The 57,671-nt window shown below is 42.6% G+C and carries 51 protein-coding genes, 1 other RNA gene and 1 pseudogene (1 of these 53 running past the window's edge); 19 read left to right on the top strand and 34 right to left on the bottom strand.

The annotated features are described in order from the left end of the window. Positions 1-435: pseudogene (locus AOG27_RS21515) on the top strand (transposase); the annotation flags it as partial. Positions 436-880: 445 nt separating this feature from the next. On the opposite strand, the gene ffs reads toward AOG27_RS21515, so the two are convergent. Then, positions 881-977, bottom strand: an RNA gene (gene ffs, locus AOG27_RS21240) — signal recognition particle sRNA small type. A 136-nt stretch (positions 978-1,113) separates the two neighbouring features. Then, the gene (locus AOG27_RS11115; protein WP_054553096.1) at positions 1,114-1,983 is read right to left on the bottom strand and encodes a DUF3014 domain-containing protein; all 870 of its coding nucleotides are present in this window, start codon (positions 1,981-1,983) and stop codon (positions 1,114-1,116) included. 134 nt (positions 1,984-2,117) lie between these two features. Between AOG27_RS11115 and AOG27_RS11120 the strand changes: the two genes are divergently transcribed. After that, the gene (locus AOG27_RS11120) at positions 2,118-3,263 is read left to right on the top strand and encodes a patatin-like phospholipase family protein (RefSeq protein ID WP_054553097.1); all 1,146 of its coding nucleotides are present in this window, start codon (positions 2,118-2,120) and stop codon (positions 3,261-3,263) included. A gap of 7 nt (positions 3,264-3,270) precedes the next feature. Here the strand turns inward: AOG27_RS11120 and AOG27_RS11125 are convergent, their stop codons facing one another. After that, complete coding sequence (locus AOG27_RS11125; protein ID WP_054553098.1) at positions 3,271-5,244, bottom strand: monovalent cation:proton antiporter family protein; 1,974 nt, start codon at positions 5,242-5,244, stop codon at positions 3,271-3,273. A gap of 138 nt (positions 5,245-5,382) precedes the next feature. Between AOG27_RS11125 and AOG27_RS11130 the strand changes: the two genes are divergently transcribed. Beyond that, positions 5,383-6,279: a GGDEF domain-containing protein gene (locus AOG27_RS11130; protein ID WP_054553099.1), complete on the top strand. Its 897-nt coding sequence runs from the start codon at positions 5,383-5,385 to the stop codon at positions 6,277-6,279. 25 nt (positions 6,280-6,304) lie between these two features. Here AOG27_RS11130 and AOG27_RS11135 read toward each other — a convergent pair whose 3' ends face one another. From AOG27_RS11135 to lpxB, 6 genes are all read right to left on the bottom strand, one after another. After that, positions 6,305-6,649, bottom strand: a complete 345-nt coding sequence (locus tag AOG27_RS11135; RefSeq protein ID WP_054553100.1) for a hypothetical protein — start codon at positions 6,647-6,649, stop codon at positions 6,305-6,307. Further along, positions 6,642-7,952, bottom strand: a complete 1,311-nt coding sequence (tilS, locus tag AOG27_RS11140) for a tRNA lysidine(34) synthetase TilS (protein WP_054553101.1) — start codon at positions 7,950-7,952, stop codon at positions 6,642-6,644. Before tilS ends, AOG27_RS11135 begins: the two co-directional genes overlap by 8 nt. A 91-nt stretch (positions 7,953-8,043) precedes the next feature. After that, the gene (gene accA / locus AOG27_RS11145; protein ID WP_054553102.1) at positions 8,044-9,000 is read right to left on the bottom strand and encodes an acetyl-CoA carboxylase carboxyl transferase subunit alpha; all 957 of its coding nucleotides are present in this window, start codon (positions 8,998-9,000) and stop codon (positions 8,044-8,046) included. 16 nt (positions 9,001-9,016) lie between these two features. After that, positions 9,017-12,508, bottom strand: a complete 3,492-nt coding sequence (gene dnaE / locus AOG27_RS11150; RefSeq protein ID WP_054553103.1) for a DNA polymerase III subunit alpha — start codon at positions 12,506-12,508, stop codon at positions 9,017-9,019. After that, a complete protein-coding gene (rnhB, locus tag AOG27_RS11155) occupies positions 12,508-13,113 on the bottom strand; it encodes a ribonuclease HII (protein ID WP_054553104.1) in 606 nt (201 codons plus the stop codon). The genes dnaE and rnhB overlap by 1 nt, the downstream gene beginning before the upstream one ends. Beyond that, positions 13,103-14,260, bottom strand: a complete 1,158-nt coding sequence (gene lpxB / locus AOG27_RS11160) for a lipid-A-disaccharide synthase (protein ID WP_054553105.1) — start codon at positions 14,258-14,260, stop codon at positions 13,103-13,105. Before lpxB ends, rnhB begins: the two co-directional genes overlap by 11 nt. Positions 14,261-14,681: 421 nt before the next feature. Between lpxB and AOG27_RS11165 the strand changes: the two genes are divergently transcribed. The 5 genes from AOG27_RS11165 to cydC are packed head-to-tail and all read left to right on the top strand — an operon-like array spanning position 14,682 to position 21,072. Further along, positions 14,682-16,268 carry a cytochrome ubiquinol oxidase subunit I gene (locus AOG27_RS11165; RefSeq protein ID WP_054553106.1) on the top strand — a complete coding sequence of 529 codons (1,587 nt, stop codon included), beginning with the start codon at positions 14,682-14,684 and terminating at the stop codon, positions 16,266-16,268. After that, the gene (gene cydB, locus AOG27_RS11170) at positions 16,265-17,404 is read left to right on the top strand and encodes a cytochrome d ubiquinol oxidase subunit II (RefSeq protein ID WP_054553107.1); all 1,140 of its coding nucleotides are present in this window, start codon (positions 16,265-16,267) and stop codon (positions 17,402-17,404) included. Before AOG27_RS11165 ends, cydB begins: the two co-directional genes overlap by 4 nt. Before the next feature lie 12 nt (positions 17,405-17,416). Beyond that, on the top strand, positions 17,417-17,569 hold the full coding sequence (cydX, locus tag AOG27_RS11175; RefSeq protein WP_054553108.1) for a cytochrome bd-I oxidase subunit CydX: 153 nt from the start codon (positions 17,417-17,419) through the stop codon (positions 17,567-17,569). Beyond that, entirely contained in the window at positions 17,559-19,319 is a 1,761-nt protein-coding gene (gene cydD / locus AOG27_RS11180; RefSeq protein ID WP_054553109.1) for a thiol reductant ABC exporter subunit CydD, read from the top strand. Before cydX ends, cydD begins: the two co-directional genes overlap by 11 nt. Next, the gene (gene cydC / locus AOG27_RS11185) at positions 19,312-21,072 is read left to right on the top strand and encodes a thiol reductant ABC exporter subunit CydC (protein ID WP_054553110.1); all 1,761 of its coding nucleotides are present in this window, start codon (positions 19,312-19,314) and stop codon (positions 21,070-21,072) included. The genes cydD and cydC overlap by 8 nt, the downstream gene beginning before the upstream one ends. Here cydC and AOG27_RS11190 read toward each other — a convergent pair. From AOG27_RS11190 to rpsB, 14 genes are all read right to left on the bottom strand, one after another. Beyond that, entirely contained in the window at positions 21,069-21,437 is a 369-nt protein-coding gene (locus AOG27_RS11190) for a septal ring lytic transglycosylase RlpA family protein (protein ID WP_054553111.1), read from the bottom strand. The two genes, cydC and AOG27_RS11190, sit on opposite strands and share 4 nt — an antisense overlap. Before the next feature lie 109 nt (positions 21,438-21,546). Further along, on the bottom strand, positions 21,547-22,317 hold the full coding sequence (gene lpxA / locus AOG27_RS11195) for an acyl-ACP--UDP-N-acetylglucosamine O-acyltransferase (protein ID WP_054553112.1): 771 nt from the start codon (positions 22,315-22,317) through the stop codon (positions 21,547-21,549). A gap of 2 nt (positions 22,318-22,319) precedes the next feature. Next, positions 22,320-22,772 (bottom strand): 3-hydroxyacyl-ACP dehydratase FabZ, encoded by a 453-nt coding sequence (gene fabZ / locus AOG27_RS11200; RefSeq protein WP_054553113.1) that lies wholly within the window; start codon positions 22,770-22,772, stop codon positions 22,320-22,322. Between the two features lie 10 nt (positions 22,773-22,782). Further along, positions 22,783-23,823: a UDP-3-O-(3-hydroxymyristoyl)glucosamine N-acyltransferase gene (gene lpxD / locus AOG27_RS11205; RefSeq protein ID WP_054553114.1), complete on the bottom strand. Its 1,041-nt coding sequence runs from the start codon at positions 23,821-23,823 to the stop codon at positions 22,783-22,785. 9 nt (positions 23,824-23,832) lie between these two features. Further along, entirely contained in the window at positions 23,833-24,351 is a 519-nt protein-coding gene (locus AOG27_RS11210) for an OmpH family outer membrane protein (RefSeq protein WP_054553115.1), read from the bottom strand. Positions 24,352-24,363: 12 nt separating this feature from the next. Then, on the bottom strand, positions 24,364-26,835 hold the full coding sequence (gene bamA, locus AOG27_RS11215) for an outer membrane protein assembly factor BamA (protein ID WP_054553116.1): 2,472 nt from the start codon (positions 26,833-26,835) through the stop codon (positions 24,364-24,366). Positions 26,836-26,940: 105 nt separating this feature from the next. After that, a complete protein-coding gene (gene rseP, locus AOG27_RS11220) occupies positions 26,941-28,293 on the bottom strand; it encodes a sigma E protease regulator RseP (protein ID WP_054553117.1) in 1,353 nt (450 codons plus the stop codon). A gap of 1 nt (position 28,294) precedes the next feature. Further along, on the bottom strand, positions 28,295-29,494 hold the full coding sequence (ispC, locus tag AOG27_RS11225; RefSeq protein ID WP_054553118.1) for a 1-deoxy-D-xylulose-5-phosphate reductoisomerase: 1,200 nt from the start codon (positions 29,492-29,494) through the stop codon (positions 28,295-28,297). Then, a complete protein-coding gene (locus AOG27_RS11230) occupies positions 29,491-30,357 on the bottom strand; it encodes a phosphatidate cytidylyltransferase (RefSeq protein WP_054553119.1) in 867 nt (288 codons plus the stop codon). The genes ispC and AOG27_RS11230 overlap by 4 nt, the downstream gene beginning before the upstream one ends. A gap of 22 nt (positions 30,358-30,379) precedes the next feature. Next, positions 30,380-31,159: an isoprenyl transferase gene (locus AOG27_RS11235; RefSeq protein ID WP_054553120.1), complete on the bottom strand. Its 780-nt coding sequence runs from the start codon at positions 31,157-31,159 to the stop codon at positions 30,380-30,382. A 104-nt stretch (positions 31,160-31,263) separates the two neighbouring features. Then, positions 31,264-31,821, bottom strand: a complete 558-nt coding sequence (gene frr / locus AOG27_RS11240; protein ID WP_054553121.1) for a ribosome recycling factor — start codon at positions 31,819-31,821, stop codon at positions 31,264-31,266. A gap of 14 nt (positions 31,822-31,835) precedes the next feature. Further along, complete coding sequence (gene pyrH / locus AOG27_RS11245) at positions 31,836-32,585, bottom strand: UMP kinase (RefSeq protein ID WP_054553317.1); 750 nt, start codon at positions 32,583-32,585, stop codon at positions 31,836-31,838. A 151-nt stretch (positions 32,586-32,736) separates the two neighbouring features. Next, positions 32,737-33,588: a translation elongation factor Ts gene (gene tsf, locus AOG27_RS11250; RefSeq protein ID WP_054553122.1), complete on the bottom strand. Its 852-nt coding sequence runs from the start codon at positions 33,586-33,588 to the stop codon at positions 32,737-32,739. Between the two features lie 103 nt (positions 33,589-33,691). Next, positions 33,692-34,420 (bottom strand): 30S ribosomal protein S2, encoded by a 729-nt coding sequence (gene rpsB / locus AOG27_RS11255; protein ID WP_054553123.1) that lies wholly within the window; start codon positions 34,418-34,420, stop codon positions 33,692-33,694. A 247-nt stretch (positions 34,421-34,667) separates the two neighbouring features. On the opposite strand from rpsB, the gene map reads away from it, so the two are divergent. The 5 genes from map (at position 34,668) to AOG27_RS11280 (ending at position 43,464) form a co-directional block, all read left to right on the top strand. Then, positions 34,668-35,477, top strand: coding sequence for a type I methionyl aminopeptidase (map, locus tag AOG27_RS11260; protein ID WP_228290538.1), 810 nt, complete (start codon positions 34,668-34,670; stop codon positions 35,475-35,477). Between the two features lie 12 nt (positions 35,478-35,489). Further along, on the top strand, positions 35,490-38,108 hold the full coding sequence (glnD, locus tag AOG27_RS11265; protein ID WP_054553125.1) for a [protein-PII] uridylyltransferase: 2,619 nt from the start codon (positions 35,490-35,492) through the stop codon (positions 38,106-38,108). Positions 38,109-38,117: 9 nt separating this feature from the next. Further along, positions 38,118-38,945: a 2,3,4,5-tetrahydropyridine-2,6-dicarboxylate N-succinyltransferase gene (gene dapD, locus AOG27_RS11270; protein ID WP_054553126.1), complete on the top strand. Its 828-nt coding sequence runs from the start codon at positions 38,118-38,120 to the stop codon at positions 38,943-38,945. Positions 38,946-39,265: 320 nt separating this feature from the next. Beyond that, a complete protein-coding gene (locus AOG27_RS11275; RefSeq protein WP_054553127.1) occupies positions 39,266-42,376 on the top strand; it encodes an efflux RND transporter permease subunit in 3,111 nt (1,036 codons plus the stop codon). After that, entirely contained in the window at positions 42,373-43,464 is a 1,092-nt protein-coding gene (locus AOG27_RS11280; RefSeq protein WP_419177732.1) for an efflux RND transporter periplasmic adaptor subunit, read from the top strand. The genes AOG27_RS11275 and AOG27_RS11280 overlap by 4 nt, the downstream gene beginning before the upstream one ends. A 124-nt stretch (positions 43,465-43,588) precedes the next feature. On the opposite strand, the gene AOG27_RS11285 is transcribed toward AOG27_RS11280, so the two are convergent. Both AOG27_RS11285 and AOG27_RS11290 read right to left on the bottom strand, forming a co-directional pair. Next, positions 43,589-43,987 carry a hypothetical protein gene (locus AOG27_RS11285; protein WP_152967142.1) on the bottom strand — a complete coding sequence of 133 codons (399 nt, stop codon included), beginning with the start codon at positions 43,985-43,987 and terminating at the stop codon, positions 43,589-43,591. A 198-nt stretch (positions 43,988-44,185) separates the two neighbouring features. Then, positions 44,186-44,440, bottom strand: coding sequence for a hypothetical protein (locus tag AOG27_RS11290; RefSeq protein WP_054553129.1), 255 nt, complete (start codon positions 44,438-44,440; stop codon positions 44,186-44,188). Positions 44,441-44,587: 147 nt separating this feature from the next. On the opposite strand from AOG27_RS11290, the gene AOG27_RS11295 reads away from it, so the two are divergent. Beyond that, positions 44,588-44,830, top strand: a complete 243-nt coding sequence (locus AOG27_RS11295) for a type II toxin-antitoxin system prevent-host-death family antitoxin (protein ID WP_054553130.1) — start codon at positions 44,588-44,590, stop codon at positions 44,828-44,830. Between the two features lie 211 nt (positions 44,831-45,041). Here the strand turns inward: AOG27_RS11295 and AOG27_RS11305 are convergent, their stop codons facing one another. From AOG27_RS11305 to pspA, 9 genes are all read right to left on the bottom strand, one after another. Beyond that, entirely contained in the window at positions 45,042-45,611 is a 570-nt protein-coding gene (locus tag AOG27_RS11305) for a hypothetical protein (RefSeq protein WP_054553131.1), read from the bottom strand. A 120-nt stretch (positions 45,612-45,731) separates the two neighbouring features. Beyond that, positions 45,732-46,076, bottom strand: a complete 345-nt coding sequence (locus tag AOG27_RS11310; RefSeq protein ID WP_036969771.1) for a 4a-hydroxytetrahydrobiopterin dehydratase — start codon at positions 46,074-46,076, stop codon at positions 45,732-45,734. 9 nt (positions 46,077-46,085) lie between these two features. After that, positions 46,086-46,883, bottom strand: coding sequence for a phenylalanine 4-monooxygenase (gene phhA, locus AOG27_RS11315; RefSeq protein WP_054553132.1), 798 nt, complete (start codon positions 46,881-46,883; stop codon positions 46,086-46,088). Positions 46,884-47,109: 226 nt separating this feature from the next. Continuing rightward, positions 47,110-48,291, bottom strand: a complete 1,182-nt coding sequence (gene megL / locus AOG27_RS11320; protein WP_054553133.1) for a methionine gamma-lyase — start codon at positions 48,289-48,291, stop codon at positions 47,110-47,112. A 134-nt stretch (positions 48,292-48,425) separates the two neighbouring features. Beyond that, positions 48,426-49,460, bottom strand: coding sequence for a TIGR01620 family protein (locus AOG27_RS11325; protein WP_054553134.1), 1,035 nt, complete (start codon positions 49,458-49,460; stop codon positions 48,426-48,428). Further along, entirely contained in the window at positions 49,457-50,869 is a 1,413-nt protein-coding gene (locus tag AOG27_RS11330) for a YcjX family protein (protein ID WP_054553135.1), read from the bottom strand. Before AOG27_RS11330 ends, AOG27_RS11325 begins: the two co-directional genes overlap by 4 nt. A gap of 62 nt (positions 50,870-50,931) precedes the next feature. Beyond that, complete coding sequence (pspC, locus tag AOG27_RS11335; protein ID WP_054553136.1) at positions 50,932-51,333, bottom strand: envelope stress response membrane protein PspC; 402 nt, start codon at positions 51,331-51,333, stop codon at positions 50,932-50,934. Continuing rightward, positions 51,330-51,563, bottom strand: coding sequence for an envelope stress response membrane protein PspB (gene pspB, locus AOG27_RS11340; protein WP_036969793.1), 234 nt, complete (start codon positions 51,561-51,563; stop codon positions 51,330-51,332). Before pspB ends, pspC begins: the two co-directional genes overlap by 4 nt. A 57-nt stretch (positions 51,564-51,620) precedes the next feature. Continuing rightward, on the bottom strand, positions 51,621-52,283 hold the full coding sequence (gene pspA, locus AOG27_RS11345; protein WP_054553137.1) for a phage shock protein PspA: 663 nt from the start codon (positions 52,281-52,283) through the stop codon (positions 51,621-51,623). Positions 52,284-52,471: 188 nt separating this feature from the next. Here pspA and pspF point away from each other — a divergent pair, with 188 nt between their 5' ends. The 5 genes in view from pspF to AOG27_RS11370 are tightly spaced (at most 15 nt apart) and all read left to right on the top strand, a layout consistent with a single transcriptional unit that may run on beyond the window. After that, positions 52,472-53,545, top strand: coding sequence for a phage shock protein operon transcriptional activator (pspF, locus tag AOG27_RS11350; RefSeq protein WP_054553138.1), 1,074 nt, complete (start codon positions 52,472-52,474; stop codon positions 53,543-53,545). 15 nt (positions 53,546-53,560) lie between these two features. Further along, positions 53,561-55,168: an ABC transporter substrate-binding protein gene (locus AOG27_RS11355; RefSeq protein ID WP_054553139.1), complete on the top strand. Its 1,608-nt coding sequence runs from the start codon at positions 53,561-53,563 to the stop codon at positions 55,166-55,168. After that, entirely contained in the window at positions 55,168-56,202 is a 1,035-nt protein-coding gene (locus AOG27_RS11360) for an ABC transporter permease (protein WP_054553140.1), read from the top strand. Before AOG27_RS11355 ends, AOG27_RS11360 begins: the two co-directional genes overlap by 1 nt. Further along, entirely contained in the window at positions 56,189-57,082 is an 894-nt protein-coding gene (locus AOG27_RS11365; protein WP_054553141.1) for an ABC transporter permease subunit, read from the top strand. Before AOG27_RS11360 ends, AOG27_RS11365 begins: the two co-directional genes overlap by 14 nt. Positions 57,083-57,084: 2 nt before the next feature. Beyond that, a protein-coding gene (locus tag AOG27_RS11370; protein ID WP_054553142.1) for an oligopeptide/dipeptide ABC transporter ATP-binding protein crosses the window boundary here: on the top strand, positions 57,085-57,671 show its 5' portion. Its footprint extends 406 nt past the window's final position; the window shows 587 of its 993 coding nt (coding positions 1-587); its start codon is at positions 57,085-57,087; its stop codon lies beyond the right edge, outside the window.

The following is a 57,671-nucleotide window of genomic DNA, read 5'->3' on the forward strand; positions in this document are numbered from 1 at the left end:
CTTGCGTATGTTGACCTAAACCCTGTAAGAGCGAAAGCGGCTGATTTACCTGAGCAATCTGACTACACCAGTATAAAAACACGCATTGAGTCAGCTCAAAATAATAAGCAACCAAAATCACTTATGCGCTTTGCAGGTAAACCACGTAAGCATATGCCTAAAGGTCTGCCATATGAGCTCAAAACATACCTGCAACTCGTTGATTGGACTGGTCGCTCAATACGAGAAGATAAACCAGGGAAAATCCCAGAAGATGCATTACCAATACTTGAAAGACTAAACATTTGTACTGACAACTGGCTTACACTCACCACTTCCTTTACCCGCTCATTTAAAAATACAGCGGGTAAAGAACAAGCCATCAACGATTATACGAATCACATGAAACGAAAACGAAGAAGCTCTATTAGCACTAGTCGTGCACTATTTGCCTAAACCGAAACTCGAAAATGTTTAAAGTGGTCTGCCTTTGAGCTAAGCTTGCCCAAATCAGGCGCTAATCAGACAATGTCTACAGAATCACCTAAACATAACATTTATCTGTAAATTAATTTAGAACGACTAAGCAAGTCGGCTTTAAAATTAGTTATTAAAATACCTACAAAAGTGGGTGTCCGAATAACTTTATTACCTGTACCTAACCAGCTGTGTCATCTTCAATCAAATCATCAACATTGAGCCTGAATTTATATTGTTTAACTTGGGTGTCTAGTTAACCTTTTTTGGGTGCCTAGATAACCTTAAAGTGGATGTCTTGATAACTTAAGAAATAAAAAGCTCAAAGAAAGTTAGATTAATACAAGAATAAAAGATTGGTTCTAAAAAAATTTAAAAGGAATTTAAATGAAATAAGTCACCCAAATAGAATTTTGGGTGGCAGTCTTACCAGCCGCATCTCGGCACACACATCACACGCTGTGGCTGCTCCCTTCCGGGCCTGACCAGGTTCACCTGCTAGTGTTGCGAGAGGACCAATAAGACTACCATTGAGGGCCTTGTTTGGCGCGGGAGGGATTATCTCTACTTTTAGCCAGTTATTCAAGGGGTATTCGAAAAAGAAAGTGCGATTGCATACTTGGTATACAATCGCACTGTCATTAAGGGGGTTATCGCTTACTTTTCAAGTTCAGCTTTAATGTTGCGCAGCGCGGCTTTCACTTTTTTCATATTTTCTGGGCCCATACGCAGCAGTTGTTTTTGCGCATCGGGTAAGTTTTCCCACTCAGAGTAAGCATATTGATAAGTAACTGAGTTACGAACGAGTGGCATATCACCTTTTGGCTCTGGCGTATCAAGCAGTACATCAATCGCTTCTTCTAACGTGCCTGTGAATGCATCACCTTCGTAACCAATTTCTGCATAAGCTTCACTGATAAGCGGTTTATATTCATCATACATACGAATAACTTGAGCAGCGCTTAAGCTAGTAAATAGTTTTACGTAAGGTGTATAGCGCTCATAGCTATTTGGGTCGATGGTTAAAATATCGCCCTCGATAACTTTAAACGACTCTTTAGGGCGTTCTACAGGTGCATGGCTAACTGCCACTTTACCTTTTGCGATGTTATCAACGTACACAACACCACGGCGAATAAGATCATCAGTCACCATTAAGCTCATCACTTGGTCGCTTAGTAACTCATCCATGCGAGCAACAACCACTTCATCGCTTTCATTTAACGTTGGTAGTGGCTCAACTTCTGGAACTGGCTCTGGAGTGCGCTCTGGTGCAGTATCTACAACAACGGGCTCTGGCTCAGGCTCTGAAACTTCAGGTTCTGGGTCAGGCTCTGGCTCTTGATACTCAACAACTGGCGCTTGTTCGCTAACAATGTCTTCAACAACTTGCACTGGTTTATCTTCAGGCTTCAATAATATAAACGCTGCCACACCAGCAACAAGGATAAGCACAACCACCGCAAAAATCAGGTTGTTATTTGATGAACCCTTTTGTACTTCAGGCTCTGACGAATGCTCTGACATAGACACTCCCTTAAAAATAAAACAGATAAAAATACGAAAAAACCATTTAGCCTTGAGCTAATCTTTGCTTCTTCTAGCTTAAAGACTTACAGTTGATAAATAAAGTAAAGACGCACAACTATTTAAATGCAACCATGAGCAGTAAGTTAAAAAAAACACAACACTCTAAAATCGCTTTATTACTAACAGGTGGTGGCGCGCGAGCGGCTTATCAAGTTGGTGTGCTTAAAGCGATAACGCAAAGCATGCCTCGTACAGCACCGCTGCCCTTTACTATTATTAATGGGACATCAGCTGGGGCAATTAATTCCGCTGCATTAGCATGTTATGCATCGTGTGCACATTTAGCATGCAAAAAACTTGAATGGGTTTGGAAGAATTTTTCGACCTCTCAGGTTTATAAAAGCGACTTTTTAAGTGTGTTTTTGCATATTACCCGCAACATGCTTACAAGTTTTCAATCTGAACATATAAATCACCCACCAGCGAGTTTGCTGAACAATAAGCCGCTGCGAAAACTGTTGCACGAAATACTCGATTTATCGCGTATCGAACGAAACCTGCATAAAAACTACCTAAATGCAGTGTCGATTACTGCTTCGAGCTATACCACAGGTGACTCTGTGGCATTTTTTCAGTCACTTACACAAAAGCCGTGGCGCAGAGCAAAACGTGAAGGACAAGCAACCCGCATAAATGTTGAGCACTTAATGGCGTCGAGTGCCATACCTATGGTGTTCCCAAGTGTGAATGTGTATAACCACTATTTCGGCGACGGCTCTATTCACCAACTTTCGCCACTGAGTCCGTCGGTTCATTTAGGTGCTGAAAAAATCTTTATTATTGGTGTTGATGAACCAAAAGAATTGCATCCGCCGGGTTATCAGCCTCATTACCCTGGCCTTTCCAATATTGCTGGTCACTTACTCGATAGCGTCTTTACCGACACACTTCAGTCTGATTTAGAACGTTTACAACGTATCAATCGCACGCTGAGCCTATTACCTGCCCGTGACAAACACCAAGAGCTTAAACAAATCGAAACTTGCGTGATCAATCCATCGCAAAACTTTAATGCAATCGCAGCTCAGTTTTATGATGACATGCCCATGGCAATTAAGGTGTTACTACGTATGATTGGTGTTAAGAAACGTTCGCAATCGAGTTTAACGAGCTACTTACTGTTTGAAAAACGTTATACCCAAAAGCTCATAGAAATTGGCTACCAAGATGGCCTTAAAAAGCTACCTGAAATTCGTAAATTTTTAGAGTTGGAGTAGCTAATCGCTACTCCATACCGTCGAGTAAAAACCGTTCGACCCGCTCTACTCGGCGAGGCTTACCTTGCAACACTAAAATATCGCCTGCTAATAAAATAGTTTGTGATGAAGGCGCGTCAATTTCACGGTCTTGTCGGCGCAGCGCTCTAACCGACACACGGCGCTGCTCAAGTTTAAGCTCACTAATTTTCTGATTAACCGCATAAGCGTGTTCTGGCAGAGCTATAACATGTAAATACTCAAGCCTATCTGAACTGGCCTCTTCACCATCGAGTTTATCGCCAGTGAAAAAGCCATTTAAGAACTTATAACGGTTGCGCCGCTCTTTACTAACACGGCGTATGATCCGTGTCATCGGCACACCAGACATATAAAGTACATGCGAAACTAACATTAAACTTGCTTCAAGGGTTTCTGGTACCACCTCAGTAACACCGAGTTCTTTAAGCGTTTCCATTTCGGTATCATCGCGCATTCGTACCAATATCTTTACATCAGGTGCTATTTGTTTGATGGCATCAACAACTATTTGCGTTTGCTCAAAATCGGTAAAGGTAATAATCACCAACCTTGCACGCTCAACGCCCGCTGATTTTAAAATATCTTTTTGATTCACATGGCCAAATATAACCGGTTCACCAGCCGCTTTCGCTTCTTGCAATAAGATAGGGTTACTTTCGACAGCGACGTATTCAATTGCTTCTGGCTTTAAAAAGCGCGCAACAGTTTGCCCAACACGGGAGAAACCACAAATAACGACATGATTTTGATACAAAGGGCTACTTGTCGCGGGCTGTTGCCAGTACTGTCCTGCATGGCTTAAAAGGCCAAGTTTTTTGAGAATAAGCGGTGTTTTTTCAATTAAGTAAGGCGTTAGCGCCATCGAAAGCACGCCAACTGCAATTAAAAACGAAGCTTGCTCTGAGCTTATCAGCAAATGCTGCGAAGCAAGTGCAATTAATACAAAGCCAAATTCTCCCATTTGCCAAAGCATAATACCCGCTGATACCGCATCTTGCTTACGCTCCCCCATCACTTGCGCAGAAATAGCAAGCACCGCAATTTTAAATAGCAATAAGCCAATTAATACCGCGATGATCCAGTACCAACTATTAAGTACATAAAGCACATCTAGCTGCATACCAACAGTCACAAAGAATAGCCCCATTAATATATCGCGAAATGGTCTAATATCGGCTTCAAGTTGGTGACGATAATGGCTTTCTCCTAACATCATGCCGGCTAAAAAGGCGCCTAACGCCATCGATAAACCAAATAGGTAAGTCAAGCCTGCGGCAAACAAGGCAACCAATAAAGTCGTTAGCATAAATAGCTCATCGGTTCTTACCAGCGCTATTTCGCTAAACACTTTAGGCAAAATCCATTTACCTATGCCGAACAATAAAATACACACTAAAGCACCTTTAGTAAGTGCAAAAGCCAATGCACCGGCAATTTCTTCAGAGCCACTTTGGGCTAGCAAGGGGTAAACAATGAGCAGAGGGACAACAGCAATATCTTGAAACAGCAACACCCCTATTGCCAACTGGCCGCGGCGCTGGTTTAAATCTCCAGATTCTTTAAGTAGCTTCACCACCACCGCTGTTGAAGACAGCGCCATTAAACTAGCAATAGTAAAACTGTTTAAAAGGCTGTGCTCTAGCAGCAGTAAAATTAGCATAAACACTATGCTGGTTACCACGACCTGTAAGGAGCCAAGACCAAATACAATATTGCGCATTGCCATTAAACGCGGCAATGAAAACTCAAGCCCTAAGCTAAACAGTAAAAACACAATGCCGAGCTCAGCAACAAAGTGCATTTCATGGCTTTGCGCCATCCAGCCAATACCATGACTCCCTGCCAGTACACCTGTCGCAAGATAAGCAAGAATGGGTGGTAAACCAATTCGCTTGAAAAACCAAACAAATAATACGGCAGCGACGAGCAAGCCAAACACTTGGATCAGCACATTTTGCAAGCAATCAACTCCCTAGACTTAGTGACAAAACTGGTTTCTCTTTTAAATATAGCAACCATCTGTTTTTCGGCCAGTTTAAAAATATGGCACAAATCTCGCTACATGGGAGTATCTAAACACTCCGGGGGGAGAATTATCATGGAAAATGTCCATATTTTGACGCAGCGGGTGTCTGCGCGAGGCGAGTTTCTGCCGTTTTCGGCAGAGCATTACCGAATAAATGAAACAAATAGTCCACACGATTTGGTCGCAAAGTTACAAACCACGTTATCAATCGAAGAAATTTTGACTATTTTTGCCGAGCACGCAAAGCAACTAATCAATTTATCTGGCTTACAGTTCCAATCTGCACTCGGAGTGTCACAAAGCGCAGGCAGCGATACCAGCCAAACACCGTACTCTTTTGATTTAGATATCGAAAGTGAACGCTTAGGGCAGCTAATTTACTTTAGTCAGTTCCCTATGGGTAAAGCGATTGAAGCAAAATTAAAGCAGCTCCATACAGCCCTCGTTTACCCATTACGTAATGCGCTTATGTACACCCGCGTATTACGTTTAGCGACTAAAGATGCGCTAACAGGCTTAAATAACCGTAGTCAATTTAATGACAGCTTGGCACAAAAGCTAGAACGTTGCCGCCGTCAACATCGCCCATTTAGCTTAATGTTGCTTGATTTAGATAACTTTAAACAAGTAAACGATAACTTTGGTCATAAAATTGGCGATGATGTGTTACAAGAATTTGCTAACGTACTGCGCAGTAGTGTGCGCGGCACTGACTCGATTTTCCGCTTTGGTGGAGATGAGTTTGCATTATTAATCGATGACCCTGAGTTTACCACCAATAAGGTGATAGCTGATCGCATTATGAGCTTAGTTGCTAACTCAGGGTTGATGGCTCAATATGATGTAACATCAAGCATTGGTTATACGCTAGCCAACAACCAAGACTGCGAAAACGAAGTGTTTGCCCGTGCTGACAAGGGCCTCTATAAGGCAAAAGCAGCAGGAAGAAACTGCGCAAGAGCTTACTAATTGAGTAAAAGCCTAGCATCCCCCGCTAGGCTTTTTTGCTTATAAATTTATAACCAAGTAATACTAACCAAAAACCAGCGAAGAAGCCGCTTAATAAGTAAAGCAAGGCAGCCATGGTGGTAAGGGGCGATACCATCACTAATGCCAGCGGCGTAAGCACGCCCAATATAAAGAAAATACCGCCTTTGCCTGACCAGTAACCTAGCAGCAATAATGAGCATACTAGGCCGCCAGCTAGTGCATAAAAAAGTGTATTTATTGTCAGCTCTGTATAAGCAAAACCAGCAATTACAGCCACTAGCACCGACAACGCAAAGCCAAGTGGTGCTTTATTAACTAGTGATAAACCTACATGAGGTTGTTCACTCATAGAGTGTCTCCCAAAGAATTCCATCTTCAACACTGTGCTGTTCACTAACAAAGTAGCCAACAACTTGCACAAGTTGATCGTTATAAAAAATTAGTGGTGTCTGCGCACGTAACCAAGGAGCTACTTTGGCATCTTTAAACCAGTGTTTTAAAGTGTTTGAACCGGGTTTATGTAAAGGTTTGATACGTGCTTGTGGCTTATTAAACTCAACCCTTACTTGCTCATCCTGCTTTGGTTTTCTAATGCCCTTACCCACTTTCACTATTAGTTTTCGGCCATCTGTCAGTTCAATGCCCTGCAAAGTTATATCCATCGCCTCAGGTATTGCCTGCTCCTTCACAAAGTACCAATGCTGCTGATGCCGACGAACATCACCGCTTTGCAAACAAATTTTTAGCTGGGCATCGGCTTTTGCCGTTAAACCTTGCTCAATAATTTGCTGTAGCTGATTCTCAGAAGGTAGTTGATGGGTAAACTGGTTTAGCCACGCACGGACAAGGTTTGCTTGTCTGGGCTGGCTAAAGGGCGAAATTGCCTGACAACTTAAGCCACCCTGCGAATTTTGGCAATGCGCAAGGTCACTTTGCGTATATTCATCGAGCAGTGATTGCTGTTGCTGTAAAAGCCGAATACTGCGCGCTGCGCTTTTTTCAAACCCTTGAAAACGCTTCGTTAAAATAGGCAGAACCTGATGACGTAAAAAATTGCGGTCAAAGCGCTCATCAACATTTGAATCATCGGTGATATGAGTAATAGCAAATTCATCGGCAAATTGTTCAATTTGCTCACGCGAGATATTAATCAATGGTCTAAAACACACACGCCCAGACGCTAATAAGCGCTGTTGTGGCATTGATGCTAAGCCCTGCAAGCCTGAGCCGCGTTTTAGACGAAGTAAGAAAGTCTCAAGTTGATCATTCAAGTGCTGGCCAAGCAGTATTACACTACCTAACATACAGTTTTCGTCGAGTGCTTGGTACCGAGCCTCTCTTGCTTGTGCCTCAAGTGATGTACGCGAGCGCTGATGAATTTCAACCAGCACAGCTTTAAATGCCACGTCGAACTCTTCACATAGCGATTGGCAAAACCCTTGCCACTCATCAGCATACTTGCTCAAACCATGATTAACATACACAGCTTCAATTTTAAGTTCAGAGTGCTGCTGTTGAGCTTGCTTCATTAAATGTAACAACACAACCGAATCTACACCGCCAGATAAGGCAACGCTAAAGCAAGTTTGCTGAGCGTTCAGCAAAGGCTGCAATTGTGCTAAAAAATGGTGGTATAAATCTGATGTTTGCATTAAAAACCAATGAGTATACAAGCGTCTGTGTTATCGGCATTATAAAACAAAAAAAGCCGCAAAAGCGGCTTTTTTCAATTTTAAGCTGTGTTTAGCAATAGCCAAACGACATTAAACGTTTGTAACGCTGATCAAGCATTTCATCTAGTGAAAGGCCTTGTAAGTCAGCTAGGTCACGCTTAAGTTGGTTTTTAAGGTTACGCGCCATCGCATCGTAATTACGATGTGCACCACCTAGCGGCTCATCAATGACGTTGTTAATTAAATCAAGCTCTTTAACACGTGCAGCTGTTACACCCATGGCTTCTGCAGCTAATGGTGCCTTGTCTGCACTTTTCCATAAGATTGATGCACAACCTTCTGGCGAAATTACAGAGTAAGTGCTGTATTGCAACATGTTAACGCGGTCGCCCACACCAATAGCTAATGCACCACCAGAACCACCTTCACCGATAACAGTACAAATAGTGGGTACTTTTAACGCAGCCATAACTTTAAGGTTACGCGCAATTGCTTCACTTTGACCACGCTCTTCAGCGCCAACACCTGGGTATGCACCAGGGGTGTCGATAAAAGTCATGATTGGCATTTTGAAACGCTCAGCCATTTCCATTAAGCGTAATGCTTTACGGTAACCTTCTGGCTTTGGCATACCAAAGTTGCGTTTAATTTTTTCAGCCGTGTCACGCCCTTTTTGTTGGCCAATAACCATCACTGGTTGACCTTCAAAACGTGCAACACCACCTAAAATAGCTGGGTCGTTAGCAAAAGTACGGTCGCCTGCTAGTTCGTCAAATTCCGTGAAAATGCGCTCGATGTAATCACGAGTATAAGGACGCAACGGATGACGGGCTAACTGAGAAACCTGCCAAGCACCTAATTCAGAGAAAATTTTCTCTTTCATTTCAGCACTTTTCTCTTTTAATCGACTGACTTCCTCTTCTAATCCAAGGTCTAATTCGCCAGCGCGGCTTACATTTTGTAATTCTTCAATTTTTGCTTCTAATTCAGCGATTGGAAGCTCAAAATCAAGATAATTGAGGCTCATGCTCTAAACTACCTAATTAGTTAAATTCTAGTTCTACATCTTGCGCCGCCATCAGCGATAACTTGTGAATTAAGTCATCACTCGGCGTAACACACCATTCGGTTCCTAAAGTAATCTCAGCCAACGCATCCGGACGTTGATAGAATACTTTAATAGGACAAGTACCAAACTTATAAGGTTCCAGCACTTTTTGTAAATTATCGAAGAAGTTCGCCTCGATCTGCACCATATTCAAGGTCATTTTAATCGCTTTTATACGTTTTTCTCGCGCCTGTGCGATGGTGCATATGTCTCTAGCGGTCATTGTAATGCCACCAGAGAAGTTATCAAAGCTGACCTGTCCAGATATTACCAAGATATTGTTTACTTGCAGCAAATCTTGGTACATTTCAAACTGTTCTGGGAATAAGCGTACATCAATACGGGCACTCTTGTCATCTAAAGTTACAAGACCCCATCGATTTCCCTTTTTGTTTATCAAGGTACGAGCTGAGATCACTAAGCCTGCAGCCGTTGACTGGACATCGCGGTTAGTGGGTTGTAAATCGACCAGCCTTCCTGATGTATAATGCTTTAACTCTTTACGATACTGATTAATTGGGTGACCAGTTAAATACAGACCTAAAGTTTCTTTCTCACCGTCTAGCCACTCATTGTCGGTTAAATCTGTGGCTTTAATAAATGCTTGTTCAACTTCATCTGGCTCTGTAGCAAGTAAACCGAATAAATCGGCCTGCCCTAGTGACTCAGCCTTATGATGCTGATCGGCCGCCCGCATGGCATCTTTTAAGCTTGCGAGTAAGGTTGCACGGCCAGGCTGGGTTTTATCTGGGCCAAGTTGATCGAGCGCTCCGGCATAAATAAGCTTTTCAACAACACGCTTGTTTAAACGCTTTAAGTCAACACGGGCACAAAAATCAAATAAGTCCTTAAACGGGCCACCTTCGCTACGAGCTTCTAAAATAGCTTCAACCGGTGCCTCACCAACCCCTTTAATGGCACCAATACCGTAAACAATTTCACCTTGTAGATTAACCGTAAACTTGTACTCACCGGCATTGACATCTGGCGGTAACAAGGTCAGTTTCATGTTTTCACATTCATCTACCAAGGTAACAATTTTATCGGTGTTATCCATATCTGCCGACATTACCGCAGCCATAAACTCTGCTGGGTAGTGGGTTTTCATCCACAGCGTTTGGTACGATACTAAGGCATAAGCAGCTGAGTGAGATTTATTGAAGCCATAACCTGCGAACTTCTCTACCAAGTCGAAGATTTTCATTGCAAGTTCGCCGTCAACTCCGTTTTTAACAGCGCCTTCTTCGAAGGTTGAACGTTGCTTTGCCATCTCCTCAGGCTTTTTCTTACCCATCGCACGACGCAGCATGTCAGCGCCACCTAGCGTATAACCAGCCAGTACCTGAGCAATTTGCATTACTTGTTCTTGATAAAGAATGATACCGTAGGTTGGCTCAAGGATTGGTTGCAAGCTATCGTGTTGCCACTGCGCATCTGGATAAGATAATTCTTCGCGGCCATGCTTACGGTCGATAAAGTTATCTACCATGCCTGATTGCAATGGACCTGGGCGAAATAGTGCTACCAGTGCGATCATATCCTCGAAGCAGTCGGGCTTTAGACGACGAATAAGGTCTTTCATACCACGAGATTCGAGCTGGAATACCGCGGTGGTTTCGGCGCGTAGCAGTAACTCAATACTTGGCTTATCATCAAGTGGAATAGCGTTGATATCAACGGGCTTTTTACCCTCACGAGCTAAGCGCTCGTTAGTCATATCAAGTGCCCACTGCAAGATGGTGAGTGTTCTAAGACCTAAGAAGTCAAACTTTACTAAGCCTGCTGTCTCAACGTCATTTTTATCAAATTGCGTTACCGGGAATTTACCCTCATCATCACAATAAAGAGCGGCAAAGTCAGTGATTGTGGTGGGTGATATTACAACACCACCAGCGTGCTTACCCGCGTTACGTGTACAGCCTTCAAGGATGCGACACATATCAATAAGCTCTTTGACCTCTTCATCACCGTCGTAGGCTTCTTGTAAACGCGGCTCAACATCAAACGCTTTAGCCAAGGTCATGCCCGGATCGCCCGGTACTAGTTTAGAAATACGATCAACAAAGCCGTAAGGGTGACCAAGTACACGGCCTACGTCACGGATAACCGCTTTTGCAGCCATGGTACCAAAGGTAATGATCTGAGATACCGCGTCACGACCATAAAGCGCCGCTACGTGATCAATTACCTCATCACGCCTATCCATACAGAAATCGACGTCGAAATCGGGCATTGAGATACGTTCTGGGTTCAAGAAACGTTCGAATAGTAAGTCAAATTCGAGTGGATCGAGGTCGGTGATCTTCAGTGCATAAGCAACCAATGAACCCGCACCAGAACCACGCCCTGGACCTACCGGAATATTGTTATCTTTACTCCACTGAATGAACTCCATTACGATCAAGAAGTAACCTGGGAAACCCATTTGGTTGATTACGTCGAGCTCTATTTTCAGACGCTCATCATACTCGCCACGTTTTTCTTTTCGCTCTTGCTCATCTGGGAATAAAAACTGTAAACGCTCTTCAAGACCATCTTCAGAGACCTTAACCAAGAAGTCTTCAATTTTTAGCGAACCGGTTGGGTAATCTGGTAAGAAGTAAGTCCCGAGCTGCACGGTCACATTACAGCGCTTAGCAATTTCAACAGTGTTTTCTAGCGCTTCAGGAATATCGCTAAATAGCTCAGCCATTTGCTCAGCCGTTTTAAGGTATTGCTGCTCAGAAAAACGTTTTGGTCTACGTTTATCTTCTAGGGTGTAACCGTCATGGATTGCTACGCGGATTTCATGGGCTTCAAAGTTTTCTGGCTTTAAAAATACTACTTCGTTAGTTGCCACTACAGGTAACTGCTCTTTTGCGGCAAGCTCAACAGCTAGGTGTAAATAGTCTTCTTCTAAAGCACGTTCCGTACGAATAAGCTCAATGTAATAATGATCGCTAAAATGTTGCTTATAAAAGCTAACGACCGATTCTATAAGCCCAGGGTTACCTTTTAATAGGGCTTTACCTAAGTCGCCATCTTTAGCGCCAGATAATAAAATTAGGCCACTTTTGTGCTCCACTAGCCATTCACGGTCAACCACAGGCCGGTGAAATAAATGCCCTCGTTGGTATGCTTTAGAAATCAACAAGGTGAGGTTTTTATAGCCTTCGTTATCTTTCGCTAAGATGGTAATTCGGCTAGGTTCATCTTCAAATTCAGGGCTTCTGAGCCAAAAATCTGCGCCGACAATAGGCTTAATACCTGCGCCATGGGCAGCACCATAAAAACGCACCAAACCACATAAGTTCATCTGGTCGGTGATAGCCAACGCAGGCATTTGCAGCTCTTCTGCTTTAGCGACAATTGGCTTAGTTTTAGCTAAGCCATCCACCATAGAGAAATCTGAGTGAACACGTAAGTGAACAAATTGCGGCGCAGGCATTACTGTTGCTCTCCTTTTAACGCCAAAATGCGCTGAACAGGTTTAAAGCTCTTACGATGCTCTGCAATTGCCCCGTATTGTTCGAGTGCCGCAAAGTGCGCTTTAGTTGGATAGCCCTTATGACCTGCAAAGCCATAGTCAGGATAACGCTTATCAAGCTCAATCATTTCTTCGTCACGGGCAACTTTCGCTAAAATAGAAGCCGCTGAAATCTCTTCGACTAGGCTATCGCCTTTTACTACCGCCTGTGCTGGCACAGTTAATTGACTAGGCACACGGTTACCATCAATAAAAACAAACTCTGGCTTTACACTTAAGCCTTCAACCGCGCGACTCATCGCGAGCATGGTGGCATGTAAAATATTTAGCTCATCAATCTCAGTTGGGCTACAACGCCCAATGGCATAGCACAGAGCTTTTTCTTTTATTTCTGCCGCTAATAATTGACGTTTTTTGTCTGATAACTTTTTAGAATCGGCTAACCCGGCAATGGGTTTATTTGGGTCCAGTATTACCGCAGCAGTTACAACATCACCGACCAATGGACCACGGCCAACTTCATCTACACCAGCAATATAATTAACATTCGGTCGTTCAATTTGCATTTAGTAACTCCGCGACTGCTGCTGCAGCTTGTTCATTGGCATTTAATCTAATGTTTTTATGTATGGCTAAAAAGCGCGCCTTTAGTTCGCTGTTATCGGTATTAAGCATAGGAGTTAGCGCAGCCGATAGGTTTTCAACATTACACTCAGTTTGTAGGTACTCTGGGACGAGTTCTTCATCGGCTAATAAATTAGGCAACGAGAAATACTTAATGTTAAACGTGAATAAGGTTTTGAAAATCCAGTAACTCAATGGCTTAATTTTATAACCCACAACCATCGGCTTTTTATACAGCATACCTTCAAGTGTTGCGGTTCCTGAGGCAAGCAAAATGGCATCAGCGGCTTGCATTGCAAGATTTGACTGACCATCCAATAATTGCAGTTTTAGATCAGGGGCTGTTTTTTCTAAAATCTCACAAAACTGTGCTTTTCGTTTTTCATTGACTAACGGCACCACAATTTTAAGATCAGGATTTTGCGCTTGTAATTTCGCCGCTGTTTCAATGTAAGTTTCGCTTAAAAGACCTACTTCAGAACCTCGACTACCAGGTAGTAATGCAAGCACTTTATCAGTTTGTGCCAATCCAAGTTGATTACGAGCCTCGGTTTGGTCGTGCTCAAGAGCAATATCATCAGCCAGAGTATGACCCACAAACGTACAAGGTACATCGTGCTTATCATAAAAGGCTTTTTCGAACGGCAATAATGCCAACACTAAGTTAGTGGCGGCACTGATTTTATGAATGCGTTTTTCGCGCCACGCCCACACTGACGGGCTAACATATTGTACTGTTTTAATACCCGCCTCTTTTAGCGGCTTTTCAACACGTAAGTTAAAGTCAGGGGCATCTATACCAATAAATACATCTGGTGGGTTATCGATAAAATGCTGCACCAATTGTTTGCGTATTTTTAGTAGGCGCGGTAATCGGCCAAGTACTTCAACTAAGCCCATTACAGATAATTCGTCCATATCGAATAATGTTTTACAGCCAGCCGCTTGCATACGCGGGCCTGCAATCCCCTCAAATATGGCATCTGGAAAACGGCGTTTAAGTGCTTTTACTAGCCCTTCACCTAAAATATCACCTGATAACTCACCTGCCACCAAGGCAATACGTAACGGCTTTGTTTGTTCTTTCATTCGTTGATAATTCGCAACTTTTGGCACTAATAAAAATGAGTTTACCGTGTTTTAGCAGTCGGATAAATGTCACACGAGTAATTAATACTAGAATTTAAATAAGTGCTTATTCATTAACCTAGGTAACCAGCTAAGAAAGTAAACAATTAATTTTTTAGCCGAGAGAATACCTATAAGTGAGTAATCTTTTTGTTCTATAAAAACTGGCTAAAAGTTTTTGATAAGGTAATTAATCGATTGAAAAGTTAAGCTTTAATCTCTAGTCTGTAGAAATGATGAACAATTATTTAATCTTATTTTCTTATTTTTCTATTGACTAAAATGGATACAAGGTTAATATTCACAAAGTTTCAATAATTACTGAAACTTCATAACCAATAATTTGTCGTGTCTACCGCACTCGCTAACAAGGAGCTAAACAATGATAGATGAAACATTTGTGGATCTATCGCGATTGCAGTTTGCAATCACTGCCCTCTTTCACTTCCTATTTGTTCCCCTTACTTTAGGTATGACGTGGATTTTGGTGATCATGGAATCCGTTTACGTGATGACTGGTCGCGAAATTTATCGTGATATGACTAAATTCTGGGGTAAGTTATTTGGTATTAACTTTGCGATTGGTGTGGCGACAGGTCTAACCATGGAGTTCGAGTTTGGTACCAACTGGTCTTACTACTCTCACTACGTGGGCGATATTTTTGGCGCTCCACTGGCGATTGAAGGCTTAATGGCATTCTTTTTAGAGTCAACCTTTGTCGGTATGTTCTTTTTAGGTTGGGAGCGACTAACAAAACGTCAGCATTTAGCTGCAACTTTCCTTATGGCTCTAGGTACTAACCTATCAGCTTTATGGATTTTGATTGCCAATGGTTGGATGCAAAACCCTGTAGGGGCTGAGTTTAATTATCAAACCATGCGAATGGAAATGACCAGCTTTGCTGAACTGGTATTCAACCCCGTCGCACAAGTTAAGTTTATTCATACCGTTTCGGCAGGGTATGTTGCAGCATCTATGTTTGTACTGGGCATTAGTAGCTGGTACATCCTAAAAGGTCGCGATCTTGCTTTTGCTAAACGCTCGTTTTCGGTTGCTTCTGGGTTTGGTTTAGCGTCTATCCTTTGTGTTATTTTACTTGGTGATGAATCTGGCTACGAAGTTGGCGAGGTACAAAAAGTTAAACTCGCAACCATTGAAGCTGAGTGGCACACCGAAGAAGCCCCTGCTGCATTCACTCTGGTCGGTATTCCTGATTCAGAAGAGCAAGTCACCCACGCTGCTGTTAAAATACCTTATGCACTGGGCATTATTGCTACTCGCTCTATTGATGAACAGGTAACGGGTATTAAAGATCTAGAAAAGCAACACGAAGTACGAATTCGTAATGGCATGGTTGCATACGAATACTTAGAGAAGCTTCGAGGTGGTGAAGACACTCCAGAAAACATTGCAAAATTCGATAGCTTAAAAGACGACCTTGGCTATGGTTTACTACTAAAACGCTATACGCCTAACGTGGTAGATGCCACAGAAGAGCACATTCAAAAAGCAGTGAAAGATTCGTTCCCTAAAGTTGGTCCTATGTTTTGGTCCTTCAGAATTATGGTCGGTTGCGGTGTGATCATGCTTGGCGTATTCGTGCTTGCATTTTATTACAACGCGCACCGCATTATTGAGCAAAAACGCTGGTTATTATGGGCTGCGGTATGGAGTATTCCACTGCCGTGGATTGCCATTGAATTTGGTTGGATTGTTGCTGAATATGGCCGCCAACCATGGGCTATTTCAGAGATTCTACCAACCTTCTTGGCAACCTCATCTCTGACGGTAAACGATTTACTTATCAGCATTACTGGCTTCATTATCTTTTACACAGGACTTGCTGCTGTAGAAGGCTGGTTAATGCTGCGCTTTATTAAACAAGGTCCAAGCTCGCTTCATACTGGTAAATATCACCATGAACTTGCTAAAGCAGATTCACTTGCAAGCCAAGGAGCTCAGTCATGATTTTTGATTACGAAACATTAAAACTAATCTGGTGGCTGTTAATTGGTGTATTACTGATTGGCTTTGCAGTGACCGATGGCATGGACATGGGTGTGGCAATTTTGCTTCGCCTAGTTGGTAAAACCGATGTGGAGCGCCGTACTGTAATTAACACCATAGGTGCTCACTGGGATGGTAACCAAGTTTGGTTCATCACCGCTGGGGGTGCACTGTTTGCTGCTTGGCCTATGGTATACGCGGCCGCGTTCTCTGGCTTTTACTTTGCTATGATGCTGGTGTTATTTGCGTTATTTTTCAGACCGCTTGGTTTTGATTACCGCTCAAAAATAGACTCACCACGTTGGCGAAACAACTGGGATTGGGGCTTATTTGCAGGCAGCTTTATCCCTGCTTTAGTATTTGGTGTGGCATTTGGTAACTTATTACTGGGCGTGCCTTATCATATCGACGACCTACTGCGTGTTAGTTATCAAGGTTCATTCTTTGCGTTATTAAACCCATTTGCCATTGTTGTAGGCTTAGTAAGCGTACTAATGCTGGTTGGTCATGCAGGCATGTGGCTACAACTTCGTACGGATGCAGAGGTTGCAAAACGCTCAGCACAATACGGTCAATATGCGCTGATGGCGTTTATTGTGTTGTTTGCCTTGGCAGGTGTGTGGCTATCGCAAATTGACGGTTATAAAATCGTTAGCATGGGCGATACTCAAGGCTTTGCAAACCCGCTTGGTAAAACAGTCACGCAGGCACCAGGTGCATGGCTTGATAACTATACAAAAATGCCATTAACCATGCTGTTCCCTGCCCTTGCATTCGTGATGGCGGCACTGGCGATTGTGTTATCTAAATTACAAAAACCAGCAATGGCCCTGATTGCATCAAGCTTAATGCTTGCAGGCGTAATTTTAACTGCGGGTATGTCAATGTTCCCGTTCGTTATGCCTTCGAGTAACAACCCAAATATTAGTTTAACTATGTGGGATGCGGTTTCGAGCCATATGACTCTCAACGTGATGTTTATTGCAGCGGTTATTTTTGTACCACTTATTCTTATTTACACAACGTGGTGCTATGTGAAAATGTGGCGCAAAGTAACCATCAGTGAAATCGAAAACAACACGCACGGTAGCTACTAAGGAGATTTAATTATGTGGTATTTTGCCTGGATTTTAGGTGTTCTATTAGCCTGTACCCTTGGGGTGATTAACGTAATGTGGTACGAATTTCACCAACATAAAGATTCGATTGCTGATGATGAGCTAGAGCTTTACGCGAGACTCAAAAACACCGATGACAACTAAACCCCAACCAAATCGCGCGCAGCAACAAACGCTGCGCGCTTTTTTAAAGCAATATAGTCAGTCCGCTTCAGGGCTTCTTAAATTAAGCATTAGTTTGGGCACACTCAACGCCCTATTGATGATTGTCTCTTGTTATCTTCTTGCAAACGCGGCTCATCAAGTCATGTTTGAACAAGCAAACTTTCAAGCCGTAAGCTCATTATTATGGCCGTTGGCAGGGCTAATTTTAGTTCGTGCTTTGTTGGTTGCCCTAAGTGAACGCGTGAGTAACCGCGCCGCGTTAAAAATAAAAAACGTGATGCGAAATACATTGCTAGAAAAGCTCAGCAAACTTGGGCCAGCCTACAGTGAACAAAAAGGTCATGGCGCAACACTTAACACCTTACATAATGGGGTTGAAGCACTGCATCAATATTACGCTAACTACATTCCAAGTGTGGCTTACAGTGCGCTTATTCCACTAGCGATATTAGTGGTGATTTTTCCAACCGATTACAAAGCAGGCCTCATATTCCTTTTAACAGCCCCGCTTATCCCCTTTTTTATGATTTTAGTGGGCCATAAAGCGGAGCAGTTAAACCAAGATCGCTGGCAACAACTTGCGGTACTTGGTAATTACTTTTTTGACAGATTACAAGGCCTGACTCAACTCAAGCTCTTTAATGCAACCAAACGTGAGCTAAATAGCATCAGTCAGACTTCTGATGATTACCGTGGAGCAACCATGGGTGTATTGAAAGTCGCCTTTTTATCGTCTTTCGCCCTTGAGTTTTTAGCCACCATTAGTGTGGCACTTGTTGCCGTGATCATTGGCTTTAGATTATTTTTTGGTACCCTCGATTTTGCCACTGGATTTGTGGTGTTACTACTGGCCCCTGAGTTTTACTTACCACTTCGACAAATGGGCACTCATTATCACGCAAAACTTGAAGGGATCAGTGCCGCTGCTGATATGGTCGACATAATCAATCAAAGCGACTCAGATGAACATGTAGGGTCATCTAAACTTGAGTTACCGCTAAAAGATATACAGCTGAATGCGCTTACCTTTCACTACCCAGAAACAAACGAAGGGGTGACTGATATCAACTTAACCCTGCCAAGCACAGGCTTAATTGCCTTTGTGGGTGAAAGTGGCTCGGGTAAAAGTACCTTGTTTGATTGCCTATTGGGTTTTCATCATCAAGCCAACAATGCCATTAGCATTAATGGACGACCACTGAGTGATACTGCATTAGCTGATTGGCAAGCACAGCTGGCGTGGATCCCACAACACGCCACGTTATTTTATCGGAGCGTTGCAGAGAACCTGTGCTTAGCTAAACCCGATGCAAGCCAAGCAGAGCTCGATGAAGCAGCAAGTAAAGCTGGCGCACTTGAGTTTATTACTGCACTACCTGATGGCTTTGATACCTTGCTCGGTGAACAAGGAGAAGGCCTCTCTGGTGGGCAAAAACAGCGCATAGCCCTTGCTCGTGCATTTTTGAAGAATGTCCCTGTGCTAATGCTAGATGAGCCTACCGCTCACTTAGACAGCCAAACCGAGCATTTAATCAATCAAGCGATCCGCGAGTATGCAAAAGATCACTTAGTGCTAGTTATTGCTCACCGACTGAATACGGTTAAACACGCCGATAGGATTTACGTTATGCAACAAGGTCACATTGTTGAATCTGGTCAGTACCAGCAACTGACTGAGCAAGCAGGCCTATTTGCTAAACTTGTGAGCCAAGGTGACGCCCATGCATAACTTTATACGTCTATTAAAACTGTGCAAACCTCATACTGGCATGCTGCTTTTAGGGGCTTTTTTAGCAAGCTTAACGGTACTTGCTAATGTAGGCTTGCTCGCTATATCGGGGTGGTTTTTAGCAGCCATGGCAGCGGCGGGCATTGCTGGTGTGCAGATGAATTACTTTACCCCAGCTGGAGTGATCCGCTTTTTAGCTATCGTGCGCACAGCGTCTCGTTACGGTGAGCGGATGATAACTCATAATGCTACCTTTTTATTACTGAGCGAAATTCGCGTAAACATGTTCAAGACTTTGAGCCAACTGAACAACGTTGACTTAGCAATGAGTCGTAGTAGCGATTTATTTAACCGGCTACAGAATGATGTCGATGCGCTGGATAAGTTTTACCTAAATGTACTGCTGCCTATTATTGTCGCCCTTTTCAGCATTCCTATAGTAATGGCCTTCATGGCCATGTATAACGCTGACGTTGCATTAGTGTGCTTTACTTCACTGATGATTATTGGCGTACTGCTTCCCACATTGTTAAGCCATAAGCTTCACCAACAAGCGGATAACGAAACCCTGCTCTCAGCCGAGTTAAGATCTGAACTTGCCGATACGTTATCAGGTGCTAGAGAGCTTGCTGTCTATCAAGCACATGCGGCGCAATTAGCGCATTGTGATTCACTCAGTAAACAATACAACAGCCAGCTCTACAATCGTCACAAGGCCATAGCAAATAGTAATGGCTTAAACACTTTGGTGATACAACTAACCATGCTAGCCAGTGTATTTATGATAATTCCACTGGTTGCAATAGGGAGTATGAAAAACGTTGAACTGGCGATGCTCGCGTTATTTGTATTAGCAAGCTTTGAAACCGTGCTCACTCTGCCTACGGCATTTATTGAATTGCCGCTTACTTTAAGTGCCGCAAAGCGACTGTTTGATCTTGAAGATAAACACAACAGCTTAGCCGAAAAGCCAAACAACTTAGATGATCAGCTAGCAAACCAATTAGCTGACAAATCAGGGCTTGGTCTTGAGCTAAGCGAGGTCAATTACCAATACTTGGGGGCAAAAAGTAAAGCCCTTAGCAATATCAATTTTGCGATTACACCCGGCAGTAAAGTTGCCCTAGTCGGTGCCAGTGGCAGTGGCAAAACCACTCTAGTTAACTTACTCACGGGCCTTTGGCCGCTGCAATCAGGCTCATTAAAGCTCACCACCAAGCAAGATAACTTTGAACTTGAAAGCTTGAGCACTTCAACACGCTTTAAGCAGCTAACGATAGTTGCCCAGCAGCATCATATTTTTGATGGCACGCTACGTGAAAATCTTCGTTATGCAGCTTTTGATGCGACAGATGAGATGCTAATTGAAGCCTGTGAAAACGCTGAACTTGGCTCTTGGCTTAAGAACTTAAAAGCCGGCCTTAATACCCGCTTAGGAACCGCAGGAAGAAAGCTTTCTCATGGTCAGTCACGTCGTATTGCCATAGCTCAAGCCCTATTAAGGCAAGGTAATTTAATCATTCTTGATGAGCCAACAGAGAGTCTAGATAACCACACTGAGCAAAACTTGCTGACTACACTTGAGAGAATATGGGCAGATAAAACCATGTTGACCATTACCCACGACCCAGCAATGCTAAGTCGTGTTGATAAGGTTATTTGGTTAGAACAAGGACAAGTAAGAGCCTTTGCAAGTCATGCTGAATTGATGGCTAATGAAGCCGACTACGTAGAGCTTATTACCCGTTTTTAATCGAGCTGCTCAACAGTAACGTCAATCACACCTTGCTTGACTGAGGCAATTTGTGAAAACGCCTTTTTTGATAAATCGATAATACGACCGCGGATAAATGGGCCGCGGTCATTAATGGTAACAATCACACTTTTATTGTTACTAATATTGGTGACCCTCACTCTGCTGCCAAAGCCAAGCGTTTGATGAGCCGCGCTCCATGCCTGTTGATTAAACACCTCACCACTTGCTGTCATTCGGCCATGATATTTATCAGCGTAATAACTGGCTTTGCCTTTTTCTATTGCTCCTTTTGATACTGAAGGCGCACTACTACAACCACTTATTATTAAGCTTAACAATGCAAAGATGATGAGTTTATTCATATTACTAGATCCTTTTTTGTCGTGAAGATAACAAGCACTGACTTAGCAAAACCTGAACTATAAAAACAAAAAAGCCACCTTACGGTGGCTTTTAGTAATTAGCTTTTGATTAGCGAATAATTCCGCGCTCAGAGCTTTTCACGAAGTCTATCATCAACTGAACAGCTGGATACTTCGCAGCATCTTCACTTAGCTCAGCGATTGCTTCTTCAACACCTAAACTCTTACGGTAAAGCGTTTTATATGCACGGCGTGTTGCCATGATTTCATCGCTTTCAAAACCACGGCGTTTCATGCCTTCAGTATTGATTGCTACAGGGCCTGCCGGCGTGCCAATGGTCGTTACAAATGGTGGCACATCTTTATTAACACCTGAGTACATACCAACAAAGGCATGTGAACCAATTTTACAGAACTGGTGAACACCTGAATTACCAGCAAGGATCACCCAGTCACCTACGTGTACGTGGCCAGCAACAGAGGCATTATTAGCAAAAATAACGTTATCACCCACTACTGCATCATGCGCAACGTGTGTGTAAGCCATAAATAAGTTGTTGCTACCAATTTTTGTTACACCTTGGTCTTGAATCGTACCTCGGTGAATGGTCGCACACTCACGGATCACATTGTTGTCACCAATGATCAAGGTTGTAGGCTCATTCGCGTACTTTTTGTCTTGGCACGCTTCACCGACCGAAGCAAATTGGAAAATATGGTTACCAGAACCAATCGTCGATGGGCCTTTTACAACCACATGAGATTCGATGATACAGTTATCACCAATAGTTACATCGTTACCGATGTAGCTATAAGGGCCAACTGATACGTTATTTCCAAGTTTTGCACCTGGTTCGATTATCGCCGTAGGATGGATCACTATTAAAACTCTCTTCTCGCACACATGATTTCGGCAGTACACACTACTTTGCCGTCAACTTTTGCTTCTGCTGCAAACTTCCATATATTGCGGCGCTCTTTTAAAAACTCTACATGTAAATGCATAGTATCGCCAGGTAATACTGGCTGTTTAAATCGCGCATTATCAATCGCAGCGAATAAATATAGTTCGTTATCGCTACGATTTTCAACTGTCTTAAAGCCAAGTAAGCCAGTTGCTTGGGCCATTGCTTCTAAAATCAACACACCTGGAAAGATAGGTTGATTAGGAAAATGACCCGTAAAAATAGGTTCGTTCACTGTTACATTTTTAATCGCATGTAACGACTCGCCTGGCGTGTAATCTAGAACACGGTCAACAAGTAGCATCGGGTAACGATGCGGAAGTAAACTTAAAATATCTTGGATATCAAGACTATTTAATTCATTTGCCAAAATAGCATCCTTATTTGTCTTCAATATTGAGTGACTTAGTCAGTGACTCAAGAGCTTTAATGCGGTCTTTCATATCGCCAAGATTGCGGATGTGGGCAATACTTCGGCGCCATTCTTTGTTAGTTTGATGAGGTAATCCTGATGAATAGATTCCAGGCTCTGTGATTGCTTTCGTCACCATACTCATGCCGGTGATTATAGCACCATCGCATACGCTAAGGTGACCATTAATTGCAACCATACCACCAATCTGACAATTCCTACCGATCTCGACGCTTCCGGCAAAAACCGTGCAACCGGCAACCGCTGTGCCTGAGCCGATCTCGACATTATGCGCTATTTGACATTGATTATCGATAATTACATTACTATGGATGATCGTATCGTCTAATGCACCACGGTCAATCGTAGTAGACGCGCCTACTTCAACCTTATCACCGATGATTACTCGGCCAAGTTGCGGTATTTTCACCCATTCCCCACGCTCATTAGCGTAACCAAAACCATCGCTGCCCACGACTGTATTCGCTTGGAATAAACAGTCGCTGCCAATCTCAACTTCATGGTAAATGCTTACATTTGCCCAAAGCTTAGTGCTTTGACCAATTTTTGCATGCTCACCAATGAAACAGTTTGGACCAATCTGCACATTGTCAGCAATAACAGCACCAGCTTCAATCACCACATTGGCGGCGATCGCGACATTATTACCAATCGAAGCTGAATCATGAATGACTGCACTAGGGTGAATACCCGTCACTGCTGAGCGCGGTGTGGTGTCCATTAGCTGAGCAAGCTTGGCGTAACAAACATAAGGGTTAGCAACAATGAGCTTATTACCCGAAAAGTACTCAGCGTCTGCTGATGATAAAATCACCGCACTTGCTTGAGTATCATCTAATTGCGAGCGATATTTCTTGTTCGCTAAAAATGCAATATGCCCATGTTGGGCATTTGCAAGTGTAGATATTTTTTTAATCTCTGTAGCGCCGTCACCTTGAAGGTCAGCGCCCAGAAGATCCGCTATCTGCGAAAGCGTGTAGTTTTGCATATATGATTTCTATTGCTTACTTACTTTTTCAACAACTTTGCTTGATAAGTCATCGACAGTTTTAGGGTTAACATAAATCGTTGTTTCTTTAACTTTAACTTCATCGAATTTGCCAGCTTTCGCTACTTCTTCGATTGCATCTAAGATTAGCTTTTGAACTTTAGCTAGTTCTTGGTTTTGACGCATTTTGATTTCTTGCTCTAAAGGACGACCTTTTTCAGCAAGTTGCTGCTGCATACCTTGAATCTTAGTACGTAATTCTTCTTTCTGCTTGTCGCTCATAGTTGTCGCTTCACGCTTGAACTTTTCAGCTTCAAAACGAATATCACCTTGAAGTTTTTCTAGCTCTTGACGACGCTCAGAGAATTCAGCTTCTAAAGTTTGCTCTACTTTCGCCATTTGTGGGATTTGTTTGTAGATTTCTTGCATATCAACAATACCTACTTTGTGGGCAAATGCGTTAGTAGATAGGCCCATAGATAAAGTAGCAAGTAGTGCAAAAGCTGTTGATTTAATTGATTTATTCACGAAAAAACTCCTTTAGAATGTATTACTAATGTTAAAGCTGATGGTCTTCGTATCGTCATCTTCTTCTTTTTGCAATGGATACGCAAAACTGATCAGCATTGGACCCATCGGAGAGATCCATTGTAGAGAAAGACCGGTTGAAACCCTAAAGCGCATCGGATCTGAGTAATCATCCAATTTAGCACGCTCATCTGTTGACAGGTTTTGATAACGGTCAATATTAAACTCTGTATCCCATACGTTTGCTGCATCTACGAAGAAGCTGGTACGTACAGAGCTAGTGTTTTCTTCATCTAAGAAAGGTGTTGGAACAATAAGCTCCATCCCTGCGACCGCTTTGGCGTTACCACCAATTCGGCCTGCTGTGTAAAGCTGGTCAAACTCTGATGCACCACCAATGCTACCTGTCGGTGCACCATCATGTGATGGCGTGCCAGGGATAGTTTGCGGAACACGTGATACAGCACGTGGTAAAATCGTATTTCGATCAAAACCACGTAGTTCCATTTCAGTTATTCTGAAGAACTCTTGGAACGGTAGTGTTTGGTCATAACCATTGGTTGTACCATAACCATTACCATATGCAAGCGCCGCACGCGTTGAGAATACCCAGCTATGGTCATTACTGATTGGCCAATAAAAACGTGAATCGTAATTTAGCTTAAAGTACTGTAAATCAGAGTTTGGCGTTGTTGCAGTTAAGTTAAGAGATTGGCGCGAACCTGCTGTTGGGAATAAACCACGGTTTACAGTAACGCGTGACCAACCTGCACTTAGCTCGTACTTAGTAAAGTCAAAACCTGCATCTGGGTTATTTGGATCTAAGAAGGTTTCACGAATAACACGTGTTTGCTCGTACTCAGCAATATCTGACAGTTCTTCTTGTACCCAACGAACACCAAAGTTAATACGGTTTACTGCATCGATTGGGAAACCAATGTTAGTACCAATACCATAGCTCTTCGATTTATAGTCGATTAGGCTAAACTTACTCGCATCGTAGTTACTGTAGAAAATGCTACTACCTTGCGATACACCATCAGGCGTAAAGTAAGGGTCAGTATAAGACACACTAATACGCTCAGAACCACGTGAGGTATTGATGTTGAAACCAATTTGGTTACCGGTCCCTAAGAAGTTTGATTCACTGACACCAATGTTAAATTGCAGACCTAAGTAAGAACCATAGGCAAGGCCTGCGTTAAAGCTACCTGCAGATTGTTCTTTCACAGTAAAATCTACATCAACTTGGTCATCTACACCTGGTACTGGCACCACATTAAAATCAACGCTTTCCATGTAGGGTAAACGCTGAATTTGCAGTTTAGAGCGCTCAAGGCTTTGATTGGACAACCACGCACCTTCAAGCTGTGTCATTTCACGGCGCACTACTTCATCAGAGGTATTTTGGTTACCACCCACAATGATACGACGAACATAAACACGCTTACCCGGATTAACCGATAGCGTTAATTGAACTTCTTTATTTTCATCATCAATTTCTGGGATGGTACGCACTTCAGCGTTAGCATAACCAAAACGCGCTAAGTAGCTTTTGATAAACTCTTCTGAAGAGGTCACAACAGAGCCATTATAAAGCTCACCTGTTTTCAGCGGGATAACACTTCTGATGAGTTCTTCACGACCTAACAAGTCACCAATAAAGTCAAAGCCTTTCACTTTGTATTTAACGCCTTCGGTGATATTTGCTGTTACATAAACAGAGTCACGCTCAGGGCTTACAGATACTTGTGTTGAATCGATATTAAAGCGCAGGTAACCACGGTCTAGGTAGTAACTGCGAATTTTCTCTAAATCGCCTTCAATGGTTTGCTTTTGATAACGGTCGCTCGACATGAACTTCCACCACGGCAAATCTTGCTGTGACTCAGCTAATTTAAGCAGCTCTTCATCAGAGAAAAGTTCGTTACCAACGAGATTGATTTGACGAATTGATGCAGCATCACCTTCATCAAATTCAAATAATAGTTTTACACGATTTCGAGGTAACTTAGTGATACTAACTTCTACCTTTGCATTGTACTTACCAATACTGTGGAAGAATTCAACTAGACCTTTTTCAATGTTATCAAGAACTGTTTTATCAAGCGGCTCACCAGTACGGATATCCTGCTGGTCTAGCGACTCATTTAGCTGCTCATCTTTGATATCTTTATTGCCATCAAATTCGATCATACTGATCGTTGGGCGCTCAGTCACTCGGAAGATAACACTGTTGCCATCACGTAATGCTTTAATATTGTCAAAGTGACCAGAACGATAGAGAGCCTTTATGGTTCTTGAAATTGTGTACTCATCAATATTATCGCCCACATTGATCGGAATATGCGTTAACGCAGCACCCAGTGCAACACGCTGTAAACCTTCAACTTTTAAATCTTCTACAATAAAGGAGTTTTGGCCTAGGGCTGCAAAGCTAGCGCCTAATAAACTTGAAACTGCCAAATGTTTTTTTATAGCCATTTTGTTATCTTTATCCTTTACAACTGTATTACCGCTCAACACCTTTTTAAATAAACTTTTTGGTGTTTTACAATCGTGTTCAAATTGGAATTTTTCGCTTACTTGTTATAAACGCGATACATCATTGAACAAAGCGAAACATGTTAAAAATAGAAGCAGCAAGGCCCCCACTTTAAAACCAAATTCTTGCGTCTTCTCAGAGACCGGCTTTTTGCGAAAAAGTTCAATTATGTAATACATTAAGTGCCCACCATCTAGCACTGGCAGCGGCAATAAGTTAAATACACCAAGGTTTACACTAATTAATGCTAAAAAGCTTAAAAAGGCAACCAAGCCATAGCTTACGCTAGTTCCCGCGCCAACTGCAATGCCCACCGGACCACTTAAATTTTTAACCGACACCTGACCAGTAATTAAATTACCAATCATGTCAAAACTAAGGGTAATTAAACGCCATGTTTCTTGTATGCCCAGCACAATACTATCGACGGGGCCATAATGTCTAGTTTCAATATAGTTTTCTGGCCATGGCTCGACCACCGGAGACACACCTAAAAAGCCCTGAGCAACGCCTGTATCATTGGTTCTGCTTTGTGGCGTTACTGTCAGTTCTTTTATACTATCTTGCCTTTGTACACTAAATTGTAAGGATTTGTTAGGTGATTGCTGAATTAATGAAACTAACTTGCTCCAACTGCTGATATTTTCACCATTTACAGCAAGTATTTTGTCGTTAACCTGTAAACCTGCAGCTTCTGCCGCCGAGCCTTTACTGATCATGGCTACTTCTAAAAGTGCTTTAGGGCGAAACGGTACAATACCTATCGAGGTTAATGGCGGAACGTCTTGTTGATCTAATTTCCAACCATCTAAATTAAGAGTACGCACATGTTTTTGATAATTTTGATCACGAAGCGTTACCACAACACTTTGCTCACCTAAGCGACTCATAAGTGAGAATGTGGCATCTTGCCAAGTGTTAATGTCGTCTTCACCAATTTTAATAATTTGCTGGTTTGGCTCAATCTTAGCAGCAGCGGCACGGCTGCCTTGAGTCACCTCACCCACCACAGGTTTTAATGACTGCACCCCCACCATATACATCACAGCAAGTGCAAAAATAGCGAATAAAAAGTTTGCCATCGGGCCTGCAGCCACAATCGCAATACGTGCTTTTACTGATTTAGCATTAAATGATAAATGACGCTGCTCTGGCGGCACTTCGTCAACACGCTCATCAAGCATTTTGACATAACCACCTAGTGGGATTGCAGCAACCACATATTCGGTTTGCTGTTTGTCGTACCACTTGATCAACGGCTTACCAAAGCCAATTGAAAAACGCAGCACTTTCACGCCCGCTTTTCGCGCAACCCAGAAATGACCATATTCATGCACAGTCACTAAAATACCTAAGGCGAGAATAAATGAGCCAAGATTCCAGAAAAAATCAAACATGCTAGTTGATGCCTCTTTTTACAAACTCAGTCGCTTTTACACGTGCAGCTTGGTCGCAAGCTAAAATCTCATCGAGAGTTTGCACGTTGATGTTTTGTGTTGCGTTGAGCGTTTCAGCGTTAATTCGATAAATATCTGTAAAGCCGATTTGACCATTTAAAAAGGCAGCAACGGCAATTTCATTCGCCGCATTTACTGTGGTGGTTGCACCTTGCCCCATTTCACACGCATCAATGGCAAGTTTTAAATTAGGGTAACGGGCATAATCTGGTTTAGTGAAAGTAAAATCTGCCATTTGTGAAAAATCGAGCGGTTTTACACCCGCATCGACACGCTCAGGAAAAGCTAAAGCATGCGCTATTGGTGTGCGCATATCTGGATTGCCCATTTGCGCAAGCACTGAGCCATCTTGATATTGCACCATAGAGTGAATAATACTTTGTGGGTGGATCACCACTTCAATATCACTGGCACAGCAGTTAAACAACCACTTGGCTTCTATAAACTCTAGGCCTTTATTCATCATAGTGGCTGAATCAACAGAAATCTTTTGTCCCATCGACCAATTAGGGTGTGCCACCGCTTCTGCAACAGTCACTGATGATAATGTCGCTAAATCACGCTTTAAGAAGGGACCGCCAGAACCAGTCAGCAAGATTTTGCTCACGCCATTGTCAGCAAGTAAGCCAGATGTATTTTGTAGCGATGCTGGCATACATTGGAAAATCGCATTATGTTCGCTGTCGATAGGCAGTAAAGTGGCGCCATGTTGTTTTACTTTATCAATAAACAACTGACCTGACATAACGAGCGACTCTTTATTAGCGAGCAAGACCTTTTTGCCAGCTTCAACTGCACTTAAAGTCGGTAACAGACCTGCTGCACCTACTATCGCCGACATCACTGCATCAACATCTGTATGTGCAGCAAGCTCACACATCGCCTCAACACCTGCTAATACCTGAGTGTTACATTCGCTATTAGTGAGTAAGTTTGAAAGCGCGCTAGCGGCTTGTTGATCAGCCATTACAGCAAATTTAGGCTGATGTGCGATACACAACTCAGCCATTTGCTCGGCATTTTTCCCCGCCGCTAGAGCAAAAACCGCGAAACGCTCTGGGTTTCTAGAAACAACGTCTAAGGTGCTTAAACCGATTGAACCAGTTGCGCCCAGTACGACAAGTTGCTCAACTTTGCTCATAAACTCAGTGTCCACGCGTAACAAAGTACAAAGATTGGCGCAGCTGCGGTTAAGCTATCGATACGGTCTAAAATACCGCCGTGACCAGGTAAACATGAACCGCTGTCTTTCAAGCCAACTTCTCGTTTAAACATACTTTCGAGTAAATCGCCTACGGCTGAGAATAACGCGATAAATGCAGTCATCACGGCATAGATTGGCCAAACACTCATATCAACATTAGTGAAGTGACAAAATGCTAAAACAAAAACAACCGAAGCTACTACACCACCTAATAAACCTTCAATCGTTTTATTAGGACTTACCTTTGGCATTAGTTTACGTTTACCTAAGTTTTTACCAGTAAAGTAAGCACCAATATCAGCGCTCCATACAATACCAAGTACAACTAAAATTAACATTGAACCAAAGTGAGTAGATTCACCATACCCTGCGCTACGTAGTGTATTTAGTGCAAGCCAAAGTGGCACTAGCGTTAAAAAGCCTGCAATGGCACGCATTACAATGCCTTCATTCCAAGCCTTTGCCATAGCTGGGTAGCGCCAAACTAAATAAGTTGCCACAATCCACCATGCAAATGACAAGGTAAATAGGTAGTTTGCATCACCCACTAATTGACCATTTTGCCAAAGTGATTCAATGGGCCAATGCCAGTTAAGTAATGCCAAAAATGCAGCCGTTGCTGCAACAAATCCAAAACGTTTAACTTTATCGCATAGGCCCATAAATGCAGACCATTCCCACGCACCGAGCAAAACAATACCAGCGGCGATATAACTAAATAGTGTTAATGGGGTATAAAAAACCAAAATAAGTGCAAGTGGTGCCAACACGAGCGAGGTTAAAATTCGTTGTTTTAGCAATGTGTGTACCTTCAACTAGTAATTAGGTCTCGGCGAGTAATTGTTTTATTTGTTCGCCTGTACAACCAAATCGTCGCTCTCTGGCAACGTAACATGCGATAGCGTCAGCAAATGCAGCTTCATTGAAGTCTGGCCAAAGCGTATCGGTAAAGTAAAGCTCAGCATAAGCCGCTTGCCATAAAAGGAAATTACTGATGCGTAAATCTCCACCGGTGCGGATCATTAAATCAAGCTCACCTTGGTCGGCCATACTCATTTGTTCAGCCATTAGCTCTTCAGTAATATCTTCTGCGGCCATTTCACCGGCTGCGACTTTTTTCGCAAGCGTTGTTGCGGCGTTAGTAATATCCCAACGTCCACCATAATTAGCTGCCACGTTTAACTGTAGACCCGTATTATTACGAGTTAATTCATGGGCTGCATCAACTTTATTGCGCAAACCTTCTGAAAAGCGTGATAAATCACCAATTATGTTTAGCTTTACATTATTTTTATGAAGTTTTTTAACTTCTTTGCCCAGTACAAATAAAAATAGCTCCATGAGCGTATTTACTTCGTCTTCTGGACGTCGCCAATTTTCGCTACTAAATGCGAATAGTGTTAACGACTGTATACCTAAGCGAGTACAAAATTGCACTGATTGACGAACCGCATCAACGCCCTTTTTGTGCCCATAAACACGTGGGCGATTTTTCGCTTGTGCCCAACGTCCGTTGCCATCCATGATTATAGCGACATGCTTAGGCAAACTTTGCTGGGAAATTTTATCAGCGTTAAGAACCATAAATATCGAGTATTCCATAAAAAAACGCCGTCTAGTATACCCTAGACGGCGTTTCAAAACTAATAAATTTAGTTACGCCTGTTTACTTACAGAATCAGTGTCTGAAAGATAAACAGCAGCGATTAGATTTCCATTAACTCAGCTTCTTTTGCAGCTAGTTGTGCGTCCATCTCTTTGATGAACTTATCAGTAAGCTTTTGGATCTCGTCTTCTGCTTGACGTGCTTCATCTTCAGAAATATCTTTTTCTTTCAATAAGCTCTTAATGTCGCCATTTGCATCACGACGGATGTTACGTACCGCAACACGACCGCTTTCAACTTCGCCACGTACGATTTTGATAAGGTCTTTACGACGCTCTTCTGTAAGTGGAGGAAGTGGAACACGAATAACAGTACCTGCAGACATTGGGTTTAAACCTAAATCTGAAGCCATGATCGCTTTTTCTACTGCTTGCGCTAGTGACTTATCAAACACGCTAATTGCAAGTGTACGAGAGTCTTCAATTGTTACGTTAGCAACTTGGTTTAATGGCGTGTCAGCACCGTAGTAAGACACTTGAATACCGTCAAGTAATGCTGGGTGCGCACGGCCTGTGCGAATTTTAGATAATTGACTGCCTAGTGCCGCAACACTTTTTTGCATACGTTCTGACGCATCTTTTTTGATATCGTTAATCACGGTTCAATCCTAATCTATTTGCTAGTTTCATCTGAGGCTTGTGAAGAGATAAGCGTTCCTTCATCTTCGCCCATAATAACACGCTTAAGCGCGCCTGATTTATTCATGTTAAATACGCTTAATGGCATGTTGTGGTCACGCGCCAGCGTAAATGCAGCTAAATCCATAACCTTAAGCTCTTTATCAATGATTTCATTGTAGCTTAAGTGGCGATATAGTGTAGCGTCTGGGTTTTTCACTGGATCATCAGAGTAAACACCATCCACTTTAGTCGCTTTGATTACAGTATCTGCTTCAATTTCAATACCACGTAAACACGCTGCTGAGTCAGTCGTGAAGAATGGGTTACCTGTACCCGCTGAGAAAATTACAACGCGGCCAGATTTTAATAGGCTGATAGCTTCTGCCCAGTTGTAAGCATCACACACACCGTTCAGTGGGATAGCAGACATTAAACGACAATTTACAAATGCACGGTGCAGTGCATCACGCATTGCTAAACCATTCATTACAGTCGCAAGCATGCCCATGTGGTCGCCAACTACGCGGTTCATACCCGCTTCTGCTAATGAACCACCACGCAAGAAGTTACCGCCACCGATAACTAAACCTACTTCTACGTCGAGCTCTACAAGTTCTTTAATTTCTTGAGCCATACGGTCAAGTACTTTTGGGTCGATGCCGAAGCCTTCGTCTCCCATTAATGCTTCACCGCTAAGTTTAAGAAGAACACGTCTAAAAATAGGTTTACGATTGATAGTCATAATATTTGGGCCAGCCTTAGTAATGAGATAAAAAATAACCGCGCTATGGTTACACATAAAACGCGGTTATTTTAAAGAATTTTCATCAGTGACGCAAAAGCTAATAGCAGATTAATTTCATCTTATTGCCCTACGTCACTAAGTTAGAAAATTACTCGCCTTTTGCAGCAGCGATTTGAGCAGCTACTTCAGCAGCGAAGTCTTCTTCTTTACGCTCGATACCTTCACCAACTTCTAAACGGATGAAGTTAGTAACAGTTGCGCCTTTCTCTTTAAGAATTTCGCCAACTGATTTTTTAGGTTCCATGATGAAAGCTTGACCAGTAAGAGAGATCTCACCAGTGAATTTCTTCATACGACCGATAACCATTTTCTCAGCGATTTCAGCAGGCTTGCCTTCGTTCATCGCGATATCGATTTGAACTGCTTTTTCTTTTTCAACAACGTCAGCTGGTACGTCTTCTGGGTTTACGAACTCAGGCTTAGACGCAGCTACGTGCATAGCAACTTGCTTAAGTGTTTCTTCGTCAGCTTCACCAACTACAACAACACCGATACGGTCGCCGTGGCGGTAAGAAGAAAGCTTGTCACCGTCGATGTACTCAACGCGACGAACATTGATGTTTTCACCGATTTTAGCAACTAGCGCAACACGAGTTTCTTCGAATTGTGCTTTAAGTGCATCGATGTCTGCTTTAGATTCTGCAGCAGCGTCAAGAACTTGGTTAGCAAAACCAAGGAAGTTAGCGTCTTTAGCAACGAAGTCAGTTTGACAGTTAACTTCAAGAAGTGCAGCGAAACCGTTACCTTCTTTGATTAAGATTGTACCTTCAGCAGCGATGTTACCTGCTTTTTTAGCAGCCTTTGCAGCACCGCTCTTACGCATGTTTTCGATCGCTAACTCGATGTCACCGTTAGTTTCAGTTAACGCTTTTTTACAATCCATCATGCCAGCGCCAGTACGCTCGCGTAATTCTTTAACTAGGGCAGCAGTTACAGCCATTAGAATATCCTCAATTGAATTCTGTTATAGGGAAGCGGTATAGGCCGCTTAACAAGAATAACAAGTCTTCATCTTAATTAGATGAAGACTTGATGACAGCTAATTACTCAGCTTCTACGAAGTCGTCTTTCTCAGCTTGAGCAACGATGTTGTTCTCACGACCTTCAGTGATCGCAGCTGATACAGCGCCTGTGTAAAGTTGGATAGCACGGATCGCATCGTCGTTACCAGGTACGATGTAATCAACACCGTCTGGGTTAGAGTTAGTATCAACGATAGCAACAACTGGAATACCTAGGTTGTTAGCTTCACGGATAGCGATGTGCTCGTGGTCTGCATCGATAACGAAAAGCGCGTCTGGAAGACCGCCCATGTCTTTGATACCACCAAGGCTCTTTTCAAGCTTTTCCATTTCACGAGTAAGCATTAACGCTTCTTTCTTAGTTAATTTCTCAAAAGTACCGTCTTGGCTTTGCGCTTCAAGGTCTTTAAGACGCTTGATTGATTGACGAACTGTTTTCCAGTTAGTCAACATACCACCTAACCAACGGTGGTTTACGTAGAACTGCTCGCTTTGAAGAGCGGCTTCTTTAACTGCTTCGCTTGCTGCGCGCTTAGTACCAACGAAAAGTACTTTACCTTTGTTTGAAGCTGCGTTCGATAAGAACTTAAGTGCTTCGTTGAACATTGGTACAGTTTGCTCTAGGTTGATGATATGTACACGGTTACGAGCGCCGAAGATGAAAGGCTTCATCTTAGGGTTCCAGTAACGTGCCTGGTGACCAAAGTGAACACCAGCTTGAAGCATATCGCGCATTGAAACGTTTGCCATTTGTATAATCCTCTATAATTTAGGGTTAGGCCTCCACATATCCCATAGCACCAACACCGCAGTTAATTTGTAACTTAAGTGCACCCAAGTGTATGTGACGATACGTGTGTGTGTTAAAATAAAATTGTGTTTGCCTTAAATACAAAAAATCAGTTAAGAATTTATTTGTAAAAAGACGGCGCGCTTTATACCATATTAAAATTGAAAACTCAACGTCTAGTGCAAAATTTGTGCACTAAAAACTGACCTGAAAAACAACTTTGGAGCCTCAATGAGTGCTGTGATCAAGACCCCTGAAGAAATCGAAAAAATGCGTGTTGCCGGGCGCTTAGCCGCCGAGGTACTAGAAATGATAGAACCGCATGTGGTGCCAGGTGTAACCACAGATGAACTAAATACAATTTGTCATGATTATATTGTTAATGTTCAAGATGCTATTCCAGCACCGCTTAATTATCACGGTTTCCCAAAATCAATTTGCACCTCAGTGAACCATGTAATTTGTCACGGTATTCCAAATGACAAACCACTTAAAGAAGGCGATAGCGTAAATATCGACGTGACTGTGATCAAAGATGGCTATCACGGTGATACATCGAAGATGTTCCACGTTGGTACACCTAACATTCAAGGCAAGCGCCTTGCAGATATCACTCAAGAAAGCCTATACCTTGCAATTAAAATGGTTAAACCAGGCGTACGCTTAGGTGATATTGGTGCTGCAATTCAAAAATACGCAGAAAGCTTTAGCTATTCTATCGTTCGTGAATATTGTGGTCACGGCATTGGTGCTGAGTTCCACGAAGAACCTCAAGTAATGCACTACGGTAAACCAGGTACTGGTGAAGTATTAAAAGCAGGTATGTGCTTAACAATCGAACCTATGGTTAATGCTGGTAAACGCCAATGTAAGCTACTTAAAGACAACTGGACAGTTGTAACAAAAGACCGTTCATTGTCTGCACAGTGGGAACATACACTGTTAGTGACTGAAAATGGTGTTGAAATTTTAACGCTCCGATCAGATGATACTATTGACAGGATCATCGAACACTAGGAGCCAGCCCCAGTGGCATTACCCAATAAAGTAAAAAAGTTGCTCAGCCAAGCTGAGCAACTTAGCGATTATCGCGACTGTTCTAGTTATTTTTATAAATGGCTACAGAACGAATTCTCAAAACAACCAGTTAGCAACTTAATTAATGCCCGCGCTGAGTTTATCGACCGCTTATTAATTAAACTGTTTCACGATTACGACCTTGCTCATGAAAGTGACTTAGCCCTGATTGCTGTGGGTGGTTATGGTCGTGGCGAACTGCACCCCTATTCCGATATCGACTTTATGTTGCTGGTAAGCGAGCAGCCAAGTGAAGCCGTGTGCGAGAAAATTGGCCAGTTCGTTACCATGCTTTGGGATCTAAATTTAGAAATTGGTCACAGCGTTCGCACTATAGAACAAGCATTAGAACAAAAACGTGAAGATGTGACATTTGCCACCAGCTTACTCGAAAGCCGATTAATTTTCGGTAACCATATCGAATTCGAAAAATTAAAAAATCATTTAATTGATACGCCGATTTGGCGCTCAGACGAATTCTTTTTGGCAAAAGTACAAGAACAAAGTTTACGCCATAAAAAATGCCATGGTACAGCTTATAACCTTGAGCCTAACATCAAAGAAAACCCAGGTGGCCTGCGCGACTTACAGACCATTATTTGGGTTGCTAAAAAGCACTTTAGAGCCGAAACATTACAAGAACTTATAAATCACGGCTATCTTACTCACGAAGAATATCAAGAGCTGTCTGAGTGTTTAGAAAACCTATGGAACATTCGTTTTGCGCTACACATCGCTGCGGGTCGCTCTGAAAACCGCTTATTGTTCGATCATCAGCCTAACGCCGCTGAAATTCTTGGCTTTGGTAGTGATGGTAAAGCCTCGGTCGAGCGCATGATGAAACGCTTATTTAGGATCATGAGCCGCGTACGTGAGCTTAACCAAATGCTGCTTTCATACTTTGAACAAAGCATTTTACCGGGTGCTGGTGAGTTACCTGTGATTGAGCTTGACCGTAACTTTGAGCGTATTGGTCATCAAATTCGTGTTAAGAATCCATCGGTGTTTTTCCGCCGTGATCAGCTCTTTGTATTGTTCGAGCATATTGCTGATAACCCAGAAATCACCCATATTTACCCAAGTACCATACGTACAATGCGCCAAGTTCGCCGTCGTTTATTGGGGGATTTACAAGATTACGCCGCCTGTCGCGAAGCATTTTTGCGTTTAATCAAACACCCTAACGGTATGGGGCGCGCATTTACGCTGATGCACAAGCACGGTATTATCGCTGCCTACTTACCACAGTGGCGTAATATCTTTGGGCAAATGCAGTTCGATTTATTCCATGCCTACACCGTGGATGAACATACCCATAAACTCATCAACAATATTTATAAGTACTTTGATAAATCAAAAGTCAGCGAATTTCCGCTATGTAGTGAAATTGTCACTCGCATGGACAAGCCTGAGTTACTTTATTTAGCCGGTATTTTCCATGATATTGCTAAAGGTCGTGGTGGCGATCACTCTGAGCTTGGCTCAGTTGATGCAATCGCGTTTGCTAAGCTACACCGCTTCCCAGCCTCAGATGGCAAGCTTATTTCGTGGTTAGTGGCTAATCACTTACTTATGTCGGTTACAGCGCAGCGCAAAGATATTAATGACCCAGATGTGATTAAAGACTTTGCAAGTAAAGTGAAAAATGAGCGTCAGCTTGATTACTTGTACTGCTTAACCTTGGCCGATATTCGCGCAACTAACGATAACCTGTGGAACGATTGGAAAAATACCCTACTACGTGAGCTATATTTACACACCCAGCGAGCGCTTCGTTTAGGGCTTGAAAACCCAATGGACCAACGTGACCAAATACGTGATAAAAAACAGCAAGCCAAACAGCGCTTACTGAACCACGGTTGTAACGAAGATCAAATCGACTTAATTTGGAGTCGCTTTAAAGCCAATTATTTTACTGCTTTTAGCGAGCAACAGATTTCGTGGCACACAGAGCACTTACTAAGCTGTGACGACTTAAGCCAGCCTAGCGTTGCCGTGTCTAACACCGCAATGCATGGTGGTACACAAGTATTTGCTTATAGCCCTTACTCGGGCAGTTTATTCTCACGTTTAGTGAGTGTGATTGGTTCGAAAAAAGCGCAAATTCAACATGCGCAAGTACTGACCACAAAAGATGGCTACGTGCTATTTAGCTTTGTTATTTTAGAGGTCAATGGTGACCCGATTGCGAGTAACCGTTCGCAAGGCATTAAACGTGCTTTAGATCTTGCAATTAGCGACCCGAAAAAGAAAATTCGCCTTAAAAAGAATCGCTCACAGCGCTTCAAAGACTTTAATATCAAACCAAAAATTGTGCTTAGACCGCATGCCCGTAAAGACCGCAGTTTAATTGAAATTCAGGCGGTGGATATTCCGGGTCTATTAACAAAAATTGCGGAAGTATTTCAAGCGCATTTATTACATATTCATGCCGCACGGATCACCACAGTTGGTGAACGTGCAGAAGATTTCTTCGTAGTATCAAATAATGAATACCAAGCATTAACAGACGAAGAACAGGCTAAAATTCATCAAGCATTGCGTAAAAAACTCAACGCAGAAACCGAATAAGAGGATCTTATGTCAGATTTAAAAACCATGATCGAAAACGCCTGGGACAACCGCGATAGCATCAGCCCAAGCACGGTATCAAGTGAAGTTAAACAAGCTATTATCGACGCGCTTGAATTACTTGATAGCGGCGCTGCACGTGTTGCTGAAAAAATCAGTGGTGAGTGGGTTGTACATCAATGGTTAAAAAAAGCGGTGCTACTGTCTTTCCGTATTCGTGATAACCAACCAATGAGCGATGGTGTTAATCAGTTTTACGACAAAGTACCCCTTAAGTTTAGCGACTATACACCAGAGCAATTCCAACAAGGCGGCATGCGTGTTGTGCCTAATGCTGTGGCACGTAAAGGCAGCTTTGTAGGTAAAAATGTGGTGTTAATGCCATCTTATGTCAACATTGGCGCCTACGTTGATGAAGGTACAATGGTTGATACATGGGCAACGGTTGGCTCATGTGCACAAATTGGTAAAAACGTTCACTTATCTGGCGGTGTAGGCATTGGTGGTGTACTTGAGCCACTACAAGCTAACCCAACTATTATTGAAGACAACTGCTTCATTGGCGCACGTTCTGAGATTGTTGAAGGCGTTGTAGTTGAAGAAGGCGCCGTTATCTCGATGGGTGTTTATATCAGCCAAAGCACACGTATCTATGACCGTGAAACTGGCGAAATCCATTACGGCCGAGTACCAGCAGGTGCGGTTGTTGTTCCAGGTTCACTTCCGTCAAAAGATGGTTCGCATAGCCTATACGCCGCCATCATCGTGAAAAAAGTGGATCAGCAAACTCGCGAAAAAGTAGGTATTAATGCCCTACTTCGCTCGATTGATGAATAATAAAGCGGAGCTTTAAGCTGTCAGCCGTCAGCCGTCAGCCGTCAGCCGTCAGCCGTCAGCCGTCAGCTGTAAGTTTAAAAATTCAAGAAGCGCGATGCTAACTAGTTTCGCGCTTTTTTGTACTTAGAGCTTAAAACTTAGGACTTAAGGCTTTTAACTTAAAGCTCCTCAGCTAAATTGTTACATCTTATTTCAAATACACACTTTATCGCTTAATTACGGCTATTCAGCGTTACTTCTGACATACATTTCATTTACCTCACTGGCACTTTTTTTACATCGCACTACAATGCAGACAAACTGATTTTGGAACACATACAATGAATCTGACACGTAGTTCGCTGAAAAACCCTGCGAGTGTTATTGTCATCTTGGTGTTGATTATGTTGTTTGGCATGTTGAGTATTTTTAAACTGCCAATTCAGCTCACACCAGATATCGAGCAACCGCAGATCACTATTTTCTCTGGCTGGCGCCAAGCAGCACCTGAAGAGATTGAATCGGTGATCATTGAGCCGCTCGAGAACGCAGTAAAAAACACCCCGGGTGCCTTAGAGGTTAATACTTACATTAACCGTGGCAATGGCTCGATCACGTTGACTTTTGCTGTTGGGCAAAACATGCAACAGGCCATGCTTGATGTGTTAACTAGCCTAAACCAAGCGCCGCCCCTGCCGTTAGATGCTTTTGATCCTGTGGTATTTGCTGGCGGTAATAATGGGGAAGCCGCTGCAACGTTACTGGTCACCCCAAAAGATTTTAATAGCGACAGCCTTGATTTAGACATGGCGCAGTTCCAAAAACAAATCGATGAATTTGTTGAGCCCCGTTTGGCACGTATTCCTGGTGTTGCCCGCGTTGATTTAGCCAGTGAGCGACCAAAAGAGTTACGTATCACCTTTGACCCCCACAAAGCCGCCGCACTTGGCGTCAGCCTTGACCAAATCAGTAACGTATTAGCCAGCTCACGAGATACCTCTGGTGGCCTTGCTAATGTTGGCCGTCGTCAATATACCGTACGCTTTACTGGGCAATATGATTTATCAAGCATGGCACAAATGCGCGTTGGTTATTCAGGCGATAGACCTATTTACCTTGGCGATATTGCAAGTGTAGAGCGCACTTTTTCTGACCGTTTAGGAATGAGTGGTCGAAATGGTAAACCCGCGTATTACATTCGTATTTCGCGCGCAAACGAAGCTAATACCGTTGCCCTACTCGACGACATTAACCTTGCCATTAAAGAACTAAACGAAGGGCCGCTGGCTGAAAATGGCTTATCGATTGAATTAAGTTTTGATGCCTCAGTGCATATTCGTAACGCCTTGTCGTTAGTTAAAAGTAACTTAGGCCTAGGTGTTTTGCTGTCGTGTTTAATCTTGTGGCTGTTCTTTAGGGGCTTAAAGGCCACGTTTGTGATTGCAGCGACCATTCCTGTCTCTTTGTTAGTCGCGTTTTTAACGTTGAATATTTTTGACCGCAGCTTAAATGTTATTTCACTGGCGGGCCTTGCCTTTGCTGTTGGCTTAGTACTTGATGCCGCCATCATAGTGCAAGAAAACATCGCAAGGCTCAGAAGCGAAGGCTTTGATAGTAAAAAAGCCGCGCTAAAAGGTGCAGCTCAAGTAACAGGCGCTTTATTTGCCTCAACCACCACCAGCGTTGCTATCTTCTTGCCAATTTTATTTATGGCAGGTATTGAGGGGCAGTTATTCTCTGACTTGGCGCTTACCTTATCCATTGCTGTAATTGCCTCTATGATTTGCGCAATTACACTTATTCCGTTGGCTAACCATTTTTGGCCAGACAAAGAGCTAAAAGCGGATCCTTATCGTGAATATTGGCACAAGCTGACTAACTTCATCATGGCGCTTACCAATACCCGCGTTAAACAAATAGTATGGATAACAGCCTTATTAGGTGGCTCAGTCGTCGCGACCATGACCATGCTCCCGAAAACTGATTTTATGCCGCGCGCACCAACCGATGGCTTTTTCTTTAACTTGAACACCCCGCCTGGCGGCAATGTGCAGTTTATGGAAGAAGAGCTGCTGATGCGTATTAAAAAGCGTTTAATGCCTTATTACACAGGTGAAAAAGAGCCGGGGATTAAAGATTTTAACTTTTATGCTTTTGGCGCAAATGCTGGCGGTTTTATTTATTCTGCCGATCCGCAACGTGTTGAAGAACTAATGAAGGTTGCCCGAGAAGAAATCTTCATCGATTTACCCGACACCCAAGTATTCTTCTTTAGAGGGTCGATGATCCAAGTTGCTAATGGCGGTGATGGTCGTAATATCAATATCGATTTAACGGGCCCAAATATGGACGAGCTAATCGCCGGTGCTAATGTGGCGCTGCAAGCTGTCACCGACGCAATGCCGAATGCCACCGCAAGGCCACAACCACGACTCGATATGGCAGAGCCAGAACTTAGGCTCACACCCAATGACCGCCGTATAACCCAAGCAGGGCTAACTCGTCGTGATGTATCTCAAGCAGTGCAAGCCTATACAGGTGGGTTATTTGTTAATGAATACTTTGATGGCAACGAACGCATGAACGTGATTTTGCGCGGCATACCGTGGCAAACTCCAGAGGAGCTTAAAGCACTGCCTATTGTAACCCCGCAATCAGGTATTCAAACTTTAGGTGAGCTTGCCAATATTGAGCGCACCGTGGGGCCAACCCAGCTTAGACGTGTTAATGGCCGCCGTACCGTAAGTATTGTTGTCACGCCACCAGCGGACATGAGCTTGCAACAAGCGCAAACTATTCTCTCAGAGCAAGTTATGCCAAAAGTTCGTGCAAGCTTGCCTGACAGCTCTGGCGCGATTTTGGCGGGTAACGCACAAAAGATGAATTCGGCCATGCAAGAAATGACAATCAACTTTATCTTGGCTCTGTTTATTTTATTCTTGCTAATGACCGCATTGTTTAAGTCAGCCAAAGACAGCGCGTTAGTTTTACTGGTTATGCCACTGGCAATTGCAGGCGGTGTACTGGCCCTATTCGTACTTAACTTATTTACCTTCCAATCACTCGACTTACTGACCATGATTGGCTTTATTATCTTGCTGGGTCTGGTGGTAAATAATGCCATTTTATTGGTTGACCAAACCCGTGTCGCGATGGCAGCAGGGCTCAGCCGAGAAGACGCCGTTCGCCAAGCAGTACTACTGCGCGCAAGACCCGTTTACTTAAGTACCTTAACCAGCTTATTTGGCATGCTGCCACTGATGCTAATGCCGGGGGTAGGATCAGAAATTTACCGTGGCCTTGCCACTGTGATAGTCGGCGGCATGGCCATTAGTGCCCTATTTACCCTGATATTAATGCCAAGTTTATTGCAACTTGGCAGACAACTGCCGCCCGCTAATAACAAACAGCAACCAGAAAAAACGCCTTTAAGCTTGGTATCGAATCAATGAGTATTAAAACAATGAACACACCTTTTCGTAAATTAACCGCTCGCTTTTGTGCGCTATTCAGTCTTATCGCATTTAACGCCTTTGCAGTCGTACCTGTTACAGTAGAAACCGTCACACAAGCCCCGCTGACAAGCGAAATTGAAGTCAGCGGCACTTTGTATGGCAAAGATGATGTAACCCTAACAGCAGGCGTAAGCGGCCGTTTATTATATGTTGTTGAGCCAGGTACTTTGGTTAAAAGTGGCGACACCCTAGTTCGTATGGATACCTTACCGCTTGAACTTGAAAAAGCACGCCAACAAGAAATGCTCAATCGCGCCAAAATAAACCTACGCTTATATCAACAAGAGCTCGCTCGTTTACAAAAACTCGCCAAAGCCAGCAGTGCTGCAGCAAGCCAAGTCGATGATATGCAAAATAAGCATGACCTTGCGTTATCTGATATCTCACTGGCTAAGGTTGAATTAAAAGTGATAGACGATCAACTTTCGCGTGCAACCGTGCGCGCCCCATTTGATGGCGTGATCAGCGAGCGTTTTAAACGCGCTGGTCGCGAAATAAATCGTGCTGATGAACTGGTCACCCTGCTCGATATTAATAACTTAGAAGTAAGACTGTACGTGCCTGTTAAATACTTAAAGTTTTTACACAAAGGCATAGAGTTACCGATTCAAGCCGGCGACTTATCAGCCCCAGATATGACAACAGCCACCGTAACAGCGGTGATCCCATCAACCGATCCGCGTTCACAAACTGTAGAAGTACGTGCCCTACTGCCAAATGATGCTGAGCAAACATGGGCAATTGGCCAACTGGTTGATGTAGCTGTGCCACTAAAAAGCAAAGGGGATGTACTACTGGTGAATCGCGATGCGCTGATTTTACGCAAAAAAGGCACCCATATCGTCAAAATCGACAACGACAACAAAGCCCTGCAAATTCCCGTAAAAGTCGGTAATGGCAAAGATAAACTGGTTGAAGTCACCCCGACTTCAAACATCGCTTTAAATGCGGGCGATAAAGTGGCAGTACGCGGCGCCGAGCAACTACAAACTGGGCAAGAAGTCGAAGTTCAGGTAAAGCAATAACTGCAAGGCTTGAGATGACTGCCAGCTATTAAATATTTTAAGAGCTGGCAGTTATGATAAAGGGTAGTAATGATTATTAAGAGTTGCGCTTGTTTTTGACTTTCTAGGAAGCAAAAAAGCAAGATCAGGGCCCTTCGACTTCCTTACTATCCTGAGTACCTAATTTAATTCCGATGACAGTACCAACAATCGCAAAGGCTATACTCAAAGGCACTTCTACAAACCATAAAGGTGGGATAAATAACGTTTGTAATAGTATCGATACAATTACTGTTCCCACTATAAAGCTCAGTAAATATACACTTAGGGCATTATTCCAAGCTTTTACAACATTGCGCTTAGCCAGAACGGTATAGATACCTGCATTCAATAAATAAGATGGTAATAACTGGTATGTAAAATATTTGCCGAATGAGAGTGAAGCTAAGTTATCACTTCCAATTATTAGAGTGATAAAAGTACTTAATACGGTACCTAAAACCAGCATGACTAAAGTGTATTTTACTATCCTTAAACTATTCAATTTGTCTCCATGTATCATGTCACAATCATGATTTAGAAATGATTAACTAGATACACTAACGCAGAACTAAGTTAACAGCTACGATTCGCGTTTAAAATACTCGCCTTATAATGCTTTAAAATAGTGAATCATTCTAATAACCTCTTTTATTTCATAGCAATAAAGAGGTTCCCAGCGAAAGCTTAGTGGCAAACACCACTATAGCAATGAACCTGTGTAAAATTTTGTCTCTTGCTTACTGAATTTAAACTTACATCCTTTAAGGGCTGAACCAAATCTTAAGTTTCTTGGCTTTTCACCTGTTTTAAGTGCTTCATTTGCTTGAGAGATAGATAGCATATTTACTTCTAAGTCAATATAACCATGGCTACAGCCAACCTTTCCTACTTTTATTGAAATAGGATCAGAGTTTTCAATATGCTCGATTACTATATCATCTAATATAAATTTCATAATTCTCTTATGTATGTTGCGTGCCTTATATAATCAGTGCCTTGCAAATTAAACTACAGAACCCAAACTAATCGTGCGATTTAATTATTTTGACCATTTAATGCTTTTTAATAGAATTCCCCTATCACTTTATTTTAGAGGTCAGCCATGAATACACTAACAGCAAATGATGCAAAACGTAATTTTGCTGAGCGACTTTTAAACGCCCAGCGTGAACCTATTAAAATTAGTAAAAACAACGAGGACGCCGTAGAGTTTATGTCTATAAAGGATTTTGAAGAATTAAAAAATAAGAAAGTCGACTATATTAAGCATTGCTTTGAAAACGCAACAAGAGACTTAGCTCAAGGTAATGTAGTTGATGGTAAAGACTTCTTGGATACTTTATAAAACATTATGCAAAAGAGAAGTTACAAAAAATCCAGAAATTGGGCGTAGCTGTAATGACATTTATCCAAATGGTTTTTACTTTCCTATTGGTAAACACACTGCTTATTTTATTAAAGAAGATGGTTTTATAATGATTGTTGCCGTACTAAACCAATCTCAGCTTCCTGAAAACCACTTATAATTGCACCACCTTTCACAAAGCCAACACCTCTCACTGCAAACAGCCATACCCTTTTAATGAAATTTCTTGAGTATTCGCGCCACTTTGGTTTTTATGTTGAATGATCAAACGCGAATCTTGGCTAGTAAAGGTAAAGGTTCCGAGCCAAGGTAGCTGGGCTATGGGTTGCATGTGGTAAAAACCGTTGGCATCAAAGCATATAAATGAGAACTCATGATGTACCGGGGCAAATACGCCATAATCAGCGGTAAATACAGCAATGTTGTCTTGCAGCATAAAGTGTTTCGCTTGCGTGCCCGCTACTAAATACCAAAAGCATATTGCTGTCATTATCACCACCTGTAAGCCGCCGAGTAAAAAGACTGAAAATTTAACAATACGGGTCGATTTACTAGCTTCCATATAAAGGCGCTTTGCTTTGAGTAATAACCAAAGCCCAATGGCAACCATAGTGAGCTTTACAATCATTAGTACTACGCCTACTTGATACATCAGCTTAGGGCTATGCCATTGAATACCAAATGTTTGCGGGATAAACAAGCTATCAATTAAGGGCAGTAAAATGAGTAGGAATGGCAGAATAAGCGCTTTGTTTTTCATTATTTTCTTTTCTCGTGTTCTCACAAAGATAAGAGTTCAATGTTAATTCTTGGACTCTAAAAAAGCAAAAAGGCGCAACCTGAGGTTACGCCTTTTATCGTTCTGGGCAGAACTTAAAATTTACAGTGCAGCGAATACATCGTCTGTTTTAGCAGCACAGATAAAATCATTTTTGTGTAACCCTTTGATAGAGTGGCTCCACCAAGTAACGGTTACTTTGCCCCACTCGGTTAACAGACCTGGGTGGTGACCTTCTTCTTCAGCCATATCGCCCACTTTATTAGTGAACTCAAGTGCTTGCTTGAAGTTTTTAAACTTGTAAACACGCTCTAATTGCATAATGCCGTCGCGCACTTCAGGAACCCAGTCTGGGATCATTTTGATCAATTCTGCTAATTCAGCATCAGATACTTTAGGCGCATCCGCACGACACGCTTCACACTTTTGTGTGCTTAATGAAGACATTATAAATCCTTAACTTGCTAATTTTTCTTTAGGAGGAAACTTTGGCTCATGTAGCCCTAATTCTTTTGCTTTACTCACCAGCGACATGATATCCATTTGTGAAATATCAAATAAGTCATTGATTGAGTTAATGGTGTAGTACACAGGCTGCATAATATCAATACGATAAGGTGTACGTAATACATCAAGCACGTTCATCGCATTGATTTCTGGCTTATCTGAGTACACGTATTGTGTTTCGCCTGGGCTTGATAAAATACCACCACCATAAATTCGCAGACCTTGTTCGGTTTGCATTAAACCAAACTCAACAGTAAACCAGTAAAGGCGTGCTAAATAAACACGATCTTTCTTTTCAGCGGCATAACCTAACTGACCATATTTGTGTGTAAACTCAGCAAATGCTGGGTTGGTAAGCATGGCACAATGACCAAAAATCTCGTGGAAGATATCTGGCTCTTGTAAGTAGTCAAACTCTTCACGGCTGCGAATAAAGGTCGCAACTGGGAACTGCTTGTTTGCTAGTAATCGAAAGAACTCATCAAAATCGATCAGTGCCGGAACAGGCGCAACTTGCCAGCCCGTTGTTTCGAGTAACACTTCGTTGAGTTCACTAAGTTGTGGAATACGATCTGTTGGTAAATTAATTTTCTTAAGACCTGCTAAATATTCATCACAGGCTTTACCTTCTATGCAAGCGAGTTGGCGAGCAACTAGCTCAGACCATATTTTATTTTCTTCTTCGCTCCAATGGATAACCCCATTTTCATCAGGTTGCTTGGAGGTGTAATTACTTGCTTTAGCCATAATAACCTTCTTCGTTAAATCTTGATCAGTATTGATCAGAATCTCATTAACTTGTTAAGCCGATACTATGTAAAAGTAAGCGAAATTTTAATAGTTAAGGCTGTTTCTAAGGTTTGCAGAAACAGCCTTAACGTAAAGTTAAAATTACACTGAGAGATCTAAAGGTTTACACACCACATTTTTAAAGGGATAAAAGCAAGCACTACCGTAAATTTAAAATTACATCCTAACCGATGAATGTAAATGCAGTTTTAAGATCGTTAATAATATCGTTAACATCCTCAAGACCAACTGATAATCGAATTAAGCCATCACTGATCCCAGCAGCTGCTCTTTCTTCAGGTGTATAAGGCGAATGTGTCATCGATGCAGGATGTTGAATGAGGGTTTCAGCATCCCCTAAACTCACAGCAAGCGTGCAAAGCTGGGTGTTATTTATAAATGTTTCGCCATCTTCAAGGCTGCCTTTTATTTCAAAGGCTATGACACCACCAGCGGCTTTCATTTGTGAACCAATAAATTGATGACCCGGATGTGATTTAAGCCCAGGGTAATAAACTTGGCTAACTAACGGGTGTTGCTCTAAATATTCAGCAACTACTTGGGCACTTGCACAGTGGCGCTCCATGCGTACAGCAAGGGTTTTTAAACCGCGATTAATTAACCATGCATCATGAGGACTAATCGTTGCACCAATATCTTTTAGCACCGTCATTTTTATCAGGTTGATATGCTCCTCTGTGCCGCACACAAGTCCTGCCACCACATCACCATGGCCATTTAGGTATTTAGTTGCGCTATGTACCACAATATCAATGCCAAACGAGGTAGGTTGCTGGAGCAGAGGCGTTAAGAAAGTATTGTCGATAACGCTTATCAGTTGATGCTGCTTGGCAACATCAGCAATTAAACTTAGATCAAGCACCGCCATGGTCGGATTAATTGGCGTTTCAGCAAAAATCATTTTTGAATTGGCTTTAACCGCGCCGCGAATTTCAGCCTCGTTGGTCATATCAACAAAAGTAACTTCGATACCAAAGCGCGGCAACATGTGAGCAAAAAATGCAAAAGTACAGCCGTATAACGCGCTTGATGCGACTAGGTGGTCACCTTGTTGTAAAAAGCTAAGCACAGACGCAGACACCGCACCCATACCCGTTGCTGTAGCAGCCGCTGCTTCACAGTTTTCTAATTGAGCCACTTTTTGTTCTAGCTCTTGGGTTGTCGGATTACCCAAACGGGTATAAATAAAGCCCTGCTCTTCACCGGCAAATCGGGCTGCACCTTGGGCTGCATTAGCAAAAGAGAAGGTAGAGGTTTGATAAAGTGGCGCACTCAGTGCGCCATGTGGGTCATTCGGTTTTTCTGGACCATGAATACATTGTGTATGTAAGTGATGCTTAGTCATTGTGTGTTCTCGTTTTTATTATCAGTACTTCATACTCATAAATAAAACGTAGATACCCACAATGCACAAGCATGCCGGATGCTCAGATGGCTAAATATCACTCAGCTGTTTTTATTAACTGTACACAAAAGTTGTCATTTTGTATTTTCGGTCTCTTTGTCGCTCGTACGTGAGGCTATTTTACGGGCAATACTATTGGCGGTTTCTTTTAGCAAGCTGCGCTTATGCTCTAAGCGAGGTAATGGGCGACTAAGCTCCATCGCTTTATACCCTATACGCGCGGTAAAAATACCGGCACTTAGCCCTTGCGCTGCACGGCCCGACAATTTTCCCAGTAATTCAGCGCTTAGTGCCGTTGCAGCTAAATCTGAAACTAACTCTGCACTACCAACAAACAACACTTGCTTCACTAATAAGCGATACAATTTAATACGGCTTGCATAACCAAAACCAATACCGTAAATACGGCCAATTTGCTCAATGAGCTTAGTGCCACGCCATAGCACCGCCATCATATCGACTAAAGCCAACGGGCTTAGCGCAACCAATAAGCCAGACTCAGTGGCAAAACGGTTAATCAGTTTTTTCGCTTGCTGATCTTGGCTGACCAATAAGCTATCGGCGTATAAGGTCATGATTTCTTTATCGGTATGGTGACTTGCTATTTGTTGCTTAAACTCTTCAAACCCTGTAAGCGTTTGATGTTTATTAAGCTTTTCAAGCCACGGCAGTGCTTCTCCTACTTGCTCGCTATTGAGTAAGCGGTCGGCCTCGGTACGATGCAATTGATTACGCTTTAAACTTCTTAGCATGCGGTACTCGCGCCAAATAACACGGGCAATCAGTAGCACACCACTGAGAACAGCCGTTAAATACACCGAACCAAAAATAATTGATTGCTGAAAAGTCACAAACAATGACATTGCAAACTCAAGTAACACTAAAACTAAAAAGCTAACAACAAACACTCCTTTTAGGGTTTGCCATTTCGACTTTTTATACACAGGCTCAAGCTCAATGCTATCTTGCTGATCTTCTTCAGTGTCGATAAATTCGGCGTTTTCTATCACTTTAGCAACTGTTAACTCCTCTGCAGGAGCTTCGTTGCTTGCAGAGCTTGAAATACGGCGACCTGCCTGAAAGTTCATCTCCTTTGGTTGCTCACTCATGTTAGTTTATCTCCTATCAGGTACTGCATGACATGATCTAAACGAATATGCTTTAACCGTTTATCAGGGCATGGCAATGGCGAAAACGATAAGAACTCAAAGCCCTGTTTTGGCCACTCTTGTTTGTTGAGCAGGCGTGACGGTGGTTGCGGTGGTAAATACGTTAGCCATTCTTGCTCGCCTAAAGGCTTGCCATAAATACAAGCTAACTGTTGGCCTTTTTCAGCCACTTGGCGCGGCTCTGTAGCGCAGATAGATGACATTGCCATGGTTTCGATTTGCACGCCTTCGAACTTTAAATGATTCGATTGGTCATGCACGATTGAATCAAGCAATAGCGCTAAGTCTTTATGATATTGCGCACTAATATGATCTGACTTATTGGCCGCAAACAGTAGCTTGTCGATGTTTGGTTTAAACAAACGTTTAAAGAAGCTTGCTTCACCATAATTAAAGTGCGCCAACAATTGGTTAATAACACGGCTTTGCTCATGCAAGGTTTCGCTGCCTTCATTCAAGGCGCTGAGCACATCCACCAGAACAATTTGTCGGTCAAAATGACGAAAATGCTGCTCGTAAAAAGGTTTTACAACCTCTTTTACATAGGCTTTATAGCGCTTTTTAAGATGCGCTAAATTCGACCCTTCGGTTATGTCGTCTGGCACATTCGCAACTGGGAAAAACTGCAGTAGCGGCGCTCCTTTAAGCTCACCTGGCATCAGCATGCGACCAGGTTGCAGCATGGCAAGTTTGGTGTCTTTTTTAAGGCCGACTAATAACTGTTGATAAAGCGCAGCGACATCAGCAAGTTTGCTTTCATCAACACTTGCGGATAAATCAAGTTCAGCAAGGGCTGTTAAAAATGGCTTCGCTTTTTCGTTGCGTGCGGTTTGCTGCAAGAGTGAGTATTGTGATTCACACCAATCAGCAAATGATTGCTCTAGCATTGGCAAATCGAGTAGCCATTCACCAGGGTAATCAATAATGTCTAAATAGAGTGTTGATTGCGGCGCAAAATGACCACGCAGCCCAGAATTACTTTGGTATTTAATTGCCAAACGTAAGGTATTTATACGCTCGGTAGAGGCAGGCCAAGCTGGCTCACCTTCAACAGGTAACAACGCTGATAATGCATTTGTGTATTCAAATGTCGGTATTGTCAGTGCTTGCTGCGGCACTATTTTTGTGGCGATATGACGCTTTTCGCGCATCACATCAAAAAAAGGTAAGTTTTTTTCGTCAGCTTGACTGGTTAAATGTTTAACCAAGGCGGTAATAAAAGCGGTTTTGCCGCTGCCACTTAAGCCTGTAACGGCTAACTTCACGTGTTGATCTAAACTACGGTGAAGGGCTTTTTCCGCTTTATTTTTTAACGAATTAAAGGTGTTCTTTGCAAATGATTGGCTCATAAAGTGTCTAGCACCTTATTTGCGCTGGGTATCACGATGCAAACAAGGTGCGTATATATCCTTTAAAGTTTGTTGATTTCACGGCTAACCGTAAATTCTGTTGATGTGACATAGCGTTCCATCTCTTGTAAACGACCATCAACTCGAGCAAGACGATCTTTTAAGTCTTGCAATGCACGGCGAGGTGGTTCCCCTTTTTGCCATACTTTAAATTTTACTTCAAGCGGGTCTTGGTGAATGCTGTCTGTGCTTTTCTCTGTTTTTTCTGTCGGTTTTTTATCTAAAATAAACCAAGCAGCAATGTAAGCAACAACAATAAATTGACCACCTGATAATAACGCTGCCGAAACAACTAAGATACGTACCAGCCAAAGCTCCATGTTAAAGTAATCACTGATACCTGCACATACACCACCTAACTTGCCACGTTCAGGATCTTTATATAGTTCGCGTTTGATACTCATACTTTACGTCTCCACTGCGGAGCCTCTTGATCAAGTAAGGCTTCTAATGTTTCAACACGCTCTGCCATTTTATCTGCTTTTTGTGCAAGCTCTAATAATTGGCGGTGCTCGTGTTCACTTAAACCTTGGCTCACTTGTTTTTTACTACGGTAATGTAAAATTAGCCAAAGTGGGGCAACAACCACCATAAAAACAATAATCGGTGCCATCAAAACTTCTGCGTCGAACATGGTACTCTCCTGTCAATACGTTATGTGTTTAAGCATTGGGGGACATGCCCCCATTTATTATTTTTTATCTGCTAGTTTTTTCTTAAGCTCAGCTAGCTCATCATCAATCTTTTCGTCTTGCTGAAGACCAGCAATTTCGTCAGCTAATGATTTTTTACCAAGATCATAAGACTCTATTTGTGATTCTAGACCATCGATCTTAGTTTCGTAACGTTCGAAGCGGTTTAAAGCGTCTTCAACTTTAGAGCTGTCGAGTGCTTTTTTAACTTCAAGACGTGACTCAGCTGAGCGTTGACGTAAGATGATTGCTTTTTGACGCGCTTTTGCATCAGCTAGCTTCTCTTGTAACGTGCTCACTTCTTGCTGTAGTTTCTCGATGTGAGACTCTACATGCTCAAGCTCAGTTTCAACCGCTGCGACTGCATCTGCTGACTTTTGCTTTTCAATCAGTGCTGCACGCGCTAAATCATCACGGTCTTTACTTAGTGCTAATTCAGCTTTTTCTTGCCAGTCTGCAACTTGAACTTTTAAAGTTTCAACGCGACGTACTAGCTCTTTTTTCTCAGCAAGTGTTTTCGCTGATGTAGAGCGAACTTCTACTAATGTATCTTCCATCTCTTGGATGATCAGGCGAACCATTTTTTCTGGGTCTTCTGCTTTATCTAAGATGGCATTGATATTAGAATTAACGATGTCTGCAAAACGTGAAAAAATTCCCATAACATTTACCTCTTTGGTGTTTTAACTTAATCAGTTGGTATATCTAGTATCAATATGCTTGCCAACTTTTATAAACTTAGAATAACTTAATATATTCAAACAGTTAAACTAAATTTATAAATTTCTTTAGTTCTAATAGATAATGAAATACACTAGATCTTAGTAAAAATGACTAAGAGTTAGGGAATATGAGCCAATTTCGCCAACAGGATAATTTACTCGGCCAATCTGACAGTTTTTTAAGTGTACTTGATCAAGTTTCGCAACTAGCTAGTTTAGAAAAGCCGGTCCTTATTATTGGTGAGCGCGGTACGGGTAAAGAACTCATTGCTGCCCGTTTGCACTTCTTATCTAAGCGTTGGGACCAAAACTATATAAAGCTTAACTGTGCAGCGCTTAACGAAAACCTGCTCGAAAGTGAATTATTTGGTCATGAAAGTGGCGCATTCACCGGTGCCAGTAAACGCCACGAAGGCCGCTTTGAGCGTGCTAATGGCGGTACGCTATTCCTTGATGAATTAGCCAACACCTCGGCGATGGTACAAGAAAAACTACTACGCGTTATTGAATACGGCGAGTTTGAACGCGTTGGTGGTAAGCAAACCGTTAAAGTCGATACCCGTTTAGTCTGTGCGACTAATGAAGACTTACCAACCCTTGCTGAGCAAGGCGAATTTAGAAGCGACTTACTCGACCGCCTCGCTTTTGATGTGATTACCCTACCCCCACTGCGTGAACGCCAAGAAGATATCATGTTACTGGCAGAACAATTTGCAATTAACATGGCCCGCGACCTTGAGTGGGATCTATTTAGTGGCTTTACGCGTAGCGCCATCGAAACGCTACAATCTTATGAGTGGCCTGGTAATATTCGTGAGTTAAAGAATGTGGTTGAACGTAGCCTCTATCGTCATGGTAACGAACATATTCCCGTTCACCAGATTATTTTAGATCCATTTGCGAGTAAATTTAGACCTAAACAGCGCGTTAAAGCTGCCGTTAGCAGCGCCCCTGTTGCAAACGTCGAAGCTGCGCCTATCGCCACGACACAAAATCAAGACGTTGTGACACTCAATAAGCCCGACATTCAATTTCCTTGTAATTTAAAGCAGCTATCTAACGACTTTGAAATTGATGTCATTAAAAAAGCGCTTGAACATAGCCAATTTAACCAAAAGAAAACTGCAGAACACTTAGAATTAACGTATCATCAATTACGTGGCTATTTGAAAAAATACAATTTATTAGATCAGCAGCAATAGTTAGAGGCTAATCAGGTGTTTAAACCGTTACTTGCTTTGTCTTTGGTGTGCTTAGTAGGCTGCCTAGATAACGAAGAAAAAACCACAGAACAAAAAAACCAGGGCTTAGTCTATTGCGCTGAAGCAAACCCTGTGTCGTTTAATCCACAAGTGACAACGACAGGTTCGACTATCGATATTATCGCCAATCAGCTTTATGATCGCCTGTTAAGTATTGATCCGGTGTCTGCCGAGTTTAAAGCAGAGCTGGCAACTGATTGGAAAATTAGCCCTGACGGCAAAGCAATTACCTTTACCCTGCGTAAAGGGGTTAAATTTCATACCACAAAATACTTTACCCCAAGCCGTGATTTTAACGCTGATGATGTAATTTTTACTTTCAGCCGCTTATTCGACGTTTATAACCCTTATCACTTTGTTGGTGATGCCAGTTACCCTTATTTTCAAAGTGTGGGTATTGATCAGCTTATTCGTCGCATTGTGCGTGTTTCTGATTACCAAGTACGGTTTGAGCTTTATAATGCTGAAAGCAGCTTTTTAGCAAACCTTGCAACCGATTTTGCCGTGGTGTTATCGGAAGAATACGCCATGCAGCTTAAAGAGCGAAACCAAGAAAACTTATTTGACCAATACCCAGTGGGTACTGGCCCTTATGTATATAGAGAATATCGTCGCGACCGTTTAATTCGCTATTACCGCAACCCAGACTACTGGAAACATCCTGTAGCACTTGAACAACTGGTGTATGACATTACGCCAAACGGCACCACTCGCGTTGCGAAAATGCTCACTAAAGAGTGTGATGTGACTGCGCACCCAAGCAGCGCGCAGCTAAGTATTTTATCGCAACGTGAAGACATTAAAGTTCAAAAAGAGCAAAACTTAAATATTGGTTACTGGGCCTTTAATACTGAGCGCCCGCCTTTTGATGATGTACGTGTACGCCAAGCACTCGCCAGCGCCATTGATGTCGATAAAATCATGCAAGCGGTGTATTACGGTAACGGCATTAAGGCACAGTCATTACTGCCTCCAGCTTCGTGGGCATTTGAAGCGCAAAAAGCCATGCCTGAATTTAACCCAGCTCTTGCCAAAACCTTGCTCGCAGAAGCTGGCTACAAAAATGGCTTTGATATGAATATTTGGGCTATGCCGGTAAGCCGTATTTATAATCCAAACGCCCGTAAAATGGCTGAGCTGATGCAAAGTGATTTACGCAAGATTGGTGTAAACGTTAATATCGTCGAGTATGAGTGGAACACCTTCTTACAACGCGTTGGTGAGCATAGACACGATAGTGTGTTACTTGGTTGGGCTGCTGATACGCCAGATCCTGATAATTTTATGAGCCCATTGTTAAGTTGCACCGCAACATTTAGTGGTAAAAACCCTGCCAATTGGTGTCATCCTGAATTTGATTTATTACTTACTCAAGCCCTCGACACCACAGATCTTGAAAAACGAAAACAATACTACAATCAGGCACAGCGGATCATAGTGCAAGAGCTGCCTATTTTGCCGATAGCCCATGGTATGCGCTTTCAAGCAGCAAGTAGTGACGTAAAAGGTATAAATTTAAGCCCATTCGGCGGCATTTCACTAGCTAACGCGAGGAAAGAATAATGATCCTTGATTATATTCTTCGTCGTCTAGCGTTGTTAATGTTTATGATGCTGACGCTGAGTATTTTTACCTTTTCATTGAGCTTTATGTTCCCGGGTGATGCGCTAACTAACTTAAGCGGTATTACTAATAGTACGTTCTCGCAAACCAGTGTGTTAGAGGAAAAGTTTCACTTTACCGACAACTACGTGGTGCAATACTTTGCCTTTTTAGAACGCATTATTCAGGGGGATTGGGGAATTTCTTTTGCATCTGGTGAGAGTGTATTTCAACATATAAAAGACTTATTTCCAGCAACACTCGAATTGAGTCTTTATGCGCTCATTGTATCCGTCATAGTTGGCGTACCAAGTGGTATTTTAGCCGCTGCCTACTACAAACGTTGGCCTGATAAACTGATAAATTCCGGCACACTTTTTGGCTATTCAATGCCCGTTTTTTGGTTAGCATTGTTACTAATTATGGTGTTTTCCCTGCAACTAGGCTGGTTTCCTATGTCGGGCCGAATGGGCCTTCTTTACGAAATAGAACCAGTTACCGGCTTTATACTTATTGATATCTTTTTAGCTGATTTCCCCTATGATGGCATGGCATTTTTAGATGCAATCCATCATTTAACACTACCTACCATAGTACTTGCTATGTATCCGACCACAGTACTAGTTCGCTTTACCCGTGATTCAATGCTGAAAGTACTCGATCAAAGTTATATTAAAACAGCGCGCGCAAAGGGCTTAAACCGTGCGCAGCTGATTATTCACCACGCTCTGCGTAATGCGCTGCTACCGGTGATTAAACAAATAGGTCTACAGTTTAGTACCTTGATCACCCTTGCGATGATCACCGAGGTTATTTTCTCATGGCCGGGCATTGGTCGTTGGCTTATCGATAGTATTTATCAGCGTGACTACCCTGCAATTCAAGGTGGCTTACTCGCTGTTTCTATGTTCGTTATTTTAGCTACCATTATTGCTGAACTCACTTATACCTTATTCGACCCATTATCGCGGAACCAAGCACATGGCAAAGTTTAATTTATTCTCTGAAGAGTCGAATAAATCGCCGTTAGCGCGATTTTGGAAGAAATTTAAAACCAATCACCCTGCCCTTGTCGGCTTATGGTTGTTTATTGCTTTAGTGTTACTGGCAGTGTCTGCACCACTCCTTGCACCTTATGGCGTGAACCAGCAACACAGCGATGCACTGCTATTACCGCCATCGTGGCATGATGCAGGTGACGTACGCTTTTTATTAGGCACCGACGATTTAGGCCGAGATGTATTGTCACGTTTAATGAATGGTGCAACTTACACCTTTGGTTTATCGGTTGTCGCAGCTTTGATCACCACAGTGATAGGTGTGTTAGTGGGCACCTTTGCAGGAATTAGCAAAGGTATTCGCTCAAGCTTTTTAAATCACTTGCTTGATATTACCTTATCAATTCCATCATTATTACTGGCCATCATTATTATTGCGATTCTTGGCCCTGGCTTAATGAATACAGTATGGGCGATTATATTAGCCTTATTGCCTCAGTTTATTCACTCGGTGCGTAACTTAATTGTCGAAGAGCTGAACAAAGATTACATAACAGCATTCAAGCTTGATGGCGCATCCAATTGGCATATTCTTGCTCGTGGTATTTTTCCGAACATTTACGAGCATATTGTGGTTATTTTTACCATGGCGCTTTCTACTGCGATTTTGGATATCTCGGCACTTGGCTTTTTAAAATTGGGCGCCCAGCCCCCCACCACAGAATGGGGCGCTATTTTGGCTGAAAATCTAGGTTTAATTTACCTTGCCCCTTGGACTGTTGGCTTACCAGGCGTATTATTATTTTTAGCAGTGCTGTCTACCAATTTAGTAGGTGACGGTTTACGCCAAGTGCTTAAAGAACGTAAGGCCGACTAATTATGCAATTACTCGATATTCGTAACCTCACTATAGAGTTACGCACTTCAGATACCGTGATTCGTGCGGTGGATAGAGTCAGCATGACCTTAAAAGAAGGCGAAGTACATGCTTTGGTTGGTGAGTCTGGCTCAGGTAAAAGCTTAATTGCAAAAGCCATTGTTGGAGTTTTAAACAAACGTTGGCATATCACTGCAGACCGCATGCATTGGCGTGGCGTGGATTTAATGCGCTTATCTAACGAGCAACGCCGTAAACTCGTAGGTCAAGACATTGCTATGATCTACCAAGATCCAAGCCGCTGCCTAGATCCAACTGCCAAGATATTCGACCAAATTGCCGAGACCTTACCTGAACAAGCAACCAGTGGTTTTTTCTTAAAACGAAACAGACAACGAAAAGACAGAGTAAAAGCGTTAATCCACAAGGTTGGTATTAAAGACCATAAGAAGGTGCTAGACAGCTACCCTCATGAGCTCTCTGAAGGTATTTGTCAAAAAGTGATGATTGCCATGGCCATTGCGCGTACCCCAAAACTATTGATTGCCGATGAGCCAACTACCGCTCTTGAGAGCACCACGCGTGCGCA

Origin of the sequence: Pseudoalteromonas lipolytica, from assembly GCF_001306915.1 — a bacterium.
GTDB lineage: Bacteria > Pseudomonadota > Gammaproteobacteria > Enterobacterales > Alteromonadaceae > Pseudoalteromonas > Pseudoalteromonas simplex.

Coding starts and splice junctions, on each gene's coding strand:
- AOG27_RS11115 (WP_054553096.1), bottom strand. CDS start 1,983: ATGTCAGAGCATTCGTCAGAGCCTGAAGTACAAAAGGGTTCATCAAAT.
- AOG27_RS11120 (WP_054553097.1), top strand. CDS start 2,118: ATGAGCAGTAAGTTAAAAAAAACACAACACTCTAAAATCGCTTTATTA.
- AOG27_RS11130 (WP_054553099.1), top strand. CDS start 5,383: ATGGAAAATGTCCATATTTTGACGCAGCGGGTGTCTGCGCGAGGCGAG.
- AOG27_RS11135 (WP_054553100.1), bottom strand. CDS start 6,649: ATGAGTGAACAACCTCATGTAGGTTTATCACTAGTTAATAAAGCACCA.
- tilS (WP_054553101.1), bottom strand. CDS start 7,952: ATGCAAACATCAGATTTATACCACCATTTTTTAGCACAATTGCAGCCT.
- accA (WP_054553102.1), bottom strand. CDS start 9,000: ATGAGCCTCAATTATCTTGATTTTGAGCTTCCAATCGCTGAATTAGAA.
- dnaE (WP_054553103.1), bottom strand. CDS start 12,508: ATGCCTGCGCCGCAATTTGTTCACTTACGTGTTCACTCAGATTTCTCT.
- rnhB (WP_054553104.1), bottom strand. CDS start 13,113: ATGCAAATTGAACGACCGAATGTTAATTATATTGCTGGTGTAGATGAA.
- lpxB (WP_054553105.1), bottom strand. CDS start 14,260: ATGAAAGAACAAACAAAGCCGTTACGTATTGCCTTGGTGGCAGGTGAG.
- AOG27_RS11165 (WP_054553106.1), top strand. CDS start 14,682: ATGATAGATGAAACATTTGTGGATCTATCGCGATTGCAGTTTGCAATC.
- cydB (WP_054553107.1), top strand. CDS start 16,265: ATGATTTTTGATTACGAAACATTAAAACTAATCTGGTGGCTGTTAATT.
- cydX (WP_054553108.1), top strand. CDS start 17,417: ATGTGGTATTTTGCCTGGATTTTAGGTGTTCTATTAGCCTGTACCCTT.
- cydD (WP_054553109.1), top strand. CDS start 17,559: ATGACAACTAAACCCCAACCAAATCGCGCGCAGCAACAAACGCTGCGC.
- cydC (WP_054553110.1), top strand. CDS start 19,312: ATGCATAACTTTATACGTCTATTAAAACTGTGCAAACCTCATACTGGC.
- AOG27_RS11190 (WP_054553111.1), bottom strand. CDS start 21,437: ATGAATAAACTCATCATCTTTGCATTGTTAAGCTTAATAATAAGTGGT.
- lpxD (WP_054553114.1), bottom strand. CDS start 23,823: ATGCAAAACTACACGCTTTCGCAGATAGCGGATCTTCTGGGCGCTGAC.
- bamA (WP_054553116.1), bottom strand. CDS start 26,835: ATGGCTATAAAAAAACATTTGGCAGTTTCAAGTTTATTAGGCGCTAGC.
- rseP (WP_054553117.1), bottom strand. CDS start 28,293: ATGTTTGATTTTTTCTGGAATCTTGGCTCATTTATTCTCGCCTTAGGT.
- ispC (WP_054553118.1), bottom strand. CDS start 29,494: ATGAGCAAAGTTGAGCAACTTGTCGTACTGGGCGCAACTGGTTCAATC.
- AOG27_RS11235 (WP_054553120.1), bottom strand. CDS start 31,159: ATGGAATACTCGATATTTATGGTTCTTAACGCTGATAAAATTTCCCAG.
- pyrH (WP_054553317.1), bottom strand. CDS start 32,585: ATGACTATCAATCGTAAACCTATTTTTAGACGTGTTCTTCTTAAACTT.
- tsf (WP_054553122.1), bottom strand. CDS start 33,588: ATGGCTGTAACTGCTGCCCTAGTTAAAGAATTACGCGAGCGTACTGGC.
- rpsB (WP_054553123.1), bottom strand. CDS start 34,420: ATGGCAAACGTTTCAATGCGCGATATGCTTCAAGCTGGTGTTCACTTT.
- dapD (WP_054553126.1), top strand. CDS start 38,118: ATGTCAGATTTAAAAACCATGATCGAAAACGCCTGGGACAACCGCGAT.
- AOG27_RS11275 (WP_054553127.1), top strand. CDS start 39,266: ATGAATCTGACACGTAGTTCGCTGAAAAACCCTGCGAGTGTTATTGTC.
- AOG27_RS11280 (WP_419177732.1), top strand. CDS start 42,373: ATGAGTATTAAAACAATGAACACACCTTTTCGTAAATTAACCGCTCGC.
- AOG27_RS11290 (WP_054553129.1), bottom strand. CDS start 44,440: ATGAAATTTATATTAGATGATATAGTAATCGAGCATATTGAAAACTCT.
- AOG27_RS11295 (WP_054553130.1), top strand. CDS start 44,588: ATGAATACACTAACAGCAAATGATGCAAAACGTAATTTTGCTGAGCGA.
- AOG27_RS11305 (WP_054553131.1), bottom strand. CDS start 45,611: ATGAAAAACAAAGCGCTTATTCTGCCATTCCTACTCATTTTACTGCCC.
- AOG27_RS11310 (WP_036969771.1), bottom strand. CDS start 46,076: ATGTCTTCATTAAGCACACAAAAGTGTGAAGCGTGTCGTGCGGATGCG.
- phhA (WP_054553132.1), bottom strand. CDS start 46,883: ATGGCTAAAGCAAGTAATTACACCTCCAAGCAACCTGATGAAAATGGG.
- megL (WP_054553133.1), bottom strand. CDS start 48,291: ATGACTAAGCATCACTTACATACACAATGTATTCATGGTCCAGAAAAA.
- AOG27_RS11325 (WP_054553134.1), bottom strand. CDS start 49,460: ATGAGTGAGCAACCAAAGGAGATGAACTTTCAGGCAGGTCGCCGTATT.
- AOG27_RS11330 (WP_054553135.1), bottom strand. CDS start 50,869: ATGAGCCAATCATTTGCAAAGAACACCTTTAATTCGTTAAAAAATAAA.
- pspC (WP_054553136.1), bottom strand. CDS start 51,333: ATGAGTATCAAACGCGAACTATATAAAGATCCTGAACGTGGCAAGTTA.
- pspB (WP_036969793.1), bottom strand. CDS start 51,563: ATGTTCGACGCAGAAGTTTTGATGGCACCGATTATTGTTTTTATGGTG.
- pspA (WP_054553137.1), bottom strand. CDS start 52,283: ATGGGAATTTTTTCACGTTTTGCAGACATCGTTAATTCTAATATCAAT.
- pspF (WP_054553138.1), top strand. CDS start 52,472: ATGAGCCAATTTCGCCAACAGGATAATTTACTCGGCCAATCTGACAGT.
- AOG27_RS11360 (WP_054553140.1), top strand. CDS start 55,168: ATGATCCTTGATTATATTCTTCGTCGTCTAGCGTTGTTAATGTTTATG.
- AOG27_RS11365 (WP_054553141.1), top strand. CDS start 56,189: ATGGCAAAGTTTAATTTATTCTCTGAAGAGTCGAATAAATCGCCGTTA.